We start from the raw sequence: 57671 nt of genomic DNA on the forward strand, positions 1-57671 counted from the left end.
TGCACACGTGTTCCGCACCCGTACGCCGCTCTCAAGTTTCCGAAGAAACTCTACCGCTCGGCTTGCATGTGTTAGGCCTCCCGCTAGCGTTCATCCTGAGCCAGGATCAAACTCTCCATTGTATGTTTGTCTGACTCACTCAAAGTTTTTAACGCTTTAGTTTTTCCTTACTTGGTTGTTATATTGTATGTCAATGATCTTTTCTTCTTCCGCTTTGTAACGAAGCAATCTCTCTGTCAGTGTCGCTCCGTATTTGCGAGTGCAAAAGTAAAACTTTATTTCGTAATGACCAAATGTTTTGAAAGAAAATTTTAAAGTTTTTTTAGTAACCTTAATCCCTCTCATAACCTCAATCCCTTCACTCCTGCGCTCCCTCTAATTGGGACTGCAAAGATACAAACTCTTTTTTAACTGGCAACTTTTTTTTGAAAAATTTTCAAGTTTTTTTTCGTCTGATTCTTTTGGAAGTAATACTGTTTTTGCTTATCTAAAAGCTCTTCTGCGCTACCGAATCTCTTTCGTTTTTCAGTGGGGCAAAGATAGAAACTTACCACACACCAAGCAACTTTATTTAACATAAATTTCACCTTCCCGTAATATTTAACCCTAAGACCTTGGAACGCAGAGAGAAAAATTTTAAACATTTGTTTGGAATGCAGGGAAGATGGGTGGGAGAGTCTGAGCGTGGGAGGGGATTTTCATGGGTAATGAGTAATGAGTAATGGGTAATGGGTAATGGGTAATGGGTAATGGAAGGTATACCTATATAATAGTAGATATCTTTCTAGAAATATTCTTTTTCCAGGTTTGGGATAAAGCCACTGAATGATTTGTGTTCATCAAACAGACTTCCTTCGTCTAAACTCAGGATTACAGACCGCTTCTATTGAATTGTTAGGTACAATTAACCACAGATCGCACGGATTTACACAGAGGATAGCGGATACAATATATATAAGAGAGATGACAATAGCAGAAATAAATTCATCGTAAGTAAAATGCTTCGACTCTGCTCAGCATGACACCGCTAATACTAAATGCTAAAAAAATCTTAGACATTATACCCTCATTTTACTTCCTTTAAGACTCTCGTAAATAAGTTTGGATTCCTACGGAATGATACAATGGGAATAGCTGGATATCTCTACAATGGTTATTATATAGAATTACAGATTTAAAAAATGCAGACTCATTACAAGCTGAACTCTACAACCAGAAACTCATCATTCATCATTTATAATTCATAATTTATAATTTATAATTGATCCTCCCCTAGCCCTGATAGAAATGGTTACCCCACAGTTTGGGTTGGAGGGCCCGAAGGATTGAGCGTGGCAAAGCGCAGGCGCGAGGAGTATGAATGGATAGCAGGATAAAGCTCCTGAAAATGTTCGAGAGTTGGAGAGAGAAAGAGTTGGAGCGGGCGAGGATGAGTGGGAGCTTTCTGTATGAGGGATCAGAAATGGAATTCTGATATTTTTCACGGGAGAGGATAAAAAAACATTCCGTAAGAATCCTTTATATAAGGGGTTCCTACGGAATGGGTATAAAACGAAGTTATATTTTTAGTTCAGGACGTATGATGTTCCGTCTCTGCCATCTTTTAATTCGATTCCTTCTGCAAGCAGTTTGTCTCTGATCTGGTCAGACAGGTCAAAGTTTTTGGATTTTCTTGCCTGGTTTCTCAATTCAATCAACACTTTTAAGGTCTGATCAAGCTTTTCATTGTTATTTTCTTCTACAGTCTGCAGACCTAAAACATCAAAGATAAAGGCATTTAATGTTGACTTTAAATCTTCAAGATCTTCTGTTGAGATTGTTTCCTTACCATCGTTTAAAGCAAAGATGTATTTCACTGCTTCAAACAGGTGTGCAATAAGGATTGGTGAATTGAAGTCATCTGTTAATGCTTCATAGGCTTTCTCTTTCCAGTCTTTCAGGCTGAAACCGGATTGTTTTGTATCGTCAGGTGTAATTGCATTTAATACTTTTACAGCTTCCATCAATCTTATAAATCCTTTTTCACTGGCAATCATGGCATCGTTTGAAATATCCAAAACGCTTCTGTAATGTGCCTGCAGGAAGCAGAAACGTACAATTGAAGGGTGGAAAGGTTTTTCAAAGAAATCATTGTCTCCGGTAACCAACTGCATTGGAAGAATGTAATTCCCTGTAGATTTACTCATACGCTGAGAATTCATCGTCAACATATTAGCGTGCATCCAGTAATTTACTGGTGCTGCATCATTGCAGGCTTTTCCTTGTGCAATTTCACATTCATGGTGTGGGAATTTAAGATCCATTCCACCCCCATGGATGTCGAATGTTTCACCTAAATATTTAGTACTCATTGCAGTACACTCAAGGTGCCACCCCGGAAAACCTTCTCCCCAAGGGGAGTTCCATCTCATGATGTGGGCTGGAGATGCTTTTTTCCACAATGCAAAATCCTGTGGGTTTTTCTTTTCTCCCTGTCCGTCAAGATCTCTGGTATTGGCGAAAAGCTCTTCTATATTACGTTTTGAAAGTTCGCCATAGTTCAAACCTCTCCTATTGTATTCCAATACATCAAAGTATACTGAACCGTTGCTTTCGTAAGCGAAGCCTCTTTCAATCAGTTTTTGCGTTAATTCGATCTGCTCTACAATATGCCCTGTAGCTGTAGGTTCAATGTTTGGAGGAAGCAGATTGAACATGTCCAATACTTTGTGGAAATCTACGGTGTACTTCTGTACGATTTCCATAGGTTCCAGCTTTTCAAGTCTGGTCTGTTTTACGAATCTGTCATTATCTACATTTCCATCATCAGTAAGGTGCCCTGCATCAGTAATATTTCTTACGTATCTTACTTTATATCCCAAATGCACCAGGGTACGGTAAATAAAATCGAAGGAAAGGAAAGTTCTTACATTCCCCAAATGCACATTGCTGTACACGGTAGGTCCGCAGACGTACATTCCGACATTTCCTTCTAAAATAGGTTTGAATATTTCTTTTTCTGCTATAAGCGAGTTATATATTTTTAATTGCATTTATTTTTAAGTTAAAAGATTTAATGATTTTAAAGATTCAAAAATTAGTTAAAAAATTATTCTGTCACAACAAATAATTGTTGTGATAAAAATCTTATCTGAAACTTTTTTAAATTTTATCATAATTAAATCGCTTTTAAATGATGCTGTAAATGATCTACATAATCATCGATAATAAACTCCAATGTATACACCCGAGGTTCTGTTTTTGTAGTATCACAGGTTCTTTGCAATGCTTCATCGGGAATATTTTCTACAATATGAACAATCTGATAGTTCAAAGACTTCCACAGGCCAATAAGGTCTGAAGTAGGAACATTCTGATAGTTCTGAGCTTTTACCCAAAAATTCTGATCATATACAATATTTTCGTTCTCTTTATATTGGGTCACAACAAATCTACGGATATTTGTAAAAGCGCTGTCACAAAGATGACCAATAATTTCTTTTTTGGACCATTTTTGCTGAGAATCTTTATATGACCATTCTTCTTCCGAGATGTTTTGAAATCTCTGAAGCTCGGCATCAATAATATTTTTAAGGATCTGGTAGTTCATTGTTTAATAATCCAGTTTTGCATGGCTTCCTACGTAATGTAAGAATTCCTGTCTTGTAATAGGGTTTGTTCTGAAAATACCACTCAATTCTGCAGTAATGGTAGAACTTGCCGTATCTTTTATTCCTCTGCAGTTGACACAAAGGTGCTTTGCATCAATGATACACGCTACATCCTTAGTTCCCAAAGCTTCTTTCAAGGCATCTACAATCTGCATGGTAAGCCTTTCCTGAACCTGTGGTCTTTTCGCATAGTAATCTACAATTCTGTTAATTTTTGAAAGACCGATCACTTCCCCATTGGAAATATAAGCAACATGTGCTCTTCCTATGATAGGCAAAAAGTGGTGCTCGCAGAAAGAGTATACCGTGATATCCTTTTCTACCAACATCTGGCGGTATTTATATTTATTGGAGAAAGTAGAGATTCCTGGTTTGTTTTCAGGAAGAAGCCCTCCGAAAATCTCATTTACATACATTTTGGCAACACGTCTTGGAGAGTCTTTCAGAGAATCATCCGTCATATCCATTCCTAACGTTTCCATAATCTCGCCAAAAAGCTCAGTAATTTTTTCAATTTTTTCCTGTGGCGATTTATCAAAAGCATCTTTCCTTATAGGCGTATGTTCTTTTCCAGTGAAAATATCATCGTCGTTATCAGTAAAATCAACCATTTTTATTTAATTTGCAGCAAAAATACGGATAATATCTTTTTCTCTATTTCAAATGAGATGAAAAACATTATCTTTTATAGCATACTCAGATTAAAAAGCCTATGATTATTGTCGAAGAAGTACAAAATAAACTCCATAAAAGAGAATTTCTGGAATTCCCAGCCCGCCTTTATCAATCCGACAAAAATTATATCCGGCCTTTAGATAAACATATTGAGGAGATTTTTGATCCCGAAAAGAACAAATTCTTTAAAAATGGTGAATGTAAAAGGTTCCTGTTTAAAAAGGATGGTAAAACAGTAGGTAAAGTAGCTGTTTTTGTGAACGGCTGTTATGAGCAGAAGCAGCCTACGGGAGGAATTGGATTTTTCGACTGTATTAACGATCAGGAAACGGCTAATTTTATTTTTGATCACTGTAAAAACTGGCTTCAGGAAAGAGGAATGGAGGCTATGGATGGCCCCATTAATTTTGGGGAACGGGATAAATTCTGGGGGCTTTTGATTGAAGGGTTTATTGAACCTTTATTTGGAATGAATTACAACTTCCCATACTATAAAGATCTTTTTGAAAATTATGGCTTTCAGATTTATTTTGAACAGCTTTGTTTTACCCGGCCTGTTTTTGCGGAAGTTTCGAGGATCTTTACCATTGCTCATGAAAAGAACAGAAGAAATCCTGCCATTTCAGCTCACCCTATGAAAAAAAATAACCTGGCTAAGTTTGCAGAGGATTTTACTGAAATCTATAATAAAGCATGGGCTTCGCATGGTGAAGGAAAACGTTTGGAAGAAGCCAAAGTTCTGAAAATGTTCAACACCATGAAGCCTATCATCAATGAACATATCTCCTGGTTTGTGTATGAAAATGAGCAGCCAATTGCGATGTGGATCAATATTCCAGACCTCAACCAGTGGTTTAAATACCTCAACGGAAAATTCGGAATTTTTGAAAAGCTTAAATTTCTATTGCTGAAACGTTTTAAAAAGAACGAAAAAATGGTGGGTCTTGTTTTCGGTGTTGTCCCGGAATGGCAGAAGAAAGGTATTGACGGGTATATGATCTGGGAAGGAACTCAGCATTTGAGAAAACATACGGATTTTACGATTACGGAACTACAGTGGATTGGTGATTTTAACCCTCAAATGATCAAGATCGCAGAAACACTTGATACCACTGTTACCCGAAAGCTGGCTACTTACCGATATTTATTTGACAGAAATAAGGAATTTGAGAGGCACACCGGTCTTTAGAGGAATGAAGCTGGAGGCTGGAAGATGGAAGTTTATTGATTACCGTAAAATTAGGATCGTTTTTCTTGATTGCTTCGGGTTATTTGATGCAAAGTTTTTATTTGCTTATTTTCTATTTTTGAGGAAGCGAAGATGGAATCAACTTCATTGATTCTTTTTAAGCGGGTGTATAGCCTACGGCTTTTTTAATCTATTTTACTTTTAAAAGAAATTAAATTCTGTACAGAATTTAATTACAATAAAAACCCCGCCTTTTACAGCAGGGTTCCTTCATTTTGGTACTTTTATTAGAATAGCTCACCGGCTACTTTTTTAATATTATCACTTTTTCCCATGGAATAAAAGTGCAGAACAGGAACTCCGAAATCCAGCAGTTCCTTGCATTGTGCAATCGCCCACTCTACTCCGATTTGCTTTACAGCTTCATTATTTTTGGCATTTTCCACTTCATTGATGAGCTCCTCCGGAAGATCTATTTTGAATACCTGTGGCAGGATTTTCAGGTGTTTCTTTGTGGCAATAGGTTTTATTCCCGGAATTATTGGAACGGTAATTCCCATTTCTCTTGCTTTCTGAACGAATTCAATATACTTTTTATTGTCAAAAAACATTTGAGTTACGATATAATCTGCTCCGGCATCTACTTTTTGTTTCAGCCATTTAAGATCATAATTCATGGAAGGGGCTTCCATATGTTTTTCCGGATATCCGGCCACTCCGATGCAGAATTTGTTCAATTCATCACATGCCTCTTCCTCATTGTGAAGATACTTTCCTCTTCCCAGGTTATTAATTTGTCCCACAAGATCCATAGCACTTGCGTGACCTCCCTGAGTAGGTTCAAAATACTGATGTCCTTTCATGGCATCTCCTCTTAAAGCCATTACATTATCAATTCCAAGGTACATACAGTCTACCAGCAGATATTCTGTTTCTTCTTTTGTAAATCCTCCGCAAAGAAGGTGTGGCACTGTATCTACATTATATTTATGCTGAATAGCGGCGCAAATTCCCAATGTTCCCGGGCGCATTCTTGTGATACGACGCTCCATGAGGCCATTTCCTTTATCTAAATAAATATATTCTTCTCTGGAGGTGGTAACATCTATGAAAGGTGGTTTGAATTCCATCAACGGATCTATATTGGTATAGAGATCTTCAATCCCGATTCCCTTCTGTGGCGGAACAACTTCTAAGGAAAATAAAGTTTTTCCATTTGCATTTTTAATGTGTTCTGTTATCTTCATGTCAATGTTAATCTGCTAAATTTGGCGACAACCATTTTCTCGCTTCCTGAATGCTACAACCTCTTCTTGCTGCATAATCTTTAAGCTGGTCTTCTGTAATTTTTCCTAATCCGAAATATTTGGCATGCGGGCTTCCGAAATAATATCCGGAAACAGACGCTGTTGGGAACATGGCAAGGCTTTCTGTAAGGAAAACACCTGTATTTTCTTCTACTTTTAAGAGATCCCAAATTGTTTTCTTCTCCAAATGGTCAGGGCAAGCCGGATATCCCGGAGCCGGACGGATTCCTTTGTATTTTTCAGCAATCAATTCTTCATTGCTTAAACTTTCCTGATTGGCGTATCCCCAATATTCTGTTCTTACTTTTTTATGTAAAAATTCTGCATAAGCCTCAGCAAAACGGTCTGCCAGAGCCTTTACCATGATAGAATTGTAATCATCATTGGCTTTTTCATATTCACTGGACAATTCATCTGTTCCAAATCCGGTGGTTACGCAGAATGCTCCTACATAATCAGTTTTTCCAGAGCTTTGAGGAGCAATAAAGTCACTTAGAGCCAGATAATCTTTCCCTTTTGATCTTTGGGCCTGCTGCCTTAAGGTTAAAAACCTGGCCTGCTCATTATTATTTTCGTCAAAAATCAAGATATCGTCAGAGTCATTGGAATTGGCTTTAAAGATTCCGAAGATGGCTTTTGCTGTTAATAATTTTTCATCCAGAATTCTCTTTAAAATAACCTGAGCATCTTTGAATAATTCTTTCGCCTGTACTCCCACTACTTCATCTTCTAAGATATTCGGGTATTTCCCATGAAGATCCCAGCTTCTGAAAAACGGAGACCAGTCGATGAAAGGAAGAAGTTCTCTTAAATCCTGATTCTCGATTACTTTTACTCCAATTGTATTCGGAGTGAAGATCTCTTCATTTTCCCAATCAATTTTAAAATTGTTTTCTCTTGCGTCTTCAATGGAAACATAATCTTTATCCACCTGTCTGTTCAGGAATTTTTCTCTGAAATCGGAATAATCATTCTTTAAATCCGAAACGTATTCTTTATTTCTGTCGCCTAATAATGAGCTCACGACATTTACAGCTCTTGATGCGTCATTTACGTGAACGACTGCATTTTTATATTTTAAATCGATTTTCACTGCGGTATGTGCTTTTGAAGTTGTAGCACCACCGATCAGTAAAGGAAAATCTAAGTTTTGTCTTTCTAATTCGGAAGCGATATACACCATTTCATCCAAACTTGGGGTAATCAATCCGCTTAATCCTATAACGTCTACTTTTTCTTCAATGGCAGTCTGAATAATCTTTTCAGCAGGAACCATTACCCCAAGGTCAACAATCTCATAATTATTACAACCCAAAACAACGCTCACAATATTTTTACCAATATCATGAACGTCCCCTTTTACCGTTGCCATTAAGATTTTACCATTAGCTGGTTTTGCTCCGTCTTTTTCTGCTTCAATGAAAGGCTGTAAATAAGCTACTGCTTTTTTCATTACCCTTGCGGACTTCACTACCTGAGGAAGGAACATTTTTCCGCTTCCAAACAAATCTCCTACCACTCCCATTCCTGTCATCAGATTAATTTCTATAACATGAAGCGGTCTTTCGGCTAATAGTCTTGCTTCTTCTACATCTTCTTCGATAAAACGGTCAATTCCTTTTACCAGCGCATAGGTAATTCTTTCCTGCAAAGGATTGTTTCTCCATTCTAAGTCTTCAGTTTTTTCTTTTTTAACTGATTTATGTTTTTCGGAATAATCGAGAAGTCTTTCTGTAGCATCTTCTCTTTTATCCAGAATTACATCTTCTACAAGTTCCAGAAGTTCTTTATTGATCTCGTCATACACCTCCAGCATGGCCGGATTCACGATCCCAATGTTCATTCCTGCCTGGATTGCATGATAAAGGAATACGGAGTGCATAGCTTCTCTTACAGTATCATTTCCACGGAAAGAGAAGGAAACATTGCTTACTCCCCCACTTACAGAGGCATAAGGAAGATTCTGTCTTACCCAGCGTGTGGCTTCAATAAAATCGATGGCATTTCTTCTGTGTTCTTCCATTCCTGTTGCCACCGGAAATATGTTTAAATCGAAAATAATATCTTCTGCCGGGAAGCCAATCTGGTTTACCAGAATATCATAGGACCGTTTTGAAATTTCAATTCTTCGTTCAAGATTGTCCGCTTGTCCTACCTCATCAAATGCCATTACAATGACTGCGGCTCCATATCTTTTAATAGCTTTGGCATGTTTGATAAATTCTTGCTCGCCTTCTTTTAAGCTGATAGAATTCACTACACATTTTCCCTGTGCTACCTGAAGACCTGCTTCCAGGATTTCCCATTTGGAAGAGTCTACCATAATTGGAATTCTTGCGATATCCGGTTCAGAAGCAATTAAGTTCAGGAATTTGATCATGGATGCTTTTCCATCAATCAAACCATCATCGAAGTTGACATCCAGAATCTGGGCACCTCCTTCTACCTGATGGCGGGCAATATCTAATGCTTCGGAGAATTTTTCCTCCTTGATCAGTCTTAAAAATTTTTTGGAACCGGCAACGTTAGTTCTTTCACCAACGTTGATGAAATTACTTTCCGGCGTTATGATAAGAGGCTCTAGGCCTGATAATCTTAAATATTTCATTTTATTCTTCTAAAATATAGTAGGCATCATTTCCATCCTGCCTCAATAAATCCCTGTGCTTACTTCGAGCGGAATTTTTTGTATGCTAAATTGTATTCTTTAGCAAATTCCCGGATTTCCTCGGCGGATATTTCTCTACCAGATCAGCAATCGCTTTAATATGCTCAGGAGTCGTACCACAGCACCCTCCGATAATGTTGATCAGTCCTTTTTCCACATATTCTTTGATCTGTCTTGCCATATCTTCAGGAGTTTCATCATATTTTCCGAAGGCATTGGGTAAACCGGCATTCGGGTAAGCTGAAACATAGAATTCTGAATTATGAGCCAGTGTTTCAAGATAAGGGGTAAGCTGATCTGCTCCCAATGCACAGTTGAAACCTACGCTCAATAAATTCAGGTGGGAAACTGAGATCAGGAATGCTTCTGCAGTCTGTCCGCTCAATGTTCTTCCGGAAGCATCCGTAATAGTTCCTGAAACCATAATTGGAATTTTTATTCCTCTTTCGTCCTGTAATTCATCAATGGCGAATAAAGCAGCTTTTGCATTCAGGGTATCAAAGATGGTTTCAACCAAAAGGATATCTGAGCCTCCGTCCAACAACGCTTCACACTGCTGTTTGTAAGCTACTCTCAATTCTTCAAAAGTGATAGCTCTGTATCCGGGATCATTCACATCCGGGCTTAAACTTGCCGTTCTGTTCGTTGGTCCTATAGATCCCGCTACGAATCTCGGTTTTTCCGGATTTTTTGCAGTGTATTCATCACAGGCTTTTCTGGCAATTTTTGCAGATTCATAGTTCAGATCGTATACCAGATCTTCCATATGATAATCTGCCATTGCAATGGTGGTTCCTGAAAACGTATTGGTTTCAATGATATCAGCACCTGCTTCCAGATATTTTTTGTGAACTTCTTCAATCGCCTGAGGCTGCGTCAGAGAAAGCAGGTCATTATTTCCTTTTACCGGATATTCCCAGTCTTTGAAACGCTCTCCACGATAGTCTTCTTCTTCGAATTTGTATCTCTGAAGCATAGTTCCCATTGCACCATCAAGAATTAAAATTCTTTCGGATATCGCTTTATATAATTGTTCTGAATTTTTCATATTCTATCAATTTGTAACAGTTTATAAATCCGCTGACCAGTTTTTTGCATAAGAGGATTTTTTTATTAATGATTTCAAAATCCTCTTTAGAAATATAATGTTGGTCTAGAGCCAAATGGAAATGAGCCTCCAGTTTATTAAGAGATTCCCCGGCTATGTGTAAAAACGGTAAAGTATCTTCAGGAATCTCTCTTCTACTTCCTTCCGTTATATTAAACGAAACTGAAGTTGCCATTCTTCTTATTTGACTTGTTAAAGCCAATAATTCTTCTCCAGGAAAGTTTGTGGTCAAAATATAAGTCAGAGTAACCAACTTTCTTACTTCCCTATAAATTGCTAATTCTGTGTAGTCTCTATCCATTTGGCTCTATAAACTGTCAACGATTAACTAATCTAAGGCCTGTTTCAGATCCGCGATAACATCTTCTACATTTTCCAGTCCTACTGAGCAACGAACCAATCCTGCTGTAATTCCTACCTCATTTCTTTCTTCATCTGACAGTTTAGAATGGGTAGTGGATGCCGGATGCGTAACGATCGTTCTTGTATCACCTAAATTGGCGGACAATGAACACATTTGTATCTTATCTAAAAAGGCTCTTCCTCCTTCTATACCACCTTTTATTTCAAATGCTACGATATTTCCTCCCAGCTTCATCTGCTTTTTGGCTACTTCATAGCTTGGGTGGGATTTCAGGAAAGGATATTTTACTAATTCCACATTGGGATGGCTTTCTAAAAACTCAGCTACCTTCAATGCATTCTCACAGTGTTTTTCTACCCGGATTGCCAATGTTTCAAGGCTTTTTGATAGTACCCATGCATTAAAAGGAGACAATGCAGGCCCTGTATTTCTTGCAAAAAGATAAATTTCTCTGATCAGGTCTTCTTTTCCTACTGCTATTCCTCCTAAAACTCTTCCCTGTCCGTCAATCAGTTTTGTAGCTGAGTGTACAACAATATCTGCACCGTATTTGATAGGCTGCTGAAGATAAGGTGTTGCAAAACAGTTGTCTACAATAAAAATAAGATTGTGTTTTTTGGCGATCTGCCCGAAGAATTCAAGATCCAGAATTTCAATAGCCGGATTGGTAGGCGTTTCAAGATATAAGATCTTAGTATTAGGTTGAATGTATTGCTCTACGTTTGCGGCATCTTCTGCTTTGAAATATGAAGTTTCAATATTCCATTTCGGGAAATACTTAGTAAACAATGTATGTGTAGACCCGAATACAGACTGACAGCTCACAATGTGATCTCCGGCATTTAACAAAGCTGCAAATGTAGAATAGATGGCTGCCATTCCTGTTGCAAAGGCATATCCTGCTTCTGCGCCTTCCATTTTAGCGATCTTATCTGTAAATTCTGTTACGTTGGGATTAGAGAAGCGGCTGTATAGATTTTTAGGCTTTTCTTCAGCAAAGCTTGCTCTCATATCTTCCGCATCCTGAAATATAAAACTGGAGGTCAGATAGAGCGGTGTTGAATGCTCGTCAAACTGAGATCTTTCAGTCTGGGTTCTTATTGCTGATGTTTCAAAATTTTCCATATAGTTTTAATTTTAATAATGTACAATGTATTTTCAGGCTGCTATTCTATACTTCATTAAACAAATCCCTCTGCATTGCTCTCTTCTTCATGAATACATTGTACATTTTACTTTGTACAAATTATTTAGTTTCACTTACTCTTAAAATATCTCCGAATACACCTCTTGCAGTTACCTGTGCTCCGGCTCCGGCTCCCATGATAACAATTGGGTTTTCTCCGTAACTTTCTGTATAAATTTCAAAGATTGAATCTGAACCTTTCAGCTGTCCTAATGCGGATGTCGCAGGAACAGACACCAGTTTTACATCCAGTTCACCTTTATCTTTCTGTAAGTCACCATGCAGATCACCTACATATCTCAATACATGTCCGGGTTCCTGGTTTTCTTTTATTTTCTGGTATTCTTCGTCTAGTTCCCCAAGTCTTGAAAGGAATTCTGACTTTGAAACTTCAAGCAGGCTTTCCGGAACCAGGTTTTGAATATTGATATCTCCAAATTCGTTGATTAAATCTAATTCTCTCGCCAGGATCAATAATTTTCTTGCCACATCATTTCCTGATAAATCTTCTCGTGGATCCGGTTCTGTAAATCCTTTTTCCAAAGCTTCGTTGATGATGGTTGAGAATTTATCGTCTCTCAAAGAAAAATTATTGAAAACATAACTCAGTGTTCCGGAGAATACTCCTTTGATTCTTGTGATATTTTCTCCTGAAAGGTGTAATAATTTAATCGTATCAATCAATGGTAAGCCCGCCCCCACATTGGTTTCATACAGATAACGTCTGTTATTTTTATTCAACGTATATCTTAGTTTTCTGTACTCTTCAATCGGAAGGGTATTGAAAATTTTGTTGGAAGAAACCAGATCAAATCCGTTTTCTGCCAAAGCGTGATAATTCTTTACAAAATCTTTGCTGGCTGTGTTATCCACAACAATCAGGTTCTCCAGTTGATTTTCATTAGAAAAATTAATAAGTTCTTCTACATTTGATGGATGTTCTGCTGTTAAAACCTCATCACTCCAATTAGTATCAAATCCTTTTTTGTTGAAGGCAATTTTCTTTGAGTTGGCCACTGCCACCACCTTAAGATCTATCTTTTTACGTTTTTTAATTTCTTCCGCAGATTCCAGAACCTGCTGTATCAATGTTTTTCCTACATTTCCGTGACCAATGATAGCCAAATGAACTGTCTTTGGTTTTTTGAAAATTTCAGATTCTATAATATTTTTTGTTTTTTCATCCTGTGAAGAAGTCACTACAATGTTGACTCTGTTTTCTCCAGCTACCTGGTTTAAAAGCAATGGAAAAACATTGTTTCTTGCCAGCTCAACAAAGACTTTATTGAAATCTTCTGCTACAAAACCAATCACAGAAACATTATTGATACTGTAGATCTGGGAAACTTTTCCTGATTTTCTTTCTTCTTCAAATTCATCAATAAGACAGGCTACTGCTTTTTCTGCATCATTGGCGTGAACCAGAATAGAAATTCCGTTTTCTACGGCCTGCTGAGAAATTACACCTACACTGATGCGCGCTAAAGTAAGCGCTTTAAAAATTCGTCCGTCAATCCCGATTTCTCCCAGGAAATCTTCTCCTTCAAATTTGACGATTGATCTGTTCTTCAAAAATTTTATTTCGTTAGCATTTTTCATTACTTCTATAAAATGTTTTTAATGATATTATTTAATTGTTGATATTCCATTAGGAAGGCATCATGCCCGTGTATAGATTGGATCTCGTGATAAGAAACATCCTTATTTTTCTCTTTTAAGTTTTCAAAACACATTCGGATTTCAGAAGCCGGGAAGAATAAGTCTGTATCTACGGAGATCATGTGCATTCGTGCCTGTATGTTCTCCAACGCTTCTTCAGCAACGTTTATATTCATCAAGAGATGGTTCATCAGCTTGTAACTTTTTAAACTAAACCTTTCGTTTAGCGCATTACCATGATAAACCAGCCAGTCTTCTGATTCCAGGCGTTGTTTTTCCTGGTTATATTGGTTTTGAAATCTGTCATTGAGTGACTGTGGAGTTCTGTAACACAACATCGCATGAATTCTTGCTTTCTGTAATGGTTCCTCTTTATCATTCAATAAAAATTTCTGAACCAGACACTGTGCATGAAGCCAGTCGTGTGTTCTGTAATCACAGGCTATAGGAATAAATATTTCCGCGAGATCCGGCTGCTTAGCAAGCATTTCCCAGGCAATCCCTCCTCCCAGAGAGCCTCCGATAATGGCGTATAAATTTTTGATATGTAACGCTTCAAGGCCTTTCAGAAATATCGTAGCGATATCTGAAGGAGTGAAGTCTTCATAGTCTTCAATTAAAAAATCGTCATATCCGTTTCCGGGTATATTAAAGCACAGAACAGTATATTTATCAGTATCTACAATCTGATTTTCTCCTACCAATTGTTTCCACCAGCCTTTTGCTCCGGATACATTGGAATTTCCGGTAAGAGCATGGTTGATTAAAATGACAGGGGCTGTAAACAGATCTTTCCCAAAAAGCTGATAGCTTAATGAGATACGGTATTCCTTTTGGGAATAAGTTTGATACGTAAGATTAATATAGTTTAGTTCTGTTTTCAATTCTATTAAATTTTAATACAATTGAAAATGCCACAGGAAATGGCTGAAAAAGAACTTCAGTGAGTTATCTGTCCAAAATACTTTGGTAGAACGTAGCACCTTCTTTGCTTGCGCAAAGGGTTGCTAAGGTTTCATAGGGTCTAATCCCTCAACCTTTCTTGATAACATTTTCAATATTTGAATGAACGAATGATGCAAAGGTAGTTCTTTTCTTTTAATTTCAAAAAAAAATTATTTTAATATTTAAAAAAGCCCTTAAATACAAGTATTTCAAAGGTATATTAATAATTATTCAGATGAAAAAAATTGGAATTACCTTTCAAAAAAACTAACTTCGTGTGGAAAAATGATGAGATATGACCGCTGAAAAAGAAAGATTACAAGATACCAAATGGAAAAACTGGGGACCTTATGTAAGCAACCGGCAGTGGGGAAATGTACGCGAAGACTATAGCCCGAACGGGAATGCCTGGAATTTTACCAATCATAATAATGCCGAAAGCTATGCTTACCGCTGGGGTGAAGAAGGTATTGCAGGAATTTCTGATGTAAAGCAGATTTTATGTTTTGCTTTTTCATTTTGGAACAAGAAAGACAAAATGGTAAAGGAAAGGTTCTTCGGGTTGAGCAACCCTCAGGGAAACCACGGAGAAGACATTAAAGAAATCTTTTATTATCTGGATAATACACCCACTCACAGCTATATGAAAATGGTGTATAAATACCCGATTAATGAATTTCCTTACGATGATATTGTTGCAGAAAACGGGAGACGCAGTAAAAAGGAACCGGAGTATGAGCTGTTTGATACAGGAATTTTTGATAATGATGAATATTTCGATATTTTTATTGAATACTGTAAAGCCGACCACAATGATATCCTTGCCCGAGTAACCATCTGTAACCGAAGCCAGCATGAAGCACCTATTCTGGTAGCGCCTACTGTATGGTTCAGAAACAACTGGAAATGGGGATACAATACCTATAAAGGAGAAATCAATGCTTCTCATGACGGAAGTATTAATATTGGGCACGACAGTATTTCGATCAAGAAATTCTATTCCCGAAATCCGAATGCGCAAAGCGCATTTTGTGATAATGAAACCAATAACACCAAGCTTTATGGAACACCTACCGCTGAAAACAGTTATTTCAAAGATGGAATCAATCATTTTATCACCCACCAGACGAATACTATAAATCCCGAAAAGAAAGGGACAAAAGCTTCTTTTCTGATTGATGAAATGATTGGAGCCGGAGAATCTAAAGTTTTTGACTTCAGACTATGTCCTGATAAGGCCGATGAACCTTTTGAAAAGTTTGATGAAATTTTCAATACACGAGAGGCTGAAGCAGAAGAGTTTTATAAGGGAATCCAGAATGATACAGTGAACGAAGATGAAAGAAATGTTCAGAGACAGGCTTTTGCCGGACTTCTTTGGAACAAGCAGTTCTATCATTATAATATCGGAAAATGGCTGAAAGGTGATCCTAACTTTGAAGCCCCAAGAAATTTCAATGAATATGTAAGAAATACAGAATGGAATCATCTCCATAACAAGGATATTATTTCCATGCCTGATAAATGGGAGTATCCATGGTATGCTACGTGGGATCTGGCATTTCACTGTGTTCCTTTTTCTATCATAGATGCCGAATTTGCTAAAGGGCAGCTTCTACTTCTTACCAAAGAATGGTATATGCATCCTAACGGGCAGCTTCCTGCCTATGAATGGAATATGAGTGACGTGAATCCGCCTGTACATGCCTGGTCATGCTTCCGTGTTTTTAAAATTGATGAAAAAAATAACGGAAAGCCGGATTTATTATTCCTGGAGAAAGTATTCCAAAAGCTGCTTCTTAATTTTACCTGGTGGGTTAACCGAAAGGATAAAAACGGGAAAAATATTTTTGGTGGCGGTTTCCTTGGTCTCGATAATATCGGAGCTTTTGACCGAAATATGGAACTAAAGGATGGTCAGCATCTTGAACAGGCAGACGGAACAAGCTGGATGGCGATGTATGCACTGAATATGATGCGTATTGCAATGGAACTTGCCCAATATTATCAGGTATACGAAGATATGGCGATCAAATTTTTTGAACATTATCTTTATATTGCCGAAGCGATGGAAAATCTGGGTGAAGGCACAAAAGGTCTCTGGAATGAAGAAGACGGATTTTTCTATGATGTACTACAGCTCGGAAACGGAGACAGTGTTTCTTTAAAACTAAGAAGTATTGTAGGTTTAATCCCTATGTTTGCCGTTGAGATTGTGGATCATCATTTATTGGAAAAGATGCCTAATTTCAGAAGCAGAATGGAATGGATCTTAAAAAACAAGCCGGAACTCACCAAACTTGTTTCTCACTGGGACGAAGAAGGACAAGGCCGAAAACACCTGATGAGCATCCTGCGTAAAAACAGGCTGACAAAAGTTTTGACCAGAATGCTTGATGAAAATGAGTTCCTGAGTTCTTACGGAATCCGTGCCATGTCTAAAGTATATGAGGAAAATCCTTTTGTATTCTCTGTGCATGGAAAAGAAAATATGGTCTACTATACGCCTGCAGAAAGTGACAGCCGCATGTTTGGAGGAAACAGCAACTGGCGGGGCCCAATCTGGTTCCCTATCAACTTCCTGATCGTAGAAAGTCTGCAACGTTTCCATTTTTATTATGGAAACAGTTTAAAAGTAGAATTCCCAACGGGAAGTGGTGATAAAAGAAATCTTGATGAAGTAGCTCAAAATATCAGTAAAAGACTTTGTTCGATATTTTTAAAGGATGAGCATGGGCAAAGGGCTTTCAATGGAGGTAATCCAAAGTTCAATTATGATGAACATTTCAGAGATTATATTACCTTCTTTGAATATTTCCATGGGGATAACGGCCGTGGTGTAGGCGCTTCCCACCAAACGGGATGGACTGCCACCGTGGCAAAACTGATCAAACCAAGACTTACCTTTTAATATAAACAATGAGTAATAGGTAATGAGTAATAAAAAAAGCCGGATGTTTCATCTAGTCATGGTCGGAAGAAATTTCCGACCATTTTTTATGTTTTAAGTTTTGAAGACTTTTGCAGGATCACCCCCCGCAAATATTATTAGAATTGCGGTAATCATATCCCGAAGTTCCATAGCGATGCGTCTTTTAGCTGTTTTATATCCTAAATTGTTTACTTTTTTGTAAATCAAGAGCAGCATAGAAGCAATCATTGTCATGTAGAGCATTACTTCAATTCCGTTTTTATTGAGCGAAACAAGATGGCTTAAATTCAACTCTTGTTTCATAAATCTGAAGAATACCTCAATATCCCACCTTTTACGGTAATAATCCGATATTTCTTTGGCAGAAAGTTCAAATTCGTTGGTTATGAACCAAAGTTCTTTAGCTGTTTTTTCATTTTTGATAACGATCAACCGAAAATATGTTTCTACTTTTTCTTCACGATGATGAATATTTCCCCGTTTGTTTTGGATGGGTTTTCCGGTGTAAAGCTTCACTTTGCTGTCTTTAATAACTCCCCAATCATCCCATTTTATTGGGGTTTCTGTTTTAATAAAAGATTCAATCTCTTCATATTTCCTGTTTTCTTTGGAACGGATAATAAATTTCAGAAGCTTTTCTTCAAAATCTTTCATCGTCCTTGTAGACTGGATCCCTCTGTCTATGATATAAATATTATCATGATGATCTTCTTTTTTCACCTGGTTCAGAACAGCCTGGGCAAGAGCATTATCTTCTGTTGAGTATTTTTGCCCCGTAAAAACATCTACCGCTGATGGCAAAATTCCGTCAAATGAAAAACTGAATTTCACTAATTTTTTTCCACTTTTCTGATCAATTCCTTCTTTAAGCTTGTTACATGTATCAGCTACAATGGTACTGTCAACTCTGATTAAGTTGTATTTTTCGATTTCTGTCTTGGAATAAAGTTCCGAAAATCTTTCGTACATCTGTTCGTAGATTTCTAGGAAATAATTGGAATCAATTTTTGAAAGCCTCTCAGAAATTGAACTCCTTCGAATCTTTTCCTCTTCCCCTAAACCAAATAAGGCTTTGAATCCACTGCTATTAAAAGTATCTTCGAGTGTTCTTTGACTTAATTTTTCATTATCAAATATGCAATACAAAAGCAGGTAGAATATTTTTCTTCCATGCAAAACTTTACTATAATAATCCACTTTTGTACTTGCGGAAAGGTGACTTAAAAGTGCTTCGGGAATAAATTCTAAAACATCTTTAAGTGATATTTTGTGATCTTTAAAAACTGACATAAACAATTGATTATCAGCAATAAAGATACAAAAAATGAAAAAATGAAACAATAAAACAAATTAAATAGTTGATAATCAATTAATTACAATAATAATATTGAATATCTAAAAACAAAAAGTCGGAAGAAAAAATCTTCCGACCATGACTAATGTTTCATCCGGCTTTTGCTATTTTTTTAAATGAGAGATTAAATTTTTTCTCCGTTCACGTATACTTCGTACCCGATTTCTACATTCGGCTCCAGTGTTTTTGATACGGAACAGTATTTTTCAAAAGAAAGCTCTGCTGCTTTCTGTGCTTTTTTAGGATCAATTTCTCCTTCCAAAAGGAACTTAACGTTAATCGATTTAAAAGGTTTTGCATCATCTACCTGCACTCTCTCTCCTTCTACTTCCGCCTGGAAGCTCTTGATTTCCTGACGCTGCTTCTTCAGAATAGAAACTACATCAATTCCGCTGCATCCTGCCACCGCCATCAGTACACTTTCCATGGGAGAAACTCCTTTTGCTCCCGGCTGAGAAGTATTATCCAAAAGAATAGAATTTCCCTGAGCATTGGTACATTCAAATAAAAAATCGTCGTTTATTCTGTTAAGTGTAATTTTCATTATTTATTGCTTATTGCTTCTACAAAGTTATAAAATTCCTCTTGCTTTTATCTCCAAATATTTATTGATAACATCGATATTCAAATTTTCCGGAAGTGTATAGACTGTATAAATTCCATATTTACGGAGTTCCTGAATGATCAGTTTCTTTTCAAACTCGAATTTTTCAGCAATGATCTCATCATAGATTTCCTGCATGTTTTCAGGATTTTTGTTGATGAGCGTCTGCAGTTCTGAATTTTTGAAGAATACCACTACCAGCAAATGGTTTTTGGCAATTCCACGAAGATATTTCAGCTGTCGGTTCAGCCCGTCCAGTGTTTCAAAATTGGTAAAAAGCAGAATTAAGCTTCTTTGATTGATGGAATATTTTACATCCTGATACAAACGGTTGAAATCACTTTCGAAGAAATCGGTTTTAATATTATACAGTGCTTCAGAGATTTTTTTCAGCTGTCCGGATTTATTATCGGCAGCGATTTTATTTTCCGCTTTCTTAGAAAACGTCATCATTCCGGCTCTGTCTCCTTTTCTTAAAATGATGTGAGATAATGCCATTGTTGCATTAATGGAATAATCCAATAAGCTTAATCCGTTGAAAGGCATTTTCATGGTTCTTCCTTTATCAATCAGCATAAAAATACGCTGCGATTTTTCATCCTGAAACTGGTTTACCATCAGACGGTTAGTCTTGGAAGTAGCTTTCCAGTTGATTGTTCTGATATCATCCCCGGGAACATATTCTTTGATCTGTTCAAATTCCATGGTGTGCCCCAGCTTTCTGACTCTCTTGATTCCGCCCAATAAAAATTCACTCTGAATGGCCATCAGCTCATATTTTCTGAGGTGGATAAAGGATGGGTAAGCAGGCAGCATCGCATCTTTCTGGAAAATAAATCTTTTTGAGATTAATCCCAATGGTGATGATGCATAGACATTCAACCCTCCAAAGTGATATTCTCCTCTTTCTTTAGGTTCTAATGTGTATTGAAAAAATGTATTTGCTCCGGAAGCAATTCGTTTTTCGATCAAAAAATCTCTTTTCTGAAACTGGAACGGAATTTCATCAATAATTTTAGCGATGATGCTAAAGCTGTAATTATTCTTGATGTCAATTTTTACAAAATTCTCATCTCCGTTAGACAGTTTTTCCGGCAAAATCCTTTGAGCCTGTAATGCATTCTTCTGATTAAAAAGCAACAGGAAATCTACCATTGCCGCCAGAAAGCAAATCAGGAGTGCAATATGGGCTACCCACATCAGCACCGGAAAGAAAAATGCCAGAACATACAGAATCCCCACTCCGATGAGTGTAAAAAAGAAACGTGTATTAATGTATAAGTTTTTCATTAGTTAGGTAGCGGGTTGCAGATGTTGGGTTTTAGGTGGTCGTTTATTAGCTTTTTTACAATCATTATTATTATTGTAGAGAATTAATAAGTCCGTTCAACATTTTGGATATTTCTATAATTTCCTGATTTAGTTTCAAATAATCATCTTCATTTAAAAAACCGAGATTTTTTGAAATGATTAATTGTGTTTCTGCCTCTGCACAACTGCCTCTTGCTATTTTTAAAAATTGTAGATAATCAGGCTTGCTTCGTCTCGAGTTTCCCTCAGCAATATTAGAGGGGATTGAAACAGCAGACCTTCTTATTTGTGATATTAATCCGTAGATTTCGGCTTTAGGAAAAGTGTCTGTAATTCTATAAATTTCAGTAACAAAATCAATCGATTTCTGCCAAACTAAAAGCTCTTTAAAATTTGCCATATATAATAATTTTGTCACTATTAAAGCATTCACTTACTATCAACTGCTACCTGCCACCTATTATCTACTACCTATCTAGGAATCTCTATTCCTTCTAAAATCTGACGGATAATTTCATCTGCAGTAAGGCCTTCCATTTCTCTTTCGGGAGAAACAATTACTCTGTGTCTTAAAACAGCGTAGCTTGCTTCTTTAATATCCTCAGGAGTTACAAAGTCTCTTCCTCTTATGGCAGCAAATGCTTTTGATGCTGTAAGAAGTGCCAGTGAAGCTCTCGGAGAAGCTCCCAGATATAAGAATTGGTTCTCTCTTGTGTTGATGATAATTTTAGCAATATATTCCATCAACTGGTTCTCCACAATGATTTCTTTTACCAGATGCTGGTAGTTTTTCAACTGTTGTGCACTGATAACACGGTTGATTCCTTCTGTTTTATCTTCTTTTTTACTTTCGTGCTGATTTTTAATGATCGCAATTTCCTGTTCAAGATTAGGATATCCTACATTGATTTTGAATAGAAAACGGTCCAGCTGAGCCTCCGGAAGTCGGTATGTTCCTTCATGCTCAATTGGGTTTTGTGTAGCGATAACCAGAAAAGGCTCTTCCATTGTATAACGGGTTCCATCCATTGTGATCTGTCTTTCTTCCATTACTTCAAATAACGCAGACTGTGTTTTGGCAGGTGATCTGTTGATCTCATCAATCAGTATGAAATTCGAGAAGATAGGTCCTTTTTTAAATTCAAATTCTGAATTTTTCACATTGAAGATGGATGTTCCTAAAATATCAGAAGGCATCAGGTCCGGTGTAAACTGGATTCTGCTGAAACCCACGTCTATAGTTTTGGCTAATAATTTTGCAGTGATTGTTTTGGCTACTCCCGGAACACCTTCTATAAGGACATGTCCGTTGGAAAGTAGCGCTGCCAAAAGATGTTCAATCATCTTCTCCTGACCTACAATTACTTTTCCGATCTCAGATTTTACTTTCTCCAGGCTTGCTCGAAGTTCAATCATATCTATTCTCGACTGAAACTGTTCTTCCTGTTTATTAAGATTAATAGAACTTTCGTTTTCTATATTGGGATTATCAAAATTTTCCATAATAAATTTTCATTAGTCAGTTTAACAATGGATCTCTATAACCACACTATTCAGGTGAATTGCCGTTATCAGTATTGAAAAACTGTTGCATCTTTAGGTTATTATATTCTTCTATTATTTAAGTATGTCATCAAGGAGCTTATTGATCCTTGCAAGGTCTTCCTTCATTACACTGGCGTAAGGATCCTGAGCTTTTTTGATAAGTACTATCGCCTCACTGATCATTTCAATCGGTTTTCCGGTTTTCAGCTGCAATTTTTTTGCAAATTCTTCGTCTAAATTCTGGGTATCTATCAACATATCCATTCTCACTTTATTCAGAAAATACTGTGCCTTCTTGGACATCATGTCATGAAAATCGCCTTCCTGAAGATACAGATTTCCAATACTTTTCACAAAATCCAATGAAGTATTTTTTAATGGCTCTTCTACAGGCACTATTCTCTGCTTTCTTTTTGCATTAAAGAAAATGAAAAGGATAAATCCTCCCAAAAACACCCACCAGCCATATTTTAAAGCCGGATTCGACAATACGAATCTCATAAAGAAACGGGATGCAGAACTTTTATTGGATACAAACCAAAGGGTTTCTCTATCCTGTAAATATGAAAACACATCCTGCGCGTATTTTACATTTCCGGGTTTCAGAAGATAATAGTTCGTTAGAAGAAGAGGTTCAACATGTGCATAAATATGCCCTTTCCCAAATTTCACTTTGATAAAGTTGGCCTGATCTGTATTCTTTTTCTCTACCGTTTTGCCGAGTACTTCTACTTTAGGTTTGATAAATGAGAATCCTCTGCCGGATGGAAATTTATCTAATTTAATAAAATCATTCTGAAATTTTTTATCTGTGAGCTTCAGGACATTTTCTTCTTCAAAAGATATTTCAGAATCATAATATCCAATACTGTCTGAAACTTCTTTAGGCATACGGGTGACCATCAGCATTGCATCTGATCCTTCAGATACCTGGGTCAGAATTTTATTCCAGGATTCTCTGTCGATATTATTTTCAATAACAACAATATTGTGAGGTGCTTTTTTATGCTGACTGTAATATTCGTAGGGAGCCTGCTCAATCTTCTTCAGATTATTTTTAAAAAGATCTTTGGCTTCATTATTAAAAACAAATAATCCGAACGGAGACTTTTCATTGAGATCAAAATTCTTCCGCCAGTCTGTCGTTTCTTTTTTGTTAACTTCAAGCAATGCCAAAATAATCATCACAACGATGAAAATTACAGCATATGTTTTGAAAGTTTTATTCATGGTTACTATTGTTATGGTTTAAATGCCTGATACTGATTTTTAAATTTCTGGTAGCTCTCTTCTTCAATATTGAATTCTCCGTACCAGACATAATCAAAGATATAGGACAGATTAGAGAAATCATTTTTCAGATGAGGAGCCTTAAGCTCTGCGGCATAGTCCTTATTTGTTTTTTCAGGATTCCAATTAATCAGTTTTTTGTCACTCAGCTTTTTTAGGATAAAAAGAAATTGGTAACGAACTGCAGAACGGTAATCTCCTGTATGTTCAAATTTCACAATACTTTCCGGGAAGTTGATTTCATGAATATTCTCATGAAGTTCCTGTACATTGAGATCCAGTTTTTTATTCTTTTTACCAAAAATAAAATTCCCATCCTTTCCCATGACATATTTAATGATGAAATACAGCAGGAATCCAACAAGAATAATGGCAAACAAACGGATAAGGACAGTGGTAAATTCTCCCGACTTACTGAGCGTAGTTTCACCAAAAATGCTCTGTATTATCTGATCCAGTTTTCGCATCAGCTTCTGAAAGAAAGATTCTCTCGGTTTTGATACGGAATAATCAAATTCATTTCCTTTATATCTGGACGGAATGTTTTCTTTGAATGTTTTAGGATATACCGCATTTTCTGAGACCGGATTTTTCATCAGCACAGAATCCGCACGCAGCATATTTCTGTAATGCCCGGTGTTATACAATGAATCTACCAGTTCATCGGAATCAGAGTTGTCATCCTGAGCGTGAACCAGCCCAAGAGAGAAAAAAAGCAGTATGAAAAAAAGAATTTTATTCATTGATTCCAATCATATCTATTTCTGCCAATTCTACTTTCTGGTGAAGATCTGTTCTGCTGTCATAATACATCAAACCGGCATTCACATACATCAGATTTGAAAGAAAAAATGAAAGCAGCATTGAAATTCCATACAATACAAAAAACAGGACGCCTGCAGTTCCGGTAAAAGGATTCTGCTCAAAATTTCCGTCCGGTGTAGAGGTAAGAAGCGATCCGTAAAAAAACATCATCGGGATAAATGTGAATACAGATGTTATCATATAAATAATAATAAACATCACAAATGCAGATCCCCAATATTTCCAGTATGGTGATTTCTCACTTCCATTCGGATAAGAAAACTGAGAACGTAATGCATAACTCAAACTTCCCCAGAAACCTCTGTCCGAATTAAAATAATCATACATCAGAAAGGTAGTAAAATTAAATATCGTTGGATAAAGCAGCAGGATCAAAAACAATCCGATAATAATAAAAATCAGGATATAAGAAAATCCTACCACAAATAAAATTGCCGGGGTAACAATGAAGATCATCCCAAGACACAGCTTACCGATTCTTCCGGCATTGTTCTTAAAGTCATTTAGAATTTCATCCGCCTTTATCTTTTCTGCTCCCTGCGCTATTCTTTTTAAATAAAAAACAGGATACAGGTAATTGACAATCATCAGAATCATGAAAAGCAGGAATGTCAATAATCCTAAAGTAATCAGCATTCCGGAATTTTCTGAAAAGTATTGTTCAAAATAATATGTTTCACCACCAAGATTAGATCCGAATATTTGTGAAAAGAGTTCTTTATACCCGAAAATCACCACAGTTACCATTAAGATCAAAAGCAAGCCGTTGATCAGAATATAGTTTTTGAAATAGTTCTTTCCGTATAATTTGAAAAAATTGAAACTGTCACTGATGAAAGTTCCAAAATCTCTTTTTTTATAAAATTGCATCATGAATGTGTTTATTAGTTTTTTTGTAGACAACTGACGGATATACAAAATAGTAAAATCCGATAATTGCCAGTGAACCTAAAATAATGATCAAATTTAAAAATAAAGGCATCTTCAAAGCATGCCTTGTAACGTAACCTTCTATAATCCCTGCACAAATAGTGAAAGGAACAGTGCTTAAAAATATTTTAAATGAATCTTTAAATCCTTTTTTAAAAGAATTGAACCTTGAAAAAGTTCTCGGAAATAAAATAGAAGCTCCCAGAATTAATCCGCACATGGCTTCCACCACCATCGCAAAAATTTCAAAAACGCCATGAAGCCAAATTCCTCTAGCACTGTCTTTCAACGCTCCATAATCATAGAAAAAATACTGAAAAGCTCCCAGCATTACACTATTGGAAAGGAGAGCAAATAAAGTTCCCACTCCTCCGGCAATTCCGTAAATATATAATTTTGCTCCTACCTGAATATTATTAAAAATAATTCCGATCGTGCTTCCCCATGTGCTTCCACTCTGATAAACTCCTACAGCATTATTATTTTTAATATTTTCAACGGTTTCATTCACATATCCTTCGCCCAGAATAATATTGACAAAATCCTTATCATAAATTGCAGAAAGCACTCCTATTGACGTAAATAAAATGAAAAAGAGAAATGCATACATCAGGTATCTCCGGTACTGATACATCAACAGCGGAACTTCAGTTTTAAAAAAATAAACCAGTCTGTTCTCCTCTACCCTTTTCGTTTTATAGATCTTCTGAAAAATCTGGGCAGACAAATGATTCAGATAAACTGTAGTGTTACTTTTGGGATAATAAGTCTGGGCAAAAGAAAGATCGTTGATCAGGTTGATGTACAACGAAGACAGGTCATCAGGATTTTTTTTAATTTTCCCTTGAATAACCTGTTCGATTCCCAACCATTTTTCTTTATTTTGTTTAATGAAATAAACTTCTCTCATAATTATTAAGGCTAAAATAATAAAAAATATGTCTCAAATTGCGATAAATACCTCACAAAATGTAAATATTAACTTTAATATTGCAGGCGTAGGAGAAAGAATGCTCGCCTTTATTATTGATCTTCTGATCAGGATTGCTTATGTGGTGATTGTCCTGTATTTATTCTTCAATATTTTTGATTTGGGGTATATCTTAAATGGTCTTGACGATTGGTCTATAAGAGCAGTATATCTTATTCTTACCTTTCCTATCTATATTTATCCTCTTGTTTTGGAAAGCCTGATGGAAGGACAGACTCCCGGTAAAAAACTGATGAAAATAAAAGTGGTAAAGATTGACGGTTATCAAGCCAGTTTCGCAGATTATATGATCCGCTGGGTTTTCAGGATTGTAGATGTTTCATTTGCCGGAGTGATAGGACTTATTTCTATGATTGTTTCTAAAAATAACCAACGTTTGGGAGATATTGCTTCCGGAACAGCTGTAATTTCTTTAAAAAACAACATCAATATTTCGCATACAATTTTGGAGAACATTCATGAAAACTATGTTCCTTCTTTCCCTCAGGTAATTGCTTTAAGTGACAATGATATGAGGATCATCAAAGACAATTATACCAAAGCTTTAAAAGTAGACGACCGCCAAATCATCAATAAACTTTCCAATAAAATCAAAAGTATTCTGAAACTGGAAATAGATCCCACTAAAATGACAGAGAGACAGTTCATCAATGTTATTATTAAAGATTACAACTATTATACAGGAAAAGACAATTAGTAGAGTCAATCGTCAATTTTGCTTCGCAAGTGAATGGTTAATCTAAAAATATTGAAAAATTAACAGCAAAGCCTATTCTCAATTGCTTATTGCTTATTGCTTATTGCTTATTGCTTATGCAAAGCTCGGTGCAATTTTTGTATATTTATCATTAAAGTCCTGAATCATGAAATTTGAAAACAATAAATCCGGAAACGGCGGTGTTCTTACTTTAAATAACGAAACAAAAGAAGTAGGGAGACTTACCTATACTATTTTTCCTGAAGATCATAAATTCATCATCTCTTTTGTGTTGGTACACCCGGAATTTGAAGGCCGGGGAATGGGAAAATATTTAGTGGAAGAAGCCATTCAATTTGCCAGAGAAAACAACTGGAAAGTATACCCCCATTGTTCCTATGCCAGATCTGTGATGATGAGAATGAGTGATGTGGACGATATTTTTTTAAAGAATTAAAACCTCGTTCACCAGGATATCTTCAATATCATCCGGATAATCTACTTTAAGGTGGTGGTCTGAAGCTACCCACTCCATAATTTCCTGAAGATTTAAAACCTTGGAATTGGGGATTCCCATTTTATCAAGAGCACATGCATTGCATTCCTGTTCATACTGATTATGAATAGGAATTACGAATAGTTTTTTATCCATAAATAATGCTTCCGCCGGGCTTTCAAAACCTGCGTTGCACAAAATTCCGTCACAGCCTTCAAAGTATTTCAGATACTGACTTTCATCAATAGGAAATACTTCCACATTTTTCACTTTCACCTGTACTTTGCTGTATTTTGAAAACACTTTCCATTCTACAGGAATTTTTCTTAAAACCTTAATGATATTTTCATCTGCAAAACTGGGAAGATAGACAAGATAATATCCCTGTTTGTAAGGATTAAGATTTCTGATCTTTCTTCTGATTACCGGTTTTTTGATCTGTGGATGATAATTTTCAAAATGAAACCCTATTTTCCTTTCGCTGGGAACGTAGTATTTCAAAATCATTTCGCCCAGAAAATCTTTTTTCGTGGGTTTAGGAGTTTCCGGAAAACTCATGGAAGCCTGATGGCTCAGTTCTATCATTGGAAGCTTTTTCAGCTTGGAAGCCCAGCCCGTCAAAGGCTCATAATCATTGATAATTAAATCATATTGGGAAAGTTCCAGTTCTCTGATAGTTTTTGCTGCTTCAAAGAATTTATTTTCTATAAACGTTTTTCGGTAGGATAAACCGCCTGTTTTGTTATAAAGAAGAGAAATACCTCTGTATTGAAAATTAATATCGAAATCGGCCTTTAACTGCGACTGGTGGCCGCTTATCAGTGTATCAACAGATGCATGCTTCTTGAGAAGAGGAATAATTTCCTGTGCTCTGGCAACATGCCCGTTTCCGGTACCCTGGAATGCATACAAAATCTTCATTTAGGAAAAGTTGGTTACAATTTTTAAAAGAGCCGAATTATCCATTTCAGGGATTTCTTCCACTTCATCATCTTTCAATAAGTGTTTATGTTCATCATAGTAAAAAATTTTCCATTCTTTATCATGATATTCTAAAGCAGACAGATTTTCAATCCAGTCACCGGAATTCAAATAAGTACAGGCTCCTTTTTTATTAACTACCTCACGAATCTGCGGTTGGTGGATATGCCCACACACCACATAGTCATATTGATTGTCAATAGCCAGTTCAGAAGCTGTAAGTTCAAAATCTCCAATGTATTTGACTGCTTTTTTCACATTATTTTTGATCTTTTTAGAAAACGAGTATTTCTCTTTACCCATTTTTTCTAAGAACCAATTTACAACATTATTGATAATAATAAGGAGATCGTAACCTTTTCCGCCAAGTTTGGCGATCCATTTGGAATGCTGGACGGATGCATCGAAAACATCACCGTGAAATATCCAGGCTTTTTTCTGATCGATAGTCAGACAGACTTTATTACACACTTTAAGTTTTCCCAGTTCAAAGTCTGTGAACTTACGGAACATTTCATCATGATTGCCCGTAATGTAATACACATCTGTGTTCTTTGTGGCTAATGAAAGAATCTTTCTGATTACTTTCAAATGAGGTTTAGGGAAGTAAGACTTTTTAAACTGCCAGATATCAATAATATCACCGTTTAAAACTAAAGTTTTAGGCTGGATAGAATTGAGGTATCTCAACAATTCTTTAGCCTTACATCCATAAGTTCCCAAATGAACATCCGATATAACAACTAATTCAACGTTTCTTTTCATAGTTTTGTACAAAGAAACTAATTGAAAATTAACTGTATATGAATGCTATATTATTTTTTATAAAGAGTCCATCAGCTCTTCTGTGATTTCCATGTTGTGGTAAACGTTTTGAACATCATCATCCTCTTCGAAACGCTCAAGCATTTTCATATTAGCTTTGAACTGTTCTGCATTTACTTCTTTGGTATTGTTTGGAATTCTTTGAAGTTCTGCACTTTTAGCTTCAATTCCAAGATCATCCAGTTTGTGAGATAAAGAACCGAAATCTTCAAAAGCAGTCGTAATCATTACTTCTTCTTCGTCTTTTTCTACATCTTCTGCACCACCGTCAATCATTTCCATTTCGAAATCATCCCAATCCATTTTGATCTGAGCCAAATCAATGGTAAAAATTCCTTTTCTGTCGAAGATAAATGCTAACTCTCCATTTTTACCAAGGTTACCGTCAAATTTATTGAAAACCGCTCTTACATTGGCTACAGTTCTTGTCGTGTTGTTTGTGGTACATTCTATAAAGAACGCAACACCACCTTGTCCATAACCTTCATAAGTGATTTCTTCATAGTTTTCTGCGTCTGCACCACTTGCTTTCTTAATAGCTCTTTCTACATTATCCTTAGGCATGTTGGCTCCTTTCGCGTTTTGGATACATCTTCTCAGTGCAGGATTAGATTCAGGATCTGTTCCGCCAGCTTTTACAGCTAGTGCAATGTCCTTTCCTATTTTAGAGAATGTTTTGGCCATTTTATCCCATCTGGCCATTTTAGAAGCTTTTCTATATTCAAATGCTCTTCCCATTTTAATTTTTAAATTTCCAACAAAATTACTCAAAAGTCAACAAAAAAAAAATACCTCCAATAAAATTGGAGGTATTCATTATTTAGAAAAATTAATTATTTTTTCTTTTTAGCAACAGCTTTTTTCTTAGCTGGAGCTTTTTTCTTAGCTGGAGCTTTTTTAGTAGCTTTTTTTGCTGGAGCAACAACATCAGATTTCTGATATTTGTTCCATTCGCTGTCATCACCGATGTATCTAACAGTTACTTTTCTATCAGCTTGTCTTTCAGCATCAGATGCAGATTCTGCAACTTTAGCATTTTGCTCACCAATACCTACTGATTTCAATGCGTTAACATCTACACCTCTTGCATCTAAAGCAGCAACTACAGAAGCAGCTCTTTCTTTAGATAATTTCAAGTTGTAAGCATCGCTTCCTTTTTTGTCAGTTTCACCAACTAATAGGAATCTACCTCCATCTTTCTTGATGATTTCAGAAGCAGTATCTAAAGCACCTTTAGATTCTGGTCTGATAGTAGCTTTATTGAAATCGAAGTATACGCTCTTAAGGTTCTTTTCAACGTCAGTAGCCGTTACTTCTTTTGGCTTAGGACATCCGTTGTATTCTGGAAGACCTGGAACAGTAGGACAAGCATCATCTTTATCTAAGATACCGTCACCGTCTGTATCTGGCCAAGGACAACCGTTGTTTTCAGCAGGACCTGCTACTGTAGGACAAGCGTCATCTTTGTCGATTACACCATCACCGTCAGTATCTGGCCAAGGGCATCCGTTGTTTTCAACTGGACCAGCCACTTCTGGACATTGATCGTCTTTATCTGGAACTCCGTCACCGTCAGTATCAGGACATCCTTGGAATTCTGGTAAACCTGGTGTATCTGGACAAAGGTCATCTTTATCTAGGATACCATCCTTATCTCTATCTCTGTTTCCAAATCTGAATAAGATAGAAGCAGAAGCTTGCCAGAAGTTAGCCACTGTAGAGTGGTCACCTGGAGTTGATACATAATCTCCCTGAACACCAAGACCGAAGTTCTTAGTTACCCAGAAGTTAGCACCAGCACCTGTAGCTACTGTAAAGTGGTTAGCTTTACCGTTTTCGTTACCATCCTTACCATTAGTTACGTTTTCGATTGGATTACCGTTAGCGTCAACAGATGTTCTTGGGAAAGAAAGTGCTGTATAATCATGTCTTAAATAATTAGCACCAACTCTTAAATATGGATCAAACCAAGATTCTTCGTTCCATAAAAGACCTGCAGCGTGAGCCTGGAAACCAAGACCTGTCATTAGGAAAAATTCTTTCCCCATGTTGAATCTTTTGTTTTCAACATTTCCAACAGAAGTCTGCCAGTCAATTACTAAACCTTTACCAACATTTCTAGCAACTGTTAGCTTAGATAATGGAGGTGTAATAGAAAAGTTGTTCACATTGAACATGCTTTTCGTCAAATTGTTAGCAGAGAACGTATTACTGAAGTTACTTCTTGCTGCTACGTGGTTTTCAGCATGAGCACCAACTCCGATTAACCACGGATTGTTGGTAGTCTGTGCGAAAACAGTAGAGGCAACAGTAAGCGCCAATGCTGAAATTCCTAATTTTAGATTTTTCATAGAATTAAATGATTAAATAATTGATAATGCAAAATAAATATAATTTTTCTTTATATACAAAGTTTTTCAAATGATTTTTAACTTTTCTTTAATATTCTGTCCAGGTTCCGTTTATTTTCTCTATCTTTTATCGCCTCTCTTTTATCGAAAAGCTTTTTCCCTCTACCCAGCGCTATCAGCACCTTTGCTTTACCTCGGTCAGTGATATATAATTTTAAAGGTATTATGGTGTTCCCAGCATCCTTTAACTTTTTTTCAAGTTTTTGTAATTCTTTTTTGTGCAAGAGCAATTTCCGTTCCCTTTTTGTTTTATGATTGTAAAAAGTTCCTAATTTATACTCATCAATCATCATGTTAATGATGTATAACTCCCCATCAATAAACTGACAGAAGGATTCTGTGATGGATGCTTTGGATGAACGTAAAGATTTTATTTCTGTACCCGTCAAAACCATTCCGGCTTCGTATTCTTCCAGAATTTCGTATTCAAAACGGGCTCTTTTGTTTAATATGCTAACTGTTTTCTCAATCTTCATCATTTTAAAATTTCGTTAATGAAATATATAAAAAATACCATACATTTAAAAACTTGACTATTATATTATTACAGAATACCCAAATTCTTTTCGTATTTTTGCGCCAAATTTATAAAAAAGCACTCAAGTTGTTGGTTTTTAATATAAAATACAACTAATTTACTATACAGGGTACGACTTAGAGCGCTATGTGCTTTATTTTGACTTTCTGAGTGTCCACCTTTTGTCTACAAACTACTCATGGTGCAAATTTAACTAAAAATTACTAAAACACCAATCCACTATTCATAAGCATTTGGGACTGGTGCAAGGTGCAAGTATTATTATATATACTTGCACCTTTGCACCTGCCCTGATGGATTTGTTTTTACCTTTTTCCAAAATATTAGTTTTTCATTATTTAGGACTTAAAAAAGACAATTCACTTTTCCCTATACCAACTTACACCCTATTTTCCTTGTCTGTTATTGACTTTTCCTTGTCTATTATTGACCTTTTTTTCATTAGTATTTAATCTTTTCTACAACTACTTTTGAAGCCACAACTATAGAACACAACGAAAAAACACTTATGGAAGTAATCACTATTGAATCTCAAGCCTTTAAAAACTTGATGTCAAAAGTGGACACAATTTTCGATTATGTCATTACCCAGCTAAAAATACAAGATGAAGAAGACGGTTGGGTTGACAGCTATGAGGTATGTACCTTTTTGAAAATTAGTGACCGCACTCTACAAAGACTACGTAGCGAAAATAAAATAAACTATTCCCGGATACGAGGAAAAAATTATTACAAAATCAGTGAAATTAAAAGAATGTTGGATGAGAACCTTATTCGTCGGACTAGTGATCAATTACAAGATCTTATCCAAAATCACATAAAAAATGCTAGAGAAAACACAAATACTTAAATGCACCCGTGATGGATTGGACATCTTCAAGCACTATGTCCCCGGAGATTGGCGTGTAGGCAGAAATTTTAAAAATCCTTTTTACAATGACACCAACGCTTCATGCAATATTTACTTTGACCGAATAAGTGGAATCTACCGCATGAGGGATTTTGGCGATCCTTTTTATGCTGGTGATTGTTTTTCAATTGTAGGAAAAATTAAGAATCTTGATAGTAATAAGGATTTCAAGGAAATTCTAACTCAAATTAATGATGAAATGAATCTAGGATTGCACAAAGGGTTACCTTCATCAGAACACAGATATTCTCCAGAAATAAAAACTAAATTTGAAAATGAAAATACCATAACAGAACATTTTAATAATTTTAAGCCCTACTCCACAGTTGAACGTAGTTTTACACTAAGAGAAATTGAATTCTGGAAGCAGTTTGGTATAACCATCGAAATTTTAAAAAGTTATAAAGTGTTTTCGCTGGATGAATTCTCCAGTGAAAATAGAGATTCAAAGCATTTTACGATAAAATCTTCAGCTGATGAACCTATGTTTGGATATGTCGGGAAAAAATATGTGAAAATTTATCGCCCGTTTTCCTCAATACGTTTCTTGTACGGTGGAAATACACCTGACATATATTGTTTCGGATTAGAGCAACTACCTACAAAAGGACACACCCTTTTTATTACTGGTGGAGAAAAAGATGTCATGACACTAGCATCCAGGGGATTTTATGCGATTTGCTTTAACAGTGAGACCTCCTTGATACCTGAAAGTGTGATCAAAAAACTTTCATATCGTTTCAAACATATAATACTACTCTATGATGCAGATAAAGCAGGCATAGCCGCCGCCCTTAAACATCAAAAGCAATTATCCAGTTTTGGGGTGAGTCAATTAAAGCTTCCACTTCCAGGAACAAAGAGTGAAAAGGATATTTCCGACTTTTTCCGGATAGGAAATACCAAAAATGATTTTAATCAGCTATTCCTTGAATTTTTAGACCAATTATATAATGAGACCATGGCTATGCTAAAACCTTGCGAAATTGATTTTAGCAAACCTCCTACAGAATCACAAGCACTGATTTCCATTAACAATGTTACATTGGGTACACAGGGAAATTTATTGGGAGTTACAGGGGGTGAAGGTACCGGAAAAAGTAATTATGTAGGAAGTCTGATCGCTGGAACCTTTTGTCTGGATAATCCCGTAGATACTTTGGGTGCCACTGTGCTTCCTAATAGCACAGGAAAAGCTGTGCTACTGTATGATACTGAGCAATCAGAAACCCAGCTGTACAAGAATATTTCCGGTATCCGGAAACGTTCAGGTAGAGAAAATATCCCCGAATATTTCAAAGCCTACTGTCTAGCAGGTATGTCAAGAAAAGAGCGTCTGCAGTCAATTTTGCAAAGTATGGATAAATTTTACTATCAATTTTCTGGAATTCATATGGTGGTAATTGACGGAATAGCTGATCTTATTAGAGGTGCTAATGATGAAACGGAAAGTGTTGCCTTAATTGATGAACTTTACCGTATGGCCGGCATTTACAAAACTTGCTTTATCTGTGTTCTGCACTTTACACCTAATGGATTAAAGCTTCGGGGACATCTTGGAAGCGAGCTTCAGAGAAAAGCAGCTGCTATTATTTCCATTGATAAAGATGACAATCCACAAATATCTGTTATAAAGGCTTTAAAAGTAAGGGACGGGAGTCCTTTTGACGTACCACTCATTCAATTTTCCTGGGACAAGGAAAAAGCCATGCACGTTTTTGTAGGGGAAAAAACCAAAGAAGAAAAAGAGAAACGCAAAGAGATAGAGCTTACAAATATCGCCCGAAAAATGTTTTCACAACAAAAACGGTACTCATATGCCGGATTATGTGAGAAGCTGCAAAACCTGATGACAGTCAAAGACCGGACAGCAAAAAGCTATATTAAATATATGCGGGAAAAAGGATTGATTGTAAAAGATTCAGAAAACAATTATGAGCTTAAAAAATAACCCGCGAAAGAGATACTCGAACGTATAAAAAGTTGATAACATGAATATCGATCCTAAAAAACAATTACTTCAACTGACTGTTGGAGAGTTTCTGGGTTTACTAAAAAACTCTGTTCCAGAAAAAAAATATGAATATGGGCTTAAAGGCTTAGCAAAAATGCTCGGTTGCTCTCGTTCTAAGGCATCCCTAATAAAGTCTTCAGGTATACTAGACGATGCAATCGTTCAAAACGGAAATCTTATCATTATTGATAAAGATAAAGCAATGCAGCTACTCGCCAAACGTAAAGAATGAACTATTCGGGATTAATTACAAAGTTTTGGCAATACAATAAAAAAGAACCGGTGGGAGCTATAACAGCTTCCATCTATCTCTTTTTGCTGGAAACGTGGAAAGAAAATGAAGAAAATGAGTTTAAGCTTTCTGATATTGAAATCTGTAGATATCTGAAAATCACTAGACCAACTATTAATGCTTTACGCCAAAAGCTTGGCACACTTGGAATGATTAGATATCAATCCAAAAACGGTGTTCCTTGTCATTACAAAATTCTCTTAGAATATTCGCCTTCGATATCCAATACCGAAAAAACAAAGGAAATAAATCTAAAAAAGAAGAAAGACATTAAAAAAGAACCATGCAAAACCTTCCAAAATCAAAATATCTCCCCAGATCAACCTGTTAAAATTTCCTCATCACACAATCAGTTGACAGATGCTGTTCCATCTTTGGAAATGTTTGTTGAATATGTAAAGACACTGGAAAACTATGGTCCTGAATTAGATATTCTAATTAAAGAAAAATATAGCAGTTGGCATGCAAATGGGTGGAAAAATGGCTATGAAAAACCCATAACAAACTGGAAGTCTTCAATTAAAAATACAATACCATTTCTTCAGAATGAATTACAATCTAGTAATGATGGTGTACAAATACTTACTCTGCCAGCCATTAAACATCCTAAATCAAATTTAGATGAATAAGAATAAAAGCACTCTCTATAGCTATAATAACTCTAACCGCTGATCAATAAATTTGATATTAGCAAGAATTTTTTTAAGGAAATTATAGTTTTTTATTGTCTGTTTTTTACTAAATTAATCCCAAATTTATAACTTCACAATATATGAAAAACTTACTTGCAACATCTAAAGCAGCTACTCCAAATATTTATTATACAGCCAAAATCCACTGGATTTCTTTAATAATTCCATCCTTCCTTATTTTGATCGGTCCAGTAGGAGTTATTTCATTTTTATTGTTGGGCTTTAAATATATGATTGGTTTTCTAGGCCTTATTTCTTTGTTTCTGATTTATATTTTCATCAGAGGTCTAATTCGTTTGTTGACTAAGAGAAACACGAAAATTTATGTAACCGATAATTATCTCACATTTTCTACAGGAATATTAGGAAGAACATTTTTCGACCTCCCCTTAAACAAGATTGAAGGAATTGGTATGCATCAAAGTTATTTAGGAAAGCTATTGGATTTCGGAACTCTGGTCGCAACTACCGGTAGTGAAACACACACCTATGTCATTAAACATCCTCAAGAGCTTAGGAATGTCATATTTATGCTGAGAGACAATTCTGCTAAGTAAATTATTTTTTTCTCCACAAAAAATGTTGCTGACAAAATTCAGGAGACTTTAACTTTGCAACTTATTAAGACGTTAGAGCGACATAAACTCAATCTTTAGATATACTAAAAAGCAACACCTATGATCCGATACTTTTGATCTGTTGATTTTATAGGATCCTTTTATTTAGTGTCTCATAAATTAAAACAAATCAAATTCGCAAATTCTTTTCAAAAACATTCTAAGGCAAAGGTGCTGAAAATGTTTTTGAAATGTGATTGCTCCTTTTTTTGGCAAAAAGCGTTTCCGACCAAAGAGAGGAATTGCATTTTTGCCCCCGATTTTCAATTAGTCTAATGTGATTGTTTTGAATGCAAAAAAAGCAACAGGAAAATTACATCCTATTGCTCTTTAAAAGTAGATTATACTTGGATAGCCAGCAATCTCTTCAGATTCTTTGATCTTCTTAAATTGATATATTTTTTAAATAAGGGAGTTTTGGAAAATTCCTGCAAAGTTCTTATAATTTTTACATCTTCTCCTCTAACAGATGAAATTTTGACGCAATATGTCCCAATATCTCCAAAAACATTTCCAACCCCGAAAAGAAGCGAGTAATATGTTTCTTTGGAAATAGGGCGCCTAAAATGTGGAAGATCGGCTTTTCCTTCTTCATCTTCATTGACAAAACGTAGATCTTCGTCAAACATTTCCTGTGTGAAGAATACACCATAATCAACTTCGTTATATCGCTTGTATTTAAGATTATAATTTTCTTTGAGAAGATCATTGACTTCCATTGCCGTTTCAGGCTTTCTAAGATAAATAATTGAGTAAGTTCCCATGCTTTTTATAGTTATCGATAAAAGTTAGTAAGAAACGATTTCCTATACATCGTGAGGTTTTAAAGTCATTAATGTTCACTTGGCAGTAATAGAACATTACCTTCTTTCCAAATAGTTAACTCATTAAAGAGAAAATCTGAAAACTCGATATTTTGATTCGCTAATACTTTATTATTTCCATCTGTTGCAGAGAGTTTGAAACTGTTATCCATATCTCTTTCAATTTTCCAGACCTGAAATTCTTCATTTTTAAATTTTGCTTCAAACTGATAGGAAGCAATCGCATCAAGGAACCAATAGCATTGTTCTTCATCAGCAACTGATTTTACACCGTCAGTTAAAAGTAGGCCCAAAAGATATCTATAGTAGTTTTCCGTACCTACAAAATTTTCATAGAACTCATTTGCTGACATGTTTGGATTTTTCATCATGTGAAATTTTAAATTGTTTATATTCATTTTTTTGTGCCGGTTTTTCCTAGTTCAGATTTTTATTTTTTGGAAATCTCAAAGAACACTTCTCTTCTTTATCTGACCGACTTGTCGTTTTTTATTGCTTCTTATGAGATAAATGGCGTTTCAGCCAAAACCGGAATGAAAGTTAGAATGAAGGCTCCGAAATCTATTTGTCCGCAGGATTCAGGAGTGTCTGAAATAATTGTTGGAACTTGTAGAAAGAATTTTTAGAAACCCAAAAAGATTTTTTTGAGCAGAAATGTGATTTATATTTTTGCATACTAAAAACGCCTGTGGATCAGAGATAAATCAAAAGTATATTTCAGAAATAAGTCTTTAAAACTGTAGAAGTGTCTAGAAAATAAAAGCTATATTTACCATGTATCGAAGGAATCAATTAGTGCTGTCTATTTGCAGGTTTCCGGAAGCACCTATATAATATGCCTGTCTAATGTTTCCTACCTGATCGGTATAACGACATTGCTTTTAAAAATTAGGGTATTGAAATCAATACCCTAAATATCACTGCAAATTAATCGGAATTTATTATAATTATAAATCTTTTCTTACTAATTAAGAAACTCTAGAAGTGATAGAAGTAAAATAGAAAAAATATCTTTTACTAATATTATTTAAATAGACAATTATTCCTCGTCATCTTTATAACCTGAGTTCGATTAAAAAAACATAGCTAATTGATTGGTTTTTAATGTTTCATATTTTAGAGATGGCTTTTTGGGTAAAAAATTATAGGCAATTATTCCTGTTACAAGATTGGTCATAAAGTTTACAACCGAGCGATGTCTGGAGTGCTCTACTTGGCAAATATTTTTCAACTCATCATTCACTGTCTCAATGATAGAGCGCTTTCTAAGTAAAATTTTATCGTTCATCTCCATCAAACTGTTCTTCATATTATTGCGAATACTGGTGATTAATTGAATTCCATCTACAAATAATAATTGGGTCAATTTTTCGCTGATATAACCTTTATCTCCGAGCAACTTCCCAAAAATAGACTGTAAAAAAGATTCATTTTTCAACGGTTCTCTATCATCAACATTTGCCTGTGTTACACAAAAACTTAAAAGTTCACCTTTGTCATTGATGATGATATGAAGTTTGAAACCATGAAACCAACCCATGGTAGATTTTCCTGTGGTAGCAATATCTTTGAACACTTTGTTCCGTTTTATCCTTTTATTTTTACAAACTCTTATTGGTGTGCTGTCTACAAAAGATATTCCTGTGCAAGTTCCTAAACAACAGGTTTTTGCAAATAGCGTCATAGGCATCAATGCAGACTGCATTAATTCTACAAAGCGATTATAGGAAACAGTTTGGGGGAAATCTTGTGTCATATGTTTTTGCACATAATAAATATAAAAATGTTTAAAAGTCCTAAAACCACTCAGATGAAAAAGCAGCGTAATTGTGATGACTTCAGAAGTGCTCATTCTGGGTTTCTTTTTTGGTTTGTTTCCAAGGAGGAAAGGTTCTGAAAATTTTTCAAAATCTTCACAAAACTCATCAACAATACAAAAAATATCCGTAATTTTATCAAAACAAATCATAAGGCAAATTTTAGTTAAATCATTATCTATCATCAACTTAAAGATACTAATTTTTGCCTTTTATTGCAAGTTTTTTATTCTAAATTTACAATCGAACTCAGGTTTATATATTTCAATGTTTCCTTCTTTCATGATAAATCTGTATCCAAAAGGTATTGCTAAATATTTCAAAACATCAGGACGAGCAAAAGCTACATGATAAAAATGCACCATTTTTAATGACTTAATATTACCATCATAATCAGCTGTAATAATATACCATCCACTTTCATCATTAGGTGAGTCATATCTAATACCTTCTATATCCTTTCCTTCATAGACACCATCTGAAATAACAACTGACTGATTGAAGTTTGGAAAAAGAGGAATAAGATTTTGTTGCAAACATATTTCACTTTGCTTTCTAACAACTGAAATTGCCGTATCACAGCCCTTATTAAAGTCGCTACCATCAGAGTTTGCTTCATATAAATCATAATAGTTCTCTTCATCCAATTTAAATTGTAAAAGCCATGAATAATAACCAATATTCTGATTTTCAGAAATAATTGGTTTACTATCTACAATGTAATCTATAATGTACTTAATAACATTTATATAGTTTTCGGGTTGATTATTCCCAATTGTAACTCTAATTTCTTTATTTATATAAAAATCTAATCCCCTTGTTTCTACGTAAAGATTATCTACTATATTTATTTGAATTCCTCTGAACATTATTATATATTATTAAAATTTAAAAACAAACCCTTGCATAAATACAAGGGCTGCTAATCTATTGAAGATGCGAGCATCCCACTCGCAAAAAGGATTATTCTATCTTATCTAACTCTCTTGCGTCAATAATTTTGTTTTCACTAAAGGTATAAGTTCACCAAGTGTGATAATCATATGTCAATGGATCTACATTGAAGAAGCTTTAAAAAAGTCATTTTATTTATATAGGTATTGAAAAAAACTAGTACCCTATATAAACAATACATCTATAAATTTTACCTTTATTTTGTTTTGCAAATTTCAGAAGCGAAAACATCTCCTTCAAATTGAGTTTCAATAATGGCACATTTTCCTTCTATCTTTTTGATTGTACAAAGATAGCCACCATGAGAATTAATATACTTGTCAGTTTCGTCATGCTGGCTTTTAGAAAGGTCTAATAATAAAAACTGACAATCATTCTTCCAAAATATTTTATAATATCTATCCTTCTTTATCTTTTTATTTGTAGACAAATCAAAAATCTCTTCTTTCTGAAAATCTTTGGCTCTTTGTATAAGATACTTTTTATTTGTCTTCTTATTTAATAAAACAAACTTTCCATTTTTAAAATCTGTACATAATACTTTTCTAGATTTAGTTTCTTTTGGATTAGTTAGTAATGATAGAACCAAAGGCAATAATATTGATAGCTTCATGATTTAAAACTATATTAAGAAGTGAGAATTTTTATCATTTCATCATCTCCAATTTGTTTTGCAAAATCTAAAGGGGATTTATTATTGTTATTTTTTGAATTTGGATTAGCACCAAATTCTTTTAATAATTTTACAATCTCATAATAACCTTTAGCATTAAAGACTGCAACCCAGAGTGAATTATTGCCATATTTATCATTTTTATTGATTTCTATAAGCTTATTGTCCAATAGTAATTTAGTTGATTCAAAATCATTATGAGCAGTACTAAAATGTAATGCAGTTTTTCCATTTTGATCAGAATGATTAATATCAATTTGACAATTTAGTAAGAACTTTACAATATCAATTGCTTTAAAGGCAATAGCCTCTTGCAGAAGATTTTCGCCAAAGTCATTAATAAATTCATTAACATTAAAAGAATTAATTTCACTTTCGACACTATCCAATTCGTTAAGTCTTACGAATTGAAAAACGTCATCTATTTTATTTTTTTTCATACTTATGACTTCTGTTTGCGGATTTTGATTCTGGTTGATAATTTTTAGCATTTCTATATTGCTCTAAAAATTTTTCTTTTGTAATCTTATTATCCATATAATCTTTATGTAATTTTCTATATTCATGACCAGTCTTATGTCCCATATCCCATGGCCTTGGTTTTATTGCTTTATCCCATGTTAGTTCTTCACCAGTATTCGGATCATATACTTTACCATTTTTTTGTTTGGCAGTTTCCCAAACTTCATCTACTTGACCTTTTCCATAAGACGGACGGCTTTTACTATACGGTTTTTTTACTGTTACGTTCGCTTCTGCTTTTGCAGCGGCTTTTGCTTCTGTCTTAGCTTCTGCTTTTAATACTGTGGTAGCAGCCTTTACTTCCACTTTTGCTTCTGGGACAAGATTTAATGCTAATAATTTCCAAGCCATAGTCTTGTCAGCAGGATTACCATCAAGATCACGCCCGGTAGCTATTGTATAAAGCTCTTCAGCAGGAGTTACAGTTTTAACGACCGCCATAAAGGCTTCACTATTAGCTTTCCCATGTTCTTCCTCTGCTCTGGCCTGAATACCCCCTTTGGACTTCATATACATTCTGAAACGGAAATCTGCCCCTTCTAACCCTTCAAGCTCAACATTATCAACAACTCTGTTTTCTGAGAAATTATAATGTGACTGATAAGCATATTTTTCACTTAAAGGGTCAACGTTAAAGAATCTTCCCATCGCAGCATCATAATTCCTCCATCGATAAGAACTCCATCCTGTTTCTATTTGCTTTTCCTGTCCTTGGGAAGAATATTTATAGTTTGGAGATATTGTTCCATTAAGATTCAAGTCTCCTCCAAACTCCAATCCAAAAGGATAGTAATTGGTTGTTCTGTCTATTTGCAGGTTTCCGGAAGCATCTTTGTAATACGCTAGTCTGATGTTCCCTACCTGATCGGTATAATTGTAAATATACTTATTCTGAATGAAATCATAATATCCTTCTGAGGTAGGTACAAAATTTAATACATCTTTGTTATACTGAAATCCGTCCAGATAATCCGTCTTAGTAATGGCTTCGGTTTGCCCTACACCAGATCCGTAGGTATAGACTTTTCTAAGTTTAATGCCCTCTGCATTGTAGAGATATTTCGTATTGACATTATAATAATCCCCTGTCCGACGGGAAAAGTATTGTTTATTAAATTCCACAAAATTGGGTAAATTCAGGTGGTTGTACTCTATTCCCAAGATTCCTCTATCTACATGACTGGTCATATTCCCGTTACCATCATAAGGAATGGTATTTCCTGAAAGATCAGGGTAACCACCATAATTACCTGAAGTATCATTCACCTTAGTGAGTCTATTCCCGGTATAAGTATACCCTAGATTATCCATCACTACATTCCCTACATTTGGTAATAAACTGTTTCTTTTTAAAGTCTGAATATTCCCGTTTACATCATAAGTAAGGGTTTCATTATAATAATTATTCTGGGGAACTGTGGCATTGGGTTCAGAGTAGATCCCACTTTTTAATCGGTTTAATCCATCATACTGGTAATTATACCTTCTGAACGTCCCTCCATCAGCAGACTTCCAGTCTATTTCTGCAATATTACCATTGTACTTCCCTGTAGAAACAGTGGAGTAAACAGGATTGTTGTATTTAATTTCATAGGCAAAAAGTTTCCCGTTTAGATTCGCTGGGTCATTTACTTTTGTAATCCAGCCACGGATATTGTAGCTTTGGTCTATGGACTGCAGAGGTGTTCCGGTAGTATTAGCTGTCTTTTTATTTATAAGCTGTCCCAGATCATTGTACGTGTTTTCTACCAAAAGTTCTTCTGGCTGGCTGTTTACCTGATGATAATGTTTCAGCAGTCTTTTCTGGTCATCATATACAAAACTTTCTTTAATAAGAACTTCTTCATCCGCATCCTCTTTTTTGTGGTAAGTATAACTTTCATCTACAGCACCTGAAAAATCAAGCTTAAACTCCTTTTTGGTATACCCGCCTAAATGATTCCAGCTTTTTTCAGCTACTTTCCCACCTTTGGTATTGTAGTAGAAATACGTCTTGCTCCAGTTATCATCCTCAATATTCTTTACATAGGAAGCTGTGGGCAGACCTTGGGTACTTATACCTCCATTAAGGGCTTTGTCTTCATTAATAACATATTGGTTTAAGATTTTTGCAGGGGGAAATTCCTTTGTATCCCTTGGATAAGAATCATAGTAATTGACAGTAAGCAGTGTTGTAAAACCCGGAAGGAAATTATTGGTATAATACAATACAACGCCATCTTTAGCAAATCCATTGGCAGTTGGGCTTTCACTGATCACCTGTGTGCCGATCTGATTCTGCATAGAAGCCCTGTCTCCGCCTGACATAAGTCCGGTATAAGCAATACGGCCAAAGGCGTCATACTTTGTCATTAGCCACTGTCCTTTATTTTTCAGGTTCACATCCTGGGTAAGTACAGGACGGTCTGCTGCATCATATGCCACCGATTCCCAGTCGTCTCTTCCCGGTAATCTCTTCTCAACCTGTCTGCCCTGTCCATCGTACCGGTACTGGTAACAGTAGGTGTTTACAATATCGGTGGTAACGACATTGTTATTCTGCTCAATCGTCTTTACTGCCAAAGCAGGAATCACAAAAGCTTTTTGTCCATATTCGTTGTAAACATAATAGGTGTCTATATTCTGTGATCCGTCTGTTCTTCTTACCAGTACCGTCTCACCACGCCCATTCTGAAACTCTGTTACAGGAATTCCGTCTTCATCCGTTACGGTGTTTTTGTATAATGTTCCTGCATTATAAAATAGGCTTCCCGGCGTCAGGGATACAGAAGAAACGGTTTTGTTATCTGCTCCTACAGTTCCCGTAGTAGTACTTGTAATAAATTTCTTAACTTCATTTCCCTGGTTTACTTCATATGTAAATTTCTGGGTATGTCCGCCTGCTTTTTTCCATGGCTCACCCGGATGAGCCACTTGTAATACCCTGTCTAAAGGAGAATTTTCAATCTCTTTTTCTGTGTAGGCATTGGCTGCACCATAATACGAGTTAGCCGTATTTTCATTCACTATTCCAGTATGGATTGCTGAATTAAGGGTATTAGCCGGAACCGGAAGAATATCTTTAACCTGTCTTCCAAATCCATCATAAGTAACGGGAGTAACTAAATCTTTTCCAATAGTGGTTGATTTTACGCTGACAATCTGCTTAGGTCTTCCCAATCCGTCAAAATAGATAATGGATTCTGCTTTTTTAGTGCAATCCCCGTTCAGGCAGGTTTTAGATTGCACAAAATTTTCGGTTGTACTTTGTCCGTAGGCTGTTATTGCTGTAAACAGCAGACCTAATAATTGTATTTTTTTCATTTGTGTTTACTGCTTATAGTTATACTTAAATTCTTTGACTACTTTAAAGCTGTAGGTTCCTGCATTATCCCTTTCTCTTACCTGTACCTGTTTTAATCGGTTGGCTGTATCATAGACATACAGTTCCCTTATTCCAGAAGGAGGTGTTATGGTGGTTACTCCTACCAGTGGATCATAGGTATACTTGGTTGTCAATCCAACAGGCTGAAAGGCATCAAGAGCCTGTAGAAGTTCAGCTTCTTTGGTTGGGTCTGCCGCATCTTCGTTAGACTTAGCCACAATCGTACTGATCATGCCTTCCACCTGACTGTACAATGCTCCTACAATCTTTGCAATAGGCTGGGTTTTATTATAACCCCAAACAATACTTACCGGAGTTCCGTCTTTCTCCCTGTACTGAAGAATGTTTCCCTTTTCGTCATATTTTTCATACGTGACATCTTTAGAAGAAACAGTAGGGCTCAGGGTGTCATAAGAATATTCAGACAGAGGAAGTGCTAAGTTTCCGGTAATGGCATGAGGCAGGGTCGTTGGATAAACAGTCTCATCACGGGAGGTAACTTTGGTGATATTATCTACCGTTTGCTGCGACTTTGTTTCCAGTGAAATCCCCAGCATGTTCTTACTGATCAGTAACTGATTATTTTTTTCATCAGCATACTGATAGGTTTTTTCTTCTGTAGACAGATCAGGGAAAATAGTTTTCTCATTAGTCAGCTGATGGTGTTTGGGGTTGTTATAGAAATACTGGGTTTCTGTTTTCATGGCAGTTCCGTTCAGATAGTCTATCGCCTTCTGAGATTTCAGGTACTCAAAACGGGATATGTTCTTATACTGCATGATGTCAAGATTATCAAGCTGGTCGGCAAAAGTAATTACTTCTCCTACACTTTTCCCGTAACAAATATCTTTATACGTGATGGTTTGATTATTCGCACCTATGGCATGGCAGTTTTTATTTCCGTCCGTTGTTGTATAGAAATGTGAATGGTTTGTACTGCAATAAGTATAATCATAAGTTCTCACAACATCCTCCGCCGTGCAGGTTCTGGTTACATTTTGCGCTACCGGATTATCATAATTTTTTCTGATCGAGAATCCATCTACCTGATATGTACGGCTGTTGTCCTCTTCGTAGTTCATTTCCACGGTGCGAACCAAATTATTACCACTGTCAAGGTATTTTGTCAGTTTCTCCTTTCCGTTATTCCATCCAAAATTAGTCAGGGTAGAGTTTCTAATATTTTTCCCATACAGTACTTTACCAAAATCATCTGATTCAGTTGAATAATAATGGATGATATTTGATTTTCCCTCTACAATTTCCTGTACCGTTTTATAAAAAACATTAGGATGGGTCGCAAAGAGCTGATTGATATTGGTAGAGGTGATGGTATAATATGGGAACCTTTCTACTCCTGTAGGTACACCCCCTCCATTATTTCCCGGATTAGGGGTGGTACTGCATGTTCTTGTATAATCCAGCTGCTCTTCAAATTCAGGCATTCTCAGTACAATGGCTTCAGTAGTCTGTTCACCCAGATCATGGTAAACGAATTTTCGGGTCGAGGCCACCCCGTTTTCGGTAGTGTCCACAATTTTAGCAATTCTTACTCCCCCGATAGCGGCTTCTCTGTCTCCTCTTACTTCCAGCGCTTGGGTATAGCTTGCTGCTGCCTCAGCCTGTACGCACACAAAAAGAGTGCTTAAATTTAGGGTCAGCGCTTCATTTTTTTGAACCATTGCATAATAGGCATAAGGCGAAGGAAATGTGAGGGAGGTCGTTGGGCTTGTCATCATACCGCTGGGCGTTTTCTGATAAAGCGTAACGCTTTGTCCATTAGATCGTTTAAGATTGGCCACAGCACGGTGCTTACCCGCTACCTCCCACTGGGAGTCACAGGCATCACTATTGAACCAGGCACCTCCGCCTATGGTAATCTCTTCATCTTTAACAGGCGTGAATGTAATGGAGTTACTTACCTGCGGACCGCTGCTGCCTTTCTCCGCACCAATCTGGACACCCGTTTTTATCTCAGGAGTAATCACCACATTCTTTTCCATGATTGAATTATTTTCATAGAAAAACTCTGAAGACCCTTTGGTGGGATACGTAATTTTTTGCAGTATTCCGATAGAAGTTTTAGAAGGGTCAACAGCTCTGAGAGAATATGGATAACCGCTCCAATTCATGATCTGCGGGATATAAGGGATCAGGTTGGAATTACTGACAGCTCCATTGAAATACCCCCAGTCATCCCTTCCAAATGACAGTCTGGCCGGGAACTGGTCAGGAAGATTATACTGGAAACTGTGCACACTGCCTGAAACACCATCAGAAACAGAATTCAGAAACAAGCGGTTATTAGAAGTTAAGGTATAATTTAAGGTAACATCATTTATGATACTCCCGTTAACTTTTTTCGTAACTTTCTGTAACCTCTTGAAGTCGGCACTTCCTCCAGACTGAAAGTAATCAAATATAACCTCACCATAGGAAGGATTACTGCTGTAGATTCTTTTAATCTGCTTGCCGTTAACAGTCTGGTTATGGCTTATCAGCTCGCTGACCTGCGGGTACCTGATAAATGCCGGATTTCCACAGGAAGAAGTCATCGGTCCGCCATTGGGAATGGTATAGGATAAAGTCTGTGACTGGCTCATGGTGGCTGTATACCCTCCATCCACATTTTCAATAAATACCGTTTCTCCGGTAGAGGGATCTTCAATCTTTGTTAAATACCATGCTGCGGTAGAAATACTGATCAAAGAATGTCCTGCACCTGCCGTACGGTTAGACGTTGATTCTTTATCCGTAAAATAGTACTTTATTCCATTGTCGGTGGTGATGGTAAATGAGTTTCCACCGCTCACCCCTTCAATAATGACGTCCTTTTGAGAGTAGATAACAGGAATTCCTTTCTTGTCAAACACAAACTTGATTTGCATGCCGCCAAAGTTGGCCATATATAAATCCTGTTCAGTATCTACATTATCATTGGAAGCGTCCTGAAAAAACTGCATGGCAATGGGATTATTGGCTCCTATATCATCAAAATTGGTCGGAATGGAAACATTGGATAAATTGTTTTCATCCGGAAGATCACGGATAACCCGTGTGATTACCCCTCCTGATACCATAGTCCAGCCAAGTCCTGTTGAACCGTTCATATCATCTACTTTGATTCCATTGGAGAAATAATTAAGCCTGATGGGAATATTGATATTCTCTGTATCAAAAGAGGTAACAGGAATATTTACGTTGACATTTCCTGTGAATAGACTTACCGGAAGGTTTCCAAATGCTCCCAGTTTATAGGACTCCGCAGAGGGAGGAATGATATTGGGAAGCGTGGATTGTTTACTTCCTGTAGTTTGTGCTAATGCCGTCCCCAGAGACAGGCAGAAAAACAAACTCGTAATATTTTTTTTCATGGTGTTTTATTTCTTGATTAATTTGGCATTAGCGGTTTTACCTGTATCAGTTTTTATAGTCACCAGATAAGCTCCCTGAATGAGTGCCTGAGTATTAATTTTAGTGACCTTGTTCTTAGTTGAAAGGTTTTGAAGCTGTCTTCCGCTCATATCATACAGGAGAATTTCAGCATCCTTGAATGGACTTCCAATTTCTACATAAGTATAATCAGAGACAGGATTAGGATAAATTTTGATGTCATATTTTTCAATCAAATCACCTACCTGCTTATCTCCAAGCTTTACAATCTTCCAGTTTTCTTTTCCAATCTCTTCCGCGCTGGTTCCGGCAAGAATAATAGAACCGTCTCTGTTCAGCTTTAAGTCAGAAAGTCGTTCTTCTTTTTGTCGGGATTCTCCGGGTATATGTTTTCTCCATACTTCGTTCCCTAGCTGATCAGTATATAGTAGCCAAAAAGTATTATCATCTTTCTCCGCTCTTCCCTCTGAAGGGGTGTAGCCACCAAGTAAAATCCCTTTTGTAGACTTATCATCTGCTGAATGAAGGACATTCATTCCCATAAGTACATCACGATTCCCAAAATTGTAGGACTTCTGCCACTGCTCTTCGCCTCTTTCATTTAAAGCAATCAGCCAAAGATCTGTCCCTTCAGTAGTTCCCACCGTTTTATTTCCTGAACGCTCAGACCGGGATTCTCCTCCAATAATAAAACCATTTGAAGTTAAGGCCATAGTTCTCAAATGATCATCTCCTTTACCTCCAAAATTCTTCTCCCATTCTATTTTTCCGGTTTTGTCTAACTTGACAATCCAGAAGTCACCTTCGCCATAGTTTTCGGTCTTTTTAGCATAAGAAGATACTGACGATGGTACCGGAGCACTTGCTTTTAATTTACAAACACCACTCTTGGAATATATCCCCAATAGTGCTCCGCCATCCATCGTAGGGATAAGCTTTTCAGCTCCATCCAAACCACAACCACCTATGAGAATTTCTGATAATACGTTACCATTCTTGTCTAATTTTGTAAGCATAATATCTTTTGAGCCAAAGCCCCCGGATATATTTTGCCTGTTTCCCGCTACAAAGAATCCTAAATCTGTAGTCTGGATAACCGCTCTTGCCTCTTCATCTGAAGAAGTTCCTAACGTCTTCTGCCAGAGTTCATCCCCGAATTCATTAAGGCGGATGAGCCAGATATCTGAACCGCCTTTAGAATCATCTTTTTTATCCAATCCTTTTCCGGAATAGGATGTTCCAGCTAAAAGAAATCCGCCATCCTGCGTAGTGACTGCAGCGGACAGATAATCATGATTTTGGCCGGAAAAATATTTTTCCCACGTCTCATTCCCTTGCTGATCAAGTTTAATCAAATGGAAATCATAACCGTTGTTTTGTTTTTGGCCTGATAATCCTGAGCCTGTCGAAGGGTTGCTCCGAATTGAGCTCCCGGTGATTAGATACTGCCCGTCTATGGTAGTAGTAACCTGACTTAGAAAATCCTGCGTACTGGACTTTATATCACGCTGCCAGATCACTTCTGTTTCTTGGCCGGAAATGCCTAGAAATGCGCACAAGAAAAGTGCAATCGTGTAGTTTTTTTTCATTGTTTTTTGGAATTTTATTTTTTTTGTTTTAAAACGAGTCTCAATAAGGTATTAATTACCTTCATTAATATGACTCTATGTGACAGGAGAAGGTTTATCCTGAGGGGTAGAATATTCTCATATTGGCTTATTTTTAAAAATGGTGATATAGCCTGATTAAAAAATCAGGATTTACTTATTTAGTCATAAAGAACTTAGGCTTTAAAGCCCTACACGGAAGAAGAAAGGAAAATTCCTTATACAGCATATATAAGAAATTAAGTTAGGGAAACATAATTTCTTTTCTCTCATTTTGCGATCTTACAAATATTAGCTTTTATAATTGTAGTATTTCTTTTCCAGGTTTTATCAGATCTACAATCAATAGTCACCTTAACAAAAGTTTTATTCATCCTATTATAAATAGATGCTAACGATGGCCTTGGAGCACTTTACAAATTACAAACATCAATCTTGGAATATATCTCCAATATTGCTCCGCAGTCCATCGCAGGGATAAGTTTCTCAACTTCATCCACAACACAATCACCTATGAAAATTCTTATAACACTTTACCATTCTTGTCTAATTCTTTGAGCAAAATATATTTTTGTTTAAAAGCCTTTAAAGTGGTGCACTTACTTCTGATAATTAACAAGCATATATCCATTGTTGATACTGTTGATCGTTAAATATTCTTGGAATTTATTTGGAAAATATTTTCACAAATATCAATCCCTTGCTGTACAATTTTAACCAAATGAAAATCACAACCATTTTTTCTACTGCCTTGTTGTAATTTGTCGCTCCGAATTGAGCTTCCAGTAATCAGGTATTGCCCATCTATGGTAGTCGTAAGCTGACTTAGAAAATTCTGAGTTGAGGGTTGAATATCATTCTGTCTCTCCAATTTTTTTTCCTGAGCGCATACGCTCAGAAAAGTGCATATTGTAAATGCACTGAAATAAATTTTTCTCATTTTTTATGATTTTTCGGTGTGAAATTACAAATTGTTGTTAATCTGCAATATGGGGAAAACTCCATATTTATAGATGTGACTTTTACGGTAGATTCACCTTAAGATGATACAATAGACTCCTCATTAGTTTTATATTAAATTATGCTATATCTAAGAACCGATATAAAAGCGAAAGGCACGGAACTGAAATCAATCTGACAAAGAGGTACTGCGAAGAACCCTGTATCCAGAAAGACTCAGCCCGCGCCCGTATAGGTACACGGGCGTAAGTCTATCTCTTTTGGATACATTTAGAAGATTCGCAGTTTTCTTTGTCCAAATTGATAGCTTACGCTTTTTTATCGTAAAAATTATGAACCAAAGCTAATGTTTTTTTTCATAATAAAAAAGTAACCATTTTACGGAAATCCGTAATTACATTCTGTATTTTATTTTTAGATTTGTTTGTTTATGGAAAAAGTATTTTCATAGAGCATAGTTCATTAAAGCTTAGTAATTATGGATATGAATATTTAAGCTATATAATTTTAGAGGCTTACAAAAATTATTTGATGATGAGTTTCTACCTTAGAAAAACTATAAAAGAGTTATTTAACTAAATGCACTATGAAAACACTGCTGTTAATATTTTTACTAGCCCCAGTTTTTTACTTCTCACAACAGGATGCCAATGGTTGGTACTATGTGGGTTCAGGAGTTGATGGAACAAAGACTTACATCAAAAACCTTGAACAAAAGAATTCGGATACTTTTAACGCATGGATAAAAATGGTTTTACCTCCGAAAAAAAATAGAAAAGGTATAACAATCGCCGGCGGTTATACTCTACAATATTGGACAGCTTATTGTAGTGAAACTGAATATTCAGTTTCTGATACTGCCTTGTATAACTCTAAAGGAACACCAATTGAAACTTTTGACAGATCTTATGAAGGTATTAAAAAGGTAATTCCTGATTCTGTAGCCGAAGGAATAACGACTATAATGTATGACACTGGAAAGATGATCCAAAATTAAATAATAGAATCAGTTGCAATATTAGTCTGTCTTTCCCGCAAATTTTTTTTATGTATTTAACAATTGGTTAAGCATATACCTTTATCATTTTGAGCAATCTTAATAAATAGTCCAAGACTCAGATATAAATAAACCTAATGACAACATCAGCTTAGTTACTGTTGTTATTACTTTTAATCATATTTTTTTGGTAATTTAGAGAAAAGATAGGCTTATTAGAATTATTCTTAATATTAACTCATTAATGCTAAAAACATATTTGTATTAACTCTCAATACTAAATAGTATTTTTCTTAAATTTTATTATTTTATCGGACATTTCTCCTTAGCTCAATGATGATATCTTTAAGATTGTAATTTTCCAAATTTTCTGGCTCAAAATCTTCAGGAAATATTACTGATGCATATTGCCACACTTCTAAAATTTCTTCCAACGCAATATCATAAGGCTTATAAAAAGAATTATCAGAACTCACACTTATAGCTTTTCCACTCTTGCCGATAATCTTTGTAAGAAATTCCATCATTGAGTGTTATGAAAATGTAGCTCTTATTTTGTTTTAAATCATTAAAACTTTCTACAAATTTCCCAATGATGTAAGAACCATCTTTAAATGAAGGCATTGAATCTCCCTGAGCTGGAAAAGCTCGATATTTTCCGTGGGTCAGAAATGGAAATGAAATTCTCTCTAAACTTTCAATATTCCGGGTCGCTGTATCCGAATAAATAACCCATTGAGGTTTTTTGAGGTACTATTTTAATACTATTATTCCCCAATTGGTCGACAACTACCGGCAAAACTATCCTGTTATCTGAAAGTTGCAGAATTTCTTTCATTGGATATTTTCTAATATCAACGGAAACAAGAAGGTCAATACTTACATGAAAAAGCTTAGAAATTCTGATTAGAATTTCTATGGATGGTTCAAATCTTCCGTCCTCATACGAAAAGTAACGGGAACGCGAAAGCTTTAAGGCATCTTCTAACTCGTGTTAAGTTTTTTCTTTTTTGATTCTTAAAAGCATATGTTATATGGGTTTCCGTGCTAAAGAATTTTAAAATAGCCTCCCAACTATGTTTGACTGATTGAAAAATATTCCTTCCATAAGACCCCATATCTATGAATCTCTTTTGATTAGAGCTACTATATGAAAAATAACTTAATAACTTCGAAACAATGCAAAAAAGATTCAGCTTATAAAAGAAATAGCTGTATAATTTTTAATATCTAATAGTGTAGTTAAATACTACATCTTCATATATGTATACGTGTAATTTTAAACTAAACATTCCGAAAAAATATTTTTTTAAAATAAATATACATTCAGTAGTATGTAATTTTATTATTTGGTAATTTGTAAAAAAACTATTCAATTCATCCATTGTTTTCCCTATTAACTCATCTTCAGATATTTGGACGCTTTGACAGGCGTCATAGAAGTAATATTTTTTATTATTCATATCAATTTTTTTATGAAATCAACTTAACTCTTCGTATTTCATTTAAAGAATACTTGTTTATACATACTCTATAAAATTCATAACGTTTTTATATTTTGTGCTTTCTATATATTCTAAAAGGAATAGTAACTTTAATATGATTTAACTATCATTACTTCATAATCTAGGTCATTTTCATACTACAACTTTCAATCATAGAACTACTGACTATACTTCTATAAGTATGGAAATTATAAATAGCTTGGAAAGATATTATAACATTTCTATTCCAACTACACTATCATAATGAAAATTGCTGAATTTAAAATATTGTCTGAACTAAATCCAACTTATCTAAAGAAATTATATCATTTATCTACCTCTTACTCTTTATTTACACGTTGTTACAAAATTTTGGTATAAGACAGTTCTAAACTAAGAAAGATGTGACCATTACTACATCGAGAAAATTTGCTGAAAATTCCTCACTGAAATAGGATTTAACGTCTTTACTAAACATCTAAATTATATAGATTACTTTATTACCTTTTTTTAGCAAAAGAAAAGAACCTACGCTAACAAACAAAATAAAATTGACATATTAATTTAAAATAATGCCAATACGAATTCACCACGCGGTTCACACAGTTTACGGAATCTATTAATGTTATTAAATGCTTTTAGAGATCATTTAATAATAGTATAAAAGGATACTATTATTATTTTTGCAAAATATCGTTCATACTAAAGTTACAAGAGGTAGAGAAAACAAAAGGTTAAACTCTATAGTTAGTTAACTTTATCGCTACAAATGTATTTAATTACAGCAGAAAATAAAGTGGTGATGTAAGAATTATTTCTGAAGAATGGAACAAAATTGTCCATTTTTTAATATTTCATTAGAGGCTAGTTACCAAGAAGATAAAATTAAATATGGGCAGGTGTTGAAATTATCCCTGTTAATGACAATATTCTTTGAAATAACAGACCAAAAAGGATTTCCTATTGTTCAGTTTGACATTCTCTCTCAAAGAGGTTTAGGGACCATAAATGACACAGTCAATCTCATAAAAAAAGACCAGAGGTATTACTGTAGATATTAAAGATACCGCCTTATCCAAGAATGAGAAAAAAGCAAATGAATTTTTAGCTGAAGGAAAAACAATCGGCTGCTTCTATATCGAATCTCCGGCAATGCGAGGGTTACTAGAAGATTACAATGTGGAGATTACAGAACATTAGTGGCTACTTCATCCATCATCTGCCCAGGAGTTGCACAAAATGAAATGATGCAAGAATACATATTCATGCACAATTATCCTGATAAATTTGAATATTTTCACTCTGTATTTGAAGAGCATTTGAAAGAAACTTATGATATCATGGTATATCAAGAAGACGTGATCAAAATCGCTCAGTATTTCGGAGGTGTATCCTTAGCGGACGGTGATATTTATGCAGAGCTATAAGCGGCAAAAGTCGCTCCATCAAAAAGCTTAGACAAAAATGTCAGGGGGGGAGAATATCCAGCCACCTTGCGTTAACATAAGTGAGTATCAAACCATACTGCAAGATAAAGACATTTTTTTAGGTTTGATGCTTCTGGAAGGACTGGAAACAAGAAAGCACATGGAATTGTTGAAGAACGCGAAACACATGGTAGATACAAATCTTTACAGGACTTCATAAGACGTATTCCTGTTGGCCTTGAAAAAATCCAAATATTAATTTTCATTGGAGCATTTCGTTTTACTGGTAAACCTAAAGATGAGCTACTGGTGGAAGCTCGGTTATTACTGATAAATTTTAAAACAGGATATAGAGGAATTATGCTTATTGAAGAGCCCGTTCAGGAACTTCGACTTCCTGAATTGAAAAGAGAGCCATTTGAAGATGCTTCTGACGAAATTAAGTTGACTGGATTTCCCGTCTCATGCAGCACGTTTGATTTATTGCAAACTAAATACAGAGGGTCTGTTTTCGTAAAAGATTTACTACAATATCATAAAAAAGTGAAAATGCTTGCATATTTGATTTCAAGAAAACATGTTCCGACAAAAAGAGGTATTATGTACTTTGGAACCTAGATTGATGTTTATGGTAACTATTTTGATACAGCTCATTTTCCTGACAGTCTTAAGCAATATGATTTTCAGGGTGGAGGATGTTACCTGTTACTAGACACCGTTGAAGTTGATTTTCACCTACTATTACCATTCATCAGATGGGTAAAATGCCGATGATTCCTGCCCCAGATATGTTTATGATAAAGAAAAGCAATATTATATACATAATTAGCATCAAAGAAGATGTGAGTATGCCCCATAGAAAGCCATATACTCAGGAACATGAAATAGGTTTACCGAGACAAAAATTTAATTAACCGTAAACTTTCCAATGTATCTGTAATTTTATAGATCTGAAAATCAAGCATAATATGTCTGAACCTTGTATTCTTCATTTTTTATTGCATTCCTTTGTAAGATTTTTTCTGCATTCTGAAAAAGCTTATCCAGTTGATCAGCTGAAAGTGTGTCAACTGATGTTTTGTGCTTTTCATATTTTCGAATTTCAGCATTGATTGAAGAAGATTTGAATTTGATATCATTCAGTGTTTGGAGAACTTCAATGATTTTATTTTGAGCATATCAGAAATAACAGGATGTGCTTTGTCTGTCATTTTCAACAAGGTGTCTTCAACTTGCTCATTAATTTCCTCATGTGGGAAGTAATATTCAAAAATATTTCCGATTTTTTCAGTATTTTTATGAGATCGAATTCTTTCAATTTGTAACAAAGCATCCTGAAGATTTCCGGAGACGTAAGGCTCCATTCTACCAAACTGATTGGATCGTTCTTTAATTTCCCCAAAACCCTATTCATATTTTTGTGAAAAATATCCTGAAATATCCTGAGACTGTTTGGAAACATTTTTCTTTAGAATGATGATATCTGTTCCGATCTTAGTTCCGGCAAGGCTCCAGCCGGGAGCCTGAATGCATTTTTTATCTCGGCTCCGCTTAATTTTTTCTGTCTGCTCAACCAACCGGAAGGAAGTACCATTGCTAAAATTCCACTGTCTTTGAGAACATCAAGGCTGCGTTTGACGAAATAATCTTCGTATTTAGATAAAGAGGGTTCTTCTCCTAATCCTTTGTAATAAGTCCTGTGTTCTACATATGGAGGATTCCTATAATAAGATCATACTTATCTTTAAATTCTTTCGGATTATTTTTAATTCCCGTCTCACCTATAAATTCCGTTTCAAATAAGCACAGGTTAATGTCGGTTTCGAGATGAAAAATTTTGGTAATTTTTGCTCTGATTTCGTTGATTTCAAACGCTTTTAGATTACCCTTTATCCCAAGAGCTTTGGCTGCATAAACAAAGTTTTCTGTTCCGATATTCGGTTCTAAAACCTGAATGCGTGTTTTTCCGCTCAACTCCTCTCTGGTGAGATTCCCAACGACATCAACAATGCTGGAATTGGTATAGTATTCATCAAGTACTCCCCTACTCTTTTTATCAGTACCACCGGATTTGAACTGATCGCAGATGTTCTTTAAATTATCGGTAATAATAAGATTTTCCTTGAGCAGGACTTTCCTGTCATTACAAATAAAGCAGGCAGCGGAAACAACTTCCTCAAACTGTTCATTGGTGATTTTTTGATTTTGTACTGTAAAATTAGAGCATTTAATTCATGTACCCTCTAGCTGAATCTAATAATCCGGCGATGTAATATTCTCCTTCTTCATTTTCTCGAACATCATTTTGTTGTGGACTAATTGCGAATCTTCCTGCATGTCCTCCTCCCTGATTGTTGCGCTCTGCGTCTGCATCTCCATTTCCAGCATTGTTGCCGCCCACTGCTTGTCCTGGATCGTTATTTCGGTCTTGGAAGGATTGGCTTTCCTCGAAAGATTTTCCAGTACTTTGTCCAGATATTCCGGACTCCACGTGCTTAGTTTGGGAAATTCTTTGGGATCTAACGGTGGTATTTTCATCTTTTGAAATATTTGATCTGTTAAAATTAGTGATTTTCTGCTCATTGTTAAGTTTGTTTATCAAATAATGATTCAGTGTGCTGTTTCCGGATTCTGAAATGCTTA

The 57671-nt window shown here is 35.7% G+C and carries 49 protein-coding genes, 1 rRNA gene, 4 pseudogenes and 1 riboswitch; of the genes and pseudogenes, 13 read left to right on the top strand and 41 right to left on the bottom strand.

Annotation, left to right across the window (positions count from 1 at the left end; all coding sequences use genetic code 11):
• The 4 genes from CLU97_RS00005 to folE form a co-directional block, all read right to left on the bottom strand.
• Positions 1-122 (bottom strand): 16S ribosomal RNA (locus CLU97_RS00005); the annotation flags it as partial.
• Positions 123-1565: 1443 nt separating this feature from the next.
• Positions 1566-3032 carry a cysteine--tRNA ligase gene (gene cysS, locus CLU97_RS00015; RefSeq protein ID WP_121486155.1) on the bottom strand — a complete coding sequence of 489 codons (1467 nt, stop codon included), beginning with the start codon at positions 3030-3032 and terminating at the stop codon, positions 1566-1568.
• A gap of 125 nt (positions 3033-3157) precedes the next feature.
• On the bottom strand, positions 3158-3589 hold the full coding sequence (locus CLU97_RS00020) for a DinB family protein (protein WP_121486156.1): 432 nt from the start codon (positions 3587-3589) through the stop codon (positions 3158-3160).
• 3 nt (positions 3590-3592) lie between these two features.
• Positions 3593-4261 (bottom strand): GTP cyclohydrolase I FolE, encoded by a 669-nt coding sequence (gene folE / locus CLU97_RS00025; protein ID WP_047376638.1) that lies wholly within the window; start codon positions 4259-4261, stop codon positions 3593-3595.
• Between the two features lie 101 nt (positions 4262-4362).
• Between folE and CLU97_RS00030 the strand changes: the two genes are divergently transcribed.
• Positions 4363-5514, top strand: coding sequence for a hypothetical protein (locus CLU97_RS00030; protein ID WP_121486157.1), 1152 nt, complete (start codon positions 4363-4365; stop codon positions 5512-5514).
• A 287-nt stretch (positions 5515-5801) separates the two neighbouring features.
• Here CLU97_RS00030 and metF read toward each other — a convergent pair whose 3' ends face one another.
• The 7 genes from metF to CLU97_RS00070 form a co-directional block, all read right to left on the bottom strand.
• Complete coding sequence (gene metF / locus CLU97_RS00035; RefSeq protein ID WP_121486158.1) at positions 5802-6761, bottom strand: methylenetetrahydrofolate reductase [NAD(P)H]; 960 nt, start codon at positions 6759-6761, stop codon at positions 5802-5804.
• A 7-nt stretch (positions 6762-6768) separates the two neighbouring features.
• A complete protein-coding gene (metH, locus tag CLU97_RS00040; RefSeq protein ID WP_121486159.1) occupies positions 6769-9429 on the bottom strand; it encodes a methionine synthase in 2661 nt (886 codons plus the stop codon).
• Between the two features lie 85 nt (positions 9430-9514).
• A complete protein-coding gene (locus CLU97_RS00050) occupies positions 9515-10537 on the bottom strand; it encodes a homocysteine S-methyltransferase family protein (RefSeq protein WP_121486160.1) in 1023 nt (340 codons plus the stop codon).
• The gene (locus tag CLU97_RS00055) at positions 10512-10898 is read right to left on the bottom strand and encodes a four helix bundle protein (RefSeq protein WP_121486161.1); all 387 of its coding nucleotides are present in this window, start codon (positions 10896-10898) and stop codon (positions 10512-10514) included. Before CLU97_RS00055 ends, CLU97_RS00050 begins: the two co-directional genes overlap by 26 nt.
• A 27-nt stretch (positions 10899-10925) precedes the next feature.
• Positions 10926-12086 (bottom strand): O-succinylhomoserine sulfhydrylase, encoded by a 1161-nt coding sequence (locus tag CLU97_RS00060; protein WP_121486162.1) that lies wholly within the window; start codon positions 12084-12086, stop codon positions 10926-10928.
• 121 nt (positions 12087-12207) lie between these two features.
• Positions 12208-13746, bottom strand: coding sequence for an ACT domain-containing protein (locus CLU97_RS00065; protein WP_121486163.1), 1539 nt, complete (start codon positions 13744-13746; stop codon positions 12208-12210).
• A 5-nt stretch (positions 13747-13751) separates the two neighbouring features.
• On the bottom strand, positions 13752-14690 hold the full coding sequence (locus CLU97_RS00070) for an alpha/beta fold hydrolase (RefSeq protein ID WP_121486164.1): 939 nt from the start codon (positions 14688-14690) through the stop codon (positions 13752-13754).
• A 61-nt stretch (positions 14691-14751) separates the two neighbouring features.
• Positions 14752-14858: riboswitch (SAM riboswitch) on the bottom strand.
• 188 nt (positions 14859-15046) lie between these two features.
• Here CLU97_RS00070 and CLU97_RS00075 point away from each other — a divergent pair.
• Positions 15047-17662 (top strand): MGH1-like glycoside hydrolase domain-containing protein, encoded by a 2616-nt coding sequence (locus CLU97_RS00075; protein WP_121486165.1) that lies wholly within the window; start codon positions 15047-15049, stop codon positions 17660-17662.
• Positions 17663-17755: 93 nt separating this feature from the next.
• On the opposite strand, the gene CLU97_RS00080 is transcribed toward CLU97_RS00075, so the two are convergent.
• From CLU97_RS00080 to CLU97_RS00120, 9 genes are all read right to left on the bottom strand, one after another.
• Positions 17756-18973, bottom strand: a complete 1218-nt coding sequence (locus CLU97_RS00080; protein ID WP_121486166.1) for an IS4 family transposase — start codon at positions 18971-18973, stop codon at positions 17756-17758.
• Between the two features lie 188 nt (positions 18974-19161).
• Positions 19162-19581, bottom strand: a complete 420-nt coding sequence (locus CLU97_RS00085) for an OsmC family protein (protein WP_105702098.1) — start codon at positions 19579-19581, stop codon at positions 19162-19164.
• 27 nt (positions 19582-19608) lie between these two features.
• Positions 19609-20931, bottom strand: a complete 1323-nt coding sequence (locus CLU97_RS00090; protein WP_121486167.1) for a DUF58 domain-containing protein — start codon at positions 20929-20931, stop codon at positions 19609-19611.
• 70 nt (positions 20932-21001) lie between these two features.
• Positions 21002-21352: a four helix bundle protein gene (locus CLU97_RS00095; RefSeq protein ID WP_121486168.1), complete on the bottom strand. Its 351-nt coding sequence runs from the start codon at positions 21350-21352 to the stop codon at positions 21002-21004.
• A 71-nt stretch (positions 21353-21423) separates the two neighbouring features.
• Positions 21424-22455: an AAA family ATPase gene (locus CLU97_RS00100; protein ID WP_183084481.1), complete on the bottom strand. Its 1032-nt coding sequence runs from the start codon at positions 22453-22455 to the stop codon at positions 21424-21426.
• A 114-nt stretch (positions 22456-22569) separates the two neighbouring features.
• A complete protein-coding gene (locus CLU97_RS00105) occupies positions 22570-23727 on the bottom strand; it encodes a hypothetical protein (protein WP_121486169.1) in 1158 nt (385 codons plus the stop codon).
• An 11-nt stretch (positions 23728-23738) separates the two neighbouring features.
• Positions 23739-24530, bottom strand: coding sequence for a DUF4129 domain-containing protein (locus tag CLU97_RS00110; protein ID WP_121486170.1), 792 nt, complete (start codon positions 24528-24530; stop codon positions 23739-23741).
• Positions 24523-25485, bottom strand: a complete 963-nt coding sequence (locus CLU97_RS00115; RefSeq protein ID WP_121486171.1) for a DUF4013 domain-containing protein — start codon at positions 25483-25485, stop codon at positions 24523-24525. The genes CLU97_RS00110 and CLU97_RS00115 overlap by 8 nt, the downstream gene beginning before the upstream one ends.
• Positions 25469-26452 carry a stage II sporulation protein M gene (locus tag CLU97_RS00120; RefSeq protein WP_121486172.1) on the bottom strand — a complete coding sequence of 328 codons (984 nt, stop codon included), beginning with the start codon at positions 26450-26452 and terminating at the stop codon, positions 25469-25471. Before CLU97_RS00120 ends, CLU97_RS00115 begins: the two co-directional genes overlap by 17 nt.
• A gap of 28 nt (positions 26453-26480) precedes the next feature.
• Here CLU97_RS00120 and CLU97_RS00125 point away from each other — a divergent pair, with 28 nt between their 5' ends.
• Positions 26481-27230 carry an RDD family protein gene (locus CLU97_RS00125; protein WP_121486173.1) on the top strand — a complete coding sequence of 250 codons (750 nt, stop codon included), beginning with the start codon at positions 26481-26483 and terminating at the stop codon, positions 27228-27230.
• A gap of 166 nt (positions 27231-27396) precedes the next feature.
• Entirely contained in the window at positions 27397-27687 is a 291-nt protein-coding gene (locus CLU97_RS00130) for a GNAT family N-acetyltransferase (RefSeq protein ID WP_121486174.1), read from the top strand.
• Here the strand turns inward: CLU97_RS00130 and CLU97_RS00135 are convergent.
• From CLU97_RS00135 to smpB, 5 genes are all read right to left on the bottom strand, one after another.
• Entirely contained in the window at positions 27676-28647 is a 972-nt protein-coding gene (locus CLU97_RS00135) for a glycosyltransferase family protein (RefSeq protein WP_121486175.1), read from the bottom strand. The genes CLU97_RS00130 and CLU97_RS00135 overlap by 12 nt on opposite strands.
• Positions 28648-29472 carry a UDP-2,3-diacylglucosamine diphosphatase gene (locus CLU97_RS00140; protein WP_105702108.1) on the bottom strand — a complete coding sequence of 275 codons (825 nt, stop codon included), beginning with the start codon at positions 29470-29472 and terminating at the stop codon, positions 28648-28650. It abuts the gene before it with no gap.
• Positions 29473-29529: 57 nt separating this feature from the next.
• Positions 29530-30270, bottom strand: coding sequence for a YebC/PmpR family DNA-binding transcriptional regulator (locus CLU97_RS00145; RefSeq protein ID WP_121486176.1), 741 nt, complete (start codon positions 30268-30270; stop codon positions 29530-29532).
• A 95-nt stretch (positions 30271-30365) separates the two neighbouring features.
• Positions 30366-31883 carry an OmpA family protein gene (locus CLU97_RS00150; RefSeq protein WP_121486177.1) on the bottom strand — a complete coding sequence of 506 codons (1518 nt, stop codon included), beginning with the start codon at positions 31881-31883 and terminating at the stop codon, positions 30366-30368.
• A gap of 77 nt (positions 31884-31960) precedes the next feature.
• Positions 31961-32419, bottom strand: coding sequence for an SsrA-binding protein SmpB (gene smpB, locus CLU97_RS00155; protein WP_034694839.1), 459 nt, complete (start codon positions 32417-32419; stop codon positions 31961-31963).
• Between the two features lie 570 nt (positions 32420-32989).
• Between smpB and CLU97_RS00160 the strand changes: the two genes are divergently transcribed.
• The 5 genes from CLU97_RS00160 to CLU97_RS00180 all read left to right on the top strand — a co-directional run bounded on the left by CLU97_RS00160 (position 32990) and on the right by CLU97_RS00180 (position 36946).
• Positions 32990-33331 carry a helix-turn-helix domain-containing protein gene (locus CLU97_RS00160; RefSeq protein ID WP_121486178.1) on the top strand — a complete coding sequence of 114 codons (342 nt, stop codon included), beginning with the start codon at positions 32990-32992 and terminating at the stop codon, positions 33329-33331.
• Positions 33306-35342: a toprim domain-containing protein gene (locus CLU97_RS00165; RefSeq protein WP_121486179.1), complete on the top strand. Its 2037-nt coding sequence runs from the start codon at positions 33306-33308 to the stop codon at positions 35340-35342. The genes CLU97_RS00160 and CLU97_RS00165 overlap by 26 nt, the downstream gene beginning before the upstream one ends.
• Before the next feature lie 40 nt (positions 35343-35382).
• Positions 35383-35637, top strand: coding sequence for a DUF3853 family protein (locus tag CLU97_RS00170; RefSeq protein WP_121486180.1), 255 nt, complete (start codon positions 35383-35385; stop codon positions 35635-35637).
• Entirely contained in the window at positions 35634-36326 is a 693-nt protein-coding gene (locus CLU97_RS00175; protein WP_121486181.1) for a hypothetical protein, read from the top strand. Before CLU97_RS00170 ends, CLU97_RS00175 begins: the two co-directional genes overlap by 4 nt.
• Before the next feature lie 143 nt (positions 36327-36469).
• The gene (locus tag CLU97_RS00180) at positions 36470-36946 is read left to right on the top strand and encodes a PH domain-containing protein (protein WP_121486182.1); all 477 of its coding nucleotides are present in this window, start codon (positions 36470-36472) and stop codon (positions 36944-36946) included.
• Between the two features lie 401 nt (positions 36947-37347).
• Here the strand turns inward: CLU97_RS00180 and CLU97_RS00185 are convergent, their stop codons facing one another.
• From CLU97_RS00185 to CLU97_RS00230, 9 genes are all read right to left on the bottom strand, one after another.
• Positions 37348-37770, bottom strand: coding sequence for a hypothetical protein (locus CLU97_RS00185; protein ID WP_121486183.1), 423 nt, complete (start codon positions 37768-37770; stop codon positions 37348-37350).
• A gap of 68 nt (positions 37771-37838) precedes the next feature.
• Positions 37839-38201 carry a DUF6876 family protein gene (locus CLU97_RS00190; protein ID WP_228437418.1) on the bottom strand — a complete coding sequence of 121 codons (363 nt, stop codon included), beginning with the start codon at positions 38199-38201 and terminating at the stop codon, positions 37839-37841.
• A 701-nt stretch (positions 38202-38902) separates the two neighbouring features.
• Positions 38903-39799, bottom strand: a complete 897-nt coding sequence (locus CLU97_RS00200) for an IS982 family transposase (RefSeq protein WP_121489610.1) — start codon at positions 39797-39799, stop codon at positions 38903-38905.
• Positions 39800-39859: 60 nt separating this feature from the next.
• The gene (locus CLU97_RS00205) at positions 39860-40516 is read right to left on the bottom strand and encodes a hypothetical protein (RefSeq protein ID WP_121486185.1); all 657 of its coding nucleotides are present in this window, start codon (positions 40514-40516) and stop codon (positions 39860-39862) included.
• A 281-nt stretch (positions 40517-40797) separates the two neighbouring features.
• A complete protein-coding gene (locus CLU97_RS00210; RefSeq protein ID WP_121486186.1) occupies positions 40798-41214 on the bottom strand; it encodes a hypothetical protein in 417 nt (138 codons plus the stop codon).
• Between the two features lie 14 nt (positions 41215-41228).
• Positions 41229-41714, bottom strand: coding sequence for an ankyrin repeat domain-containing protein (locus CLU97_RS00215; RefSeq protein WP_183084482.1), 486 nt, complete (start codon positions 41712-41714; stop codon positions 41229-41231).
• Complete coding sequence (locus CLU97_RS00220) at positions 41701-45099, bottom strand: DUF6443 domain-containing protein (RefSeq protein WP_121486188.1); 3399 nt, start codon at positions 45097-45099, stop codon at positions 41701-41703. Before CLU97_RS00220 ends, CLU97_RS00215 begins: the two co-directional genes overlap by 14 nt.
• Before the next feature lie 6 nt (positions 45100-45105).
• On the bottom strand, positions 45106-48534 hold the full coding sequence (locus CLU97_RS00225; protein WP_121486189.1) for a hypothetical protein: 3429 nt from the start codon (positions 48532-48534) through the stop codon (positions 45106-45108).
• A gap of 6 nt (positions 48535-48540) precedes the next feature.
• A complete protein-coding gene (locus CLU97_RS00230; RefSeq protein ID WP_121486190.1) occupies positions 48541-50142 on the bottom strand; it encodes a T9SS type A sorting domain-containing protein in 1602 nt (533 codons plus the stop codon).
• 1564 nt (positions 50143-51706) lie between these two features.
• Here CLU97_RS00230 and CLU97_RS00240 point away from each other — a divergent pair.
• Positions 51707-52117 (top strand): hypothetical protein, encoded by a 411-nt coding sequence (locus CLU97_RS00240; protein ID WP_121486192.1) that lies wholly within the window; start codon positions 51707-51709, stop codon positions 52115-52117.
• 308 nt (positions 52118-52425) lie between these two features.
• Here CLU97_RS00240 and CLU97_RS23880 read toward each other — a convergent pair whose 3' ends face one another.
• Together CLU97_RS23880 and CLU97_RS23885 are read right to left on the bottom strand one after the other, a co-directional pair.
• On the bottom strand, positions 52426-52644 hold the full coding sequence (locus CLU97_RS23880) for a hypothetical protein (protein ID WP_228437420.1): 219 nt from the start codon (positions 52642-52644) through the stop codon (positions 52426-52428).
• Between the two features lie 170 nt (positions 52645-52814).
• Positions 52815-53048 (bottom strand): annotated as a pseudogene (locus CLU97_RS23885) (XRE family transcriptional regulator); the annotation flags it as partial.
• A 1609-nt stretch (positions 53049-54657) separates the two neighbouring features.
• On the opposite strand from CLU97_RS23885, the pseudogene CLU97_RS24300 reads away from it, so the two are divergent.
• From CLU97_RS24300 to CLU97_RS24270, 3 genes and pseudogenes are all read left to right on the top strand, one after another.
• Positions 54658-55028: pseudogene (locus CLU97_RS24300) on the top strand (hypothetical protein).
• A gap of 165 nt (positions 55029-55193) precedes the next feature.
• Positions 55194-55271, top strand: a pseudogene (locus tag CLU97_RS24265) (hypothetical protein); the annotation flags it as partial.
• Positions 55272-55388: 117 nt separating this feature from the next.
• Entirely contained in the window at positions 55389-55646 is a 258-nt protein-coding gene (locus CLU97_RS24270) for a hypothetical protein (RefSeq protein WP_317125969.1), read from the top strand.
• Between the two features lie 521 nt (positions 55647-56167).
• Here CLU97_RS24270 and CLU97_RS00255 read toward each other — a convergent pair.
• From CLU97_RS00255 to CLU97_RS00265, 5 genes and pseudogenes are all read right to left on the bottom strand, one after another.
• Entirely contained in the window at positions 56168-56392 is a 225-nt protein-coding gene (locus CLU97_RS00255; protein WP_121486193.1) for a hypothetical protein, read from the bottom strand.
• A 42-nt stretch (positions 56393-56434) separates the two neighbouring features.
• Positions 56435-56605 carry a hypothetical protein gene (locus CLU97_RS23505; RefSeq protein ID WP_183084483.1) on the bottom strand — a complete coding sequence of 57 codons (171 nt, stop codon included), beginning with the start codon at positions 56603-56605 and terminating at the stop codon, positions 56435-56437.
• 32 nt (positions 56606-56637) lie between these two features.
• Positions 56638-56688: pseudogene (locus CLU97_RS24305) on the bottom strand (hypothetical protein); the annotation flags it as partial.
• A gap of 44 nt (positions 56689-56732) precedes the next feature.
• Positions 56733-57002, bottom strand: coding sequence for a hypothetical protein (locus CLU97_RS00260; protein WP_121486194.1), 270 nt, complete (start codon positions 57000-57002; stop codon positions 56733-56735).
• Between the two features lie 279 nt (positions 57003-57281).
• Complete coding sequence (locus CLU97_RS00265) at positions 57282-57611, bottom strand: hypothetical protein (RefSeq protein WP_147436381.1); 330 nt, start codon at positions 57609-57611, stop codon at positions 57282-57284.
• Positions 57612-57671 lie beyond the last annotated feature (60 nt).

It is taken from the genome of Chryseobacterium sp. 7, from assembly GCF_003663845.1.
In the GTDB taxonomy this organism is placed as follows: Bacteria; Bacteroidota; Bacteroidia; order Flavobacteriales; family Weeksellaceae; genus Chryseobacterium.

Excerpts from the sequence above, each read along its gene's own strand:
- cysS (WP_121486155.1), bottom strand. The coding sequence starts at position 3,032 with ATGCAATTAAAAATATATAACTCGCTTATAGCAGAAAAAGAAATATTC.
- CLU97_RS00020 (WP_121486156.1), bottom strand. The coding sequence starts at position 3,589 with ATGAACTACCAGATCCTTAAAAATATTATTGATGCCGAGCTTCAGAGA.
- folE (WP_047376638.1), bottom strand. The coding sequence starts at position 4,261 with ATGGTTGATTTTACTGATAACGACGATGATATTTTCACTGGAAAAGAA.
- CLU97_RS00030 (WP_121486157.1), top strand. The coding sequence starts at position 4,363 with ATGATTATTGTCGAAGAAGTACAAAATAAACTCCATAAAAGAGAATTT.
- metF (WP_121486158.1), bottom strand. The coding sequence starts at position 6,761 with ATGAAGATAACAGAACACATTAAAAATGCAAATGGAAAAACTTTATTT.
- metH (WP_121486159.1), bottom strand. The coding sequence starts at position 9,429 with ATGAAATATTTAAGATTATCAGGCCTAGAGCCTCTTATCATAACGCCG.
- CLU97_RS00050 (WP_121486160.1), bottom strand. The coding sequence starts at position 10,537 with ATGAAAAATTCAGAACAATTATATAAAGCGATATCCGAAAGAATTTTA.
- CLU97_RS00055 (WP_121486161.1), bottom strand. The coding sequence starts at position 10,898 with ATGGATAGAGACTACACAGAATTAGCAATTTATAGGGAAGTAAGAAAG.
- CLU97_RS00060 (WP_121486162.1), bottom strand. The coding sequence starts at position 12,086 with ATGGAAAATTTTGAAACATCAGCAATAAGAACCCAGACTGAAAGATCT.
- CLU97_RS00065 (WP_121486163.1), bottom strand. The coding sequence starts at position 13,746 with ATGAAAAATGCTAACGAAATAAAATTTTTGAAGAACAGATCAATCGTC.
- CLU97_RS00075 (WP_121486165.1), top strand. The coding sequence starts at position 15,047 with ATGACCGCTGAAAAAGAAAGATTACAAGATACCAAATGGAAAAACTGG.
- CLU97_RS00080 (WP_121486166.1), bottom strand. The coding sequence starts at position 18,973 with ATGTCAGTTTTTAAAGATCACAAAATATCACTTAAAGATGTTTTAGAA.
- CLU97_RS00085 (WP_105702098.1), bottom strand. The coding sequence starts at position 19,581 with ATGAAAATTACACTTAACAGAATAAACGACGATTTTTTATTTGAATGT.
- CLU97_RS00090 (WP_121486167.1), bottom strand. The coding sequence starts at position 20,931 with ATGAAAAACTTATACATTAATACACGTTTCTTTTTTACACTCATCGGA.
- CLU97_RS00095 (WP_121486168.1), bottom strand. The coding sequence starts at position 21,352 with ATGGCAAATTTTAAAGAGCTTTTAGTTTGGCAGAAATCGATTGATTTT.
- CLU97_RS00100 (WP_183084481.1), bottom strand. The coding sequence starts at position 22,455 with ATGGAAAATTTTGATAATCCCAATATAGAAAACGAAAGTTCTATTAAT.
- CLU97_RS00105 (WP_121486169.1), bottom strand. The coding sequence starts at position 23,727 with ATGAATAAAACTTTCAAAACATATGCTGTAATTTTCATCGTTGTGATG.
- CLU97_RS00110 (WP_121486170.1), bottom strand. The coding sequence starts at position 24,530 with ATGAATAAAATTCTTTTTTTCATACTGCTTTTTTTCTCTCTTGGGCTG.
- CLU97_RS00115 (WP_121486171.1), bottom strand. The coding sequence starts at position 25,485 with ATGATGCAATTTTATAAAAAAAGAGATTTTGGAACTTTCATCAGTGAC.
- CLU97_RS00120 (WP_121486172.1), bottom strand. The coding sequence starts at position 26,452 with ATGAGAGAAGTTTATTTCATTAAACAAAATAAAGAAAAATGGTTGGGA.
- CLU97_RS00125 (WP_121486173.1), top strand. The coding sequence starts at position 26,481 with ATGTCTCAAATTGCGATAAATACCTCACAAAATGTAAATATTAACTTT.
- CLU97_RS00130 (WP_121486174.1), top strand. The coding sequence starts at position 27,397 with ATGAAATTTGAAAACAATAAATCCGGAAACGGCGGTGTTCTTACTTTA.
- CLU97_RS00135 (WP_121486175.1), bottom strand. The coding sequence starts at position 28,647 with ATGAAGATTTTGTATGCATTCCAGGGTACCGGAAACGGGCATGTTGCC.
- CLU97_RS00140 (WP_105702108.1), bottom strand. The coding sequence starts at position 29,472 with ATGAAAAGAAACGTTGAATTAGTTGTTATATCGGATGTTCATTTGGGA.
- CLU97_RS00145 (WP_121486176.1), bottom strand. The coding sequence starts at position 30,270 with ATGGGAAGAGCATTTGAATATAGAAAAGCTTCTAAAATGGCCAGATGG.
- CLU97_RS00150 (WP_121486177.1), bottom strand. The coding sequence starts at position 31,883 with ATGAAAAATCTAAAATTAGGAATTTCAGCATTGGCGCTTACTGTTGCC.
- smpB (WP_034694839.1), bottom strand. The coding sequence starts at position 32,419 with ATGAAGATTGAGAAAACAGTTAGCATATTAAACAAAAGAGCCCGTTTT.
- CLU97_RS00160 (WP_121486178.1), top strand. The coding sequence starts at position 32,990 with ATGGAAGTAATCACTATTGAATCTCAAGCCTTTAAAAACTTGATGTCA.
- CLU97_RS00165 (WP_121486179.1), top strand. The coding sequence starts at position 33,306 with ATGCTAGAGAAAACACAAATACTTAAATGCACCCGTGATGGATTGGAC.
- CLU97_RS00170 (WP_121486180.1), top strand. The coding sequence starts at position 35,383 with ATGAATATCGATCCTAAAAAACAATTACTTCAACTGACTGTTGGAGAG.
- CLU97_RS00175 (WP_121486181.1), top strand. The coding sequence starts at position 35,634 with ATGAACTATTCGGGATTAATTACAAAGTTTTGGCAATACAATAAAAAA.
- CLU97_RS00180 (WP_121486182.1), top strand. The coding sequence starts at position 36,470 with ATGAAAAACTTACTTGCAACATCTAAAGCAGCTACTCCAAATATTTAT.
- CLU97_RS00185 (WP_121486183.1), bottom strand. The coding sequence starts at position 37,770 with ATGGGAACTTACTCAATTATTTATCTTAGAAAGCCTGAAACGGCAATG.
- CLU97_RS00190 (WP_228437418.1), bottom strand. The coding sequence starts at position 38,201 with ATGATGAAAAATCCAAACATGTCAGCAAATGAGTTCTATGAAAATTTT.
- CLU97_RS00200 (WP_121489610.1), bottom strand. The coding sequence starts at position 39,799 with ATGATTTGTTTTGATAAAATTACGGATATTTTTTGTATTGTTGATGAG.
- CLU97_RS00205 (WP_121486185.1), bottom strand. The coding sequence starts at position 40,516 with ATGTTCAGAGGAATTCAAATAAATATAGTAGATAATCTTTACGTAGAA.
- CLU97_RS00210 (WP_121486186.1), bottom strand. The coding sequence starts at position 41,214 with ATGAAGCTATCAATATTATTGCCTTTGGTTCTATCATTACTAACTAAT.
- CLU97_RS00215 (WP_183084482.1), bottom strand. The coding sequence starts at position 41,714 with ATGAAAAAAAATAAAATAGATGACGTTTTTCAATTCGTAAGACTTAAC.
- CLU97_RS00220 (WP_121486188.1), bottom strand. The coding sequence starts at position 45,099 with ATGAAAAAAATACAATTATTAGGTCTGCTGTTTACAGCAATAACAGCC.
- CLU97_RS00225 (WP_121486189.1), bottom strand. The coding sequence starts at position 48,534 with ATGAAAAAAAATATTACGAGTTTGTTTTTCTGCCTGTCTCTGGGGACG.
- CLU97_RS00230 (WP_121486190.1), bottom strand. The coding sequence starts at position 50,142 with ATGAAAAAAAACTACACGATTGCACTTTTCTTGTGCGCATTTCTAGGC.
- CLU97_RS00240 (WP_121486192.1), top strand. The coding sequence starts at position 51,707 with ATGAAAACACTGCTGTTAATATTTTTACTAGCCCCAGTTTTTTACTTC.
- CLU97_RS23880 (WP_228437420.1), bottom strand. The coding sequence starts at position 52,644 with ATGATGGAATTTCTTACAAAGATTATCGGCAAGAGTGGAAAAGCTATA.
- CLU97_RS24270 (WP_317125969.1), top strand. The coding sequence starts at position 55,389 with ATGCTTATTGAAGAGCCCGTTCAGGAACTTCGACTTCCTGAATTGAAA.
- CLU97_RS00255 (WP_121486193.1), bottom strand. The coding sequence starts at position 56,392 with ATGGAGCCTTACGTCTCCGGAAATCTTCAGGATGCTTTGTTACAAATT.
- CLU97_RS00265 (WP_147436381.1), bottom strand. The coding sequence starts at position 57,611 with ATGAGCAGAAAATCACTAATTTTAACAGATCAAATATTTCAAAAGATG.